Raw genomic sequence first — 54,436 nt, forward strand, 5'->3', positions numbered from 1 at the left:
ACCCATGGCACCGACACCCATGTGGTTCTGGTCGACCTGCGCCCCAAGGGCGTGAAGGGCAATGCCACCGAAAAGGCCCTGGGCCGCGCGCATATCACCTGCAACAAGAACGGTGTTCCCTTCGACCCGGAAAAACCGACTGTGACCAGCGGCATCCGCCTCGGCTCCCCCGCCGGGACCACCCGCGGTTTCGGAGAGGCCGAGTTCCGTCAGATCGCGGACTGGATCATCGAGGTTGTTGATGGGCTTGCCGAGAATGGCGAGGAGGGCAACGCCGAGGTCGAAGCCAAGGTCAAGGCCGAGGTCGAAGCCCTTTGCGCGAAGTTCCCGATGTACCCCAACCTGTAAAGACGAAGGTGGGCCAGCGGCCCACCTGCACCCCCACGGCCCGCGGCACAGCGGCGGACCGTGGGGGGTCCCACCGCTGACAATACAGCCCCCGGAGCCGCAGGTTTCTGCACCCGCAACTCCCGGATGATCCGAATATCTGAAGCCTTAGGAAGCGAGGCCAGTTGCTTCTGCCTGTCCGGAATGACGCGGCGCGTTGTATCTTTTGCCCGCACCGCCTTAAGGTGATCGTCTCGCCCAGCATTTCATGTGGAGACAACAGATGATCATTCACCGCGCGGGCTCGCGCCCTTCGAGCAGACCCAATCCCGAGTATTTCACCGGTACTGTCCGAATGGACCCGCTGATCAGCGCCCCTGCCCCGGCGCGTCTCAATGGCCTCGCCGTGACATTCGAGCCCGGCGCGCGTACCAATTGGCATACCCATCCACTGGGCCAGACCCTGATCGTGACGGCCGGCGCGGGCCGCGCGCAAAAAGAAGGCGAAGAAATCGTCCGGCTCGCCCCCGGCGATGTCGTGTGGTTCGCCCCCGGCGAGAAACACTGGCACGGGGCAGCCCCCGATTGCGCAATGACCCATATCGCCCTGCAGGAGGCGCTGGAGGGCACAACCGCAGACTGGCTTGAACCTGTCACGGATGCGCAATACGGCTCCTGAACGCGGGACCGTTGGCCCCTGCTGGCGCTAGAAATGCGACAGGATGTTGATCTCGCGCCCCATCGGATCGGCAACAAAGAACCGCCGCACGCCCCAGCATTCGTCGGTGATCGGATAGGTGATCGTTGCCCCCATCGCACGGGCGCGGTCATGAACCTCGTCCACGTTCTCGACCTCGACCGAGATGTCCGGCACCGGCGCACCGGCCCCACCCTGCGCGGCGATGCTCATCTGGACCGGCCCCAGTTCACCGGAGCCCAGCGTGATGATCCAGCCCTGGTCCATCAGGATGTTCAGGTTCAGCAGCTCGCTGTAGAAAGCCGCCAGTCCTGGCACATCGGCACTGGCGAAATTGCAGACGATACGTGTCACTGTCATCGAAATTTTCCTTGTTCAAAGATAGCCGCGCCACGACAGCCAGAACAGGAAGGCCGTGATCACGATCAACAGGTTCGCGGCCACAACAGCGGCAAGGCCGATCAGACGCCCCTTGCGTCTGTCGGCCACATCTATCGCTGCCAGATGCGCGCTGACATCCGCATAGGCCTGGGAAAATTCACGCGGGTCCAGCTGCCGCGCCAGTTTCGGATGGCCTGCCACCTTCTGGGCCGCAACCAGACGCGCGGCCTGCCCCCGCACCCGGCGCGGCAGGCGGCGGCCTGCACGGCGCAGCGCCTGTTCCAGGTCGCGCCCGCGGACCCCCAGCTTGGCCTGGAGCAGCCGCAGCAGGGCCTGGGACTTTGCGTTGATGTCTTTCTCGGTCAACATTGCCTACATCTAGTCACCCGGACTCAAAGCTCGGTTCATTGAATGCAGCTCTCAACGGCAGGTTCGCACCCGACCCCGAGGGCGGCCCTCCATTTGGTGAGACATTTTCACTTTTTCCATAGTTCGCAGCATCTTGCGAGGTTGGAGTTTCGCACCCGCCCTGGGGGGCGGGGTCGGGTGCGAACCGGATCGCAAGCGATCCGGGGGCAGTGGGAAATGATGCGCATTTCGTTTCCGCCATACTAGGGCCTGTGGACACTCATCTTCGCCCACCCGTTTCAGTCCAAAATTGCTCAGTTCCAGGTAAGAGAGCGCAGGAATAGCCAGTTATTTCAAGCTCTCTTTGCGCAGAAATGGGCAATTTTGGCGAAACCCCTTCGGGGCGCGGCGGATTTTGCCTCTGCCATCCCGGATGTTCGCTTCCAATGATCACATTGCTGCGCTCACATCAGGGCGCCAGCGGCAAAATCCGTCTCGCGCGGGTGGGCGAAGATGAGTACCCACAGGCCCTAAAGCGACTGGCGCATTCGGCGCAATGGCGCTAACCCTTGGCCATGCTGAACTATCTTGAATATGGCACCGCATCCGGCAACCGGCCTTCGCTGATCATCGCCCACGGCCTTTTCGGATCGGGCCGCAACTGGGGCGTGATCGCCAAACGGCTCGCTGGCAGCCGCCATGTCATCACCCCCGACATGCGCAACCACGGCACCAGCCCGCGCGCATCGACGCAAAGCTATCGCGACATGGCCGGGGATCTGGCCGAACTGATCGAGGCGGTCGGCGGTCCCGTTGACCTCTGCGGCCATTCGATGGGCGGCAAGACGGCGATGACCCTGGCACTGCTGCGCCCGGAACTGATCCGAACGCTGATCGTCGCCGACATTGCGCCGGTCGCATATTCCCACACCCAGTCGATGTTCATCGACGCCATGCGCCAGGTGGACCTTGCAACGCTGACCCGCCGCTCCGAGGCGGAGGCGCAACTGGCCGCTGCCGGGGTCGAACCCGCGCTGCAAAGCTTCTTCACCCAGTCGCTGGACGTGCCGAACAAGGCCTGGCGTCTGAACCTGGACGTGCTTGAGGCTGAAATGCCCAAGATCGTCGGCTGGCCCGAGGACCTTGGCGGCTCTTTCGGGGGGCGCTGCCTGTTCCTGTCGGGTGGCGCATCCGACTACGTCCAGGCCGGGCACCGCGACCGGATCAAATCCTATTTCCCGGCCGCGCGTTTCGCCAGGCTGCCGGGTGCGGGCCACTGGCTGCACGCTGAAAAGCCACGCGAATTCGAGGCCGCGCTGCGCACTTTTCTCGATTCGGAGAGCGCGCCGGCCACTTGACCCTCTTGCCTTTCGCGACAAAAAGTTAACCTTTGGCGGTGAAGAGCATGAGGAAAGGTCATGTGGAAGTCTCTGTATGAAAAGATGATCAGCACCATGATGGTGCAGGATCGGCTGAAAACTGAATTCCCCGACGGTACGACAGCCACCTACGGGCCGGAGCAGGGCGAAATTGCCCAGGTCGCCATCCGGGACCCCCGCGCATTGCGCCAATTGTGCCTAAACCCCGACCTGGCCTTGGGTGAGGGCCTGATGAATGGCACCATTGTCCTGATCGACACGACCCTGGACGATTTCCTGCGCATCATCCTGCAGAACCGCGCGGCCGGGGATCAGCCGGGCTGGATCAAGACGGCGAACAGCGCCCGTTTTCACACCCGCCGCTTTATCCAGCGCAACACCCCGGAACGCGCCCGCGCCAATGTTGCGCATCACTACGACATTTCCGACGACCTCTACCGGCTGTTCCTGGATCAGGACATGCAATATTCCTGCGCCTATTTCACCGACCCCGGGATGTCGCTGGAGGATGCACAGGCAGCAAAGAAGGCACATATCGCCGCCAAACTGTGCCTGTCACCCGGTCAGCATGTGCTGGACATCGGATGCGGCTGGGGCGGCATGGCGCTGACCCTGGCGCGCGATTTCGACGTGCAGGTGACGGGCATCACCCTGTCCGAAAACCAGCTTGCCACCGCCCGGGCCCGTGCCCGGGCGGAAGGGCTGCAGGACCGCGTGACCTTCCGCCTGCAGGATTACCGCAATGTGACGGAAACCTTCGACCGGATTGTCAGCGTCGGCATGCTGGAACATGTGGGCGTCCCGAATTACGACACTTATTTCGCCAAGGTGGCCGAACTGCTGAAACCCGATGGCGTGGCCCTGATCCACACCATCGGACGCAGCGCGCCACCGATGCCGCACAGCTCCTGGCTGAACAAATACATCTTTCCGGGCGGCTATGTGCCCTCGCTCTCTGAACTTGCCGGCCCGATGGAACGCAGCGGATTGTGGCAGGCCGACATCGAGTTCTTGCGGCTGCACTACGCCTATACCCTGCGGCATTGGCGCAAGCGGTTCGAAGCCAATATCGACACCATCCGCGACATGTATGACGACCGGTTCATCACCATGTTCCGCTATTATTTCGCGATCTGCATCGCGGCCTTCGAACAACAGATGCAGGGCGTCTACCAGATACAGCTTGCCCACAAACGCGATGCGGTGCCGCTGACCCGTGACTATCTGTACCGGCCTGCCCCCGCAGCCTGAGCACCGGTCAGCCGCAAGGACCGGAACCGGCAGGTTTCGCCGCCCAAAAGTGTCCCCCGGGGCATTTCATTTCTTTTTGGCGAAAAATATCCCGCCTGCCCGGGGGTCGCGCGCCCAATCCGGCCTTGCGCCCGATCACGCCATGCCTATAACGCAGTGAATTTGCATATCAGGGGGCACTGCCATGCCAAAGCGCACCGACATCAAATCAATCATGATCATTGGTGCTGGCCCCATTGTCATCGGACAGGCCTGCGAGTTCGACTACTCCGGCGCACAGGCCTGCAAGGCACTCAAGGAAGAAGGCTACCGGGTCATCCTCGTGAACTCCAACCCGGCGACCATCATGACCGATCCGGGCCTCGCCGATGCGACCTACATCGAACCCATCACGCCCGAGACCGTCGCAAAGATCATCGCAAAGGAACGCCCGGATGCGCTGCTGCCGACCATGGGCGGGCAGACCGGGCTGAACACCTCGCTGGCGCTTGAGGAAATGGGCGTGCTGAAGGAATACGGCGTCGAGATGATCGGTGCCAAGCGCGAAGCCATCGAAATGGCCGAAGATCGCAAATTATTCCGCGAGGCGATGGACCGTCTGGGGATCGAAAACCCCCGTGCCACGATCTGCACCGCGCCCAAGGATGCCAAGGGCAAGAAGGACCTTGCCGCCGGGGTCAAGCTCGCGCTCGAAGCGCTTGAAGACATCGGCCTGCCCGCCATCATCCGCCCCGCCTTCACCATGGGCGGCACCGGCGGCGGCGTGGCCTACAACCGCGAGGACTACGAATTCTTTTGCCGCTCCGGCATGGACGCCTCGCCCATGGGCCAGATCCTGATCGACGAGTCGCTGCTGGGCTGGAAGGAATTCGAGATGGAGGTGGTGCGCGATACCGCCGACAATGCCATCATCGTCTGTTCGATCGAAAACGTGGACCCGATGGGCGTGCACACGGGCGATTCCATCACTGTTGCACCTGCGCTGACACTGACGGACAAGGAATACCAGATCATGCGCAACCACTCCATCGCGGTGCTGCGCGAAATCGGCGTGGAGACGGGAGGGTCCAACGTACAATGGGCGGTGAACCCCGTCGACGGACGCATGGTGGTGATCGAGATGAACCCGCGCGTGTCGCGCTCCTCGGCGCTGGCCTCCAAGGCGACCGGCTTTCCCATCGCCAAGATCGCCGCCAAACTGGCGGTCGGCTTCACGCTGGACGAGCTGGACAACGACATCACCGGCGTGACCCCCGCCTCCTTTGAGCCGACCATCGACTATGTGGTCACCAAGATCCCGAAATTCGCATTCGAGAAATTCCCCGGCTCCGAACCGAACCTGACCACCGCGATGAAGTCGGTGGGCGAGGCAATGTCCATTGGCCGCACCATCCATGAAAGCATGCAAAAGGCGCTGGCATCGATGGAATCGGGCCTGACCGGGTTCGACGAAATCGACATCCCGGGCGTCGCCCCCCTCACCCCGGCCCTCTCCCCCATGGGGAAGAGGGAGCAGCGCTCCCCGGAGAGCGGTTCGACCGAGGCTGCAGACTCCGCTGCTAGCGGAGCGGGAGCCCTCTCCCCTCGGGGGAGAGGGTTGGGTGAGGGGGATCTGGCACCGGACCAGCGGGCCGCGCTCATCAAATCCCTCAGCAAGCAGACCCCGGACCGGTTGCGCATCATCGCGCAGGCCATGCGTCATGGGATGTCCAACGACGACATCCACGGCATCACCATGTTTGACCCCTGGTTCCTGGACCGCATTCGCGAGATCGTGGAAGCCGAAGAAGAGGTCCGGGCAAGCGGGTTGCCGCAGGACGCGAACGGGCTGCGGCACCTCAAGATGATGGGGTTCACCGATGCCCGCCTGGCGCATCTGTCGGGGCGGAGCGAGGCGGAAGTCCGTAGCGCCCGGCTCGACTCTGGTGTGAAGGCCGTCTTCAAGCGCATCGATACCTGTGCTGCGGAATTCGAGGCGCAAACGCCCTACATGTATTCCACCTATGAAGCCCCGATGATGGGTGACGTCGAATGCGAGGCGCGCCCCAGCGATAAAAAGAAGGTCGTGATCCTCGGCGGTGGCCCCAACCGCATCGGCCAGGGGATCGAATTCGACTATTGCTGCTGTCACGCCTGCTATGCGCTGACGGACGCGGGTTATGAGACTATCATGGTCAACTGCAATCCCGAGACTGTCAGCACCGATTATGACACTTCCGACCGGCTGTATTTCGAACCGCTCACCTTCGAACATGTGATGGAGATCATGCGGGTCGAGCAGGAGAACGGCACCCTGCATGGTGTGATCGTGCAATTCGGTGGCCAGACCCCGCTGAAGCTTGCCAATGCCCTGCAAGAGGCCGGTATCCCGATCCTGGGCACCACGCCCGACATGATCGACCTGGCCGAGGACCGCGAGCGGTTCCAGCAACTGGTGCAGAAGCTGGGCCTGAAACAGCCCAAGAACGGCATTGCCCATTCCGATGCCGAGGCGCTTGAAATCGCGGCCGACATCGGCTTCCCCCTCGTGATCCGCCCGTCCTATGTGCTGGGTGGCCGCGCGATGGAGATCGTGCGCGATCAGCAAAGCCTTGAGCGCTATATCCGCGAGGCGGTTGTTGTCTCGGGCAAGAGCCCGGTCTTGCTGGACAATTACCTGTCCGGCGCGGTCGAACTGGACGTGGATGCGCTTTGCGACGGCACCGATGTGCATGTGGCGGGCATCATGCAGCATATTGAAGAGGCCGGCGTGCATTCCGGCGACAGCGCCTGTTCGCTGCCGCCCTATTCGCTGGATCGCGCCATCATCGAGGAAGTCACCAAGCAGACCCATGCCCTTGCGCTGGCGCTGAACGTGGTCGGCTTGATGAACATCCAGTTCGCGGTCAAGGATGGCGAGGTCTATCTGATCGAGGTCAACCCGCGCGCCTCGCGCACCGTGCCCTTCGTGGCCAAGGCGACGGATTCGGCCATCGCCTCCATTGCCGCGCGAATCATGGCGGGCGAGCCGCTGTCGAACTTCCCCAAACGCGCACCCTACCCCGAGCAGGCCGCCTATGCCGACGTCCTGCCGCTGGGCGATCCCTTGACCCTGGCGGATCCGGACATGCCCTGGTTCTCGGTCAAGGAGGCGGTGCTGCCCTTTGCCCGCTTCCCCGGCGTCGACACGCTTCTGGGGCCGGAGATGCGTTCCACCGGCGAAGTCATGGGCTGGGACCGCGACTTCCCCCGCGCCTTCCTCAAGGCGCAGATGGGTGCCGGGAACGTCATGCCACGCGAGGGCTGCGTCTTTATCTCGATCAAGGACATGGACAAGACGGATGACATGCTCTCCGCCGCGCGGATCCTGCTGGAGCAGGGGTTCAGCATTGTCGCCACCCGTGGCACCGCCGCTTGGCTCAAGCAGCACGGCCACGCCTGCGAGACCGTCAACAAGGTCTACGAAGGCCGCCCCGATGTCACCGACATGATGAAGGACGGGTCTGTGCATCTGGTGCTGAACACCACCGAGGGCACGCAGGCGGTCGAGGACAGCAAGAGCATCCGCAGCATCGCATTGTTCGACAAGATCCCCTATTTCACCACCGCCGCGGGGGCCTATGCCGCGGCGCTGGCGATCAAGGCGCAGGCGGAGGACGAGATCGGGGTGAAGAGTTTACAGGGGTGAGCGCCGGTCCGGGCAAAGCCCGGCAATCGCTCCGGTGGAGCGATTGAGACGCGAACGGGCGGAGCCCCGGCCATTTCCTGCAAAATGCAACAACGGGGCGACGGGCAGCGGCAGCCCCTGGGTCGACATGGCTGACCGGCGCTACTTTGGAGGTTGAAGCCGGGCCTGGCCGATGCGTGCCCTCCCGTTAAACGAGAAATCGTGTTATCCTGCTGTCAGTTCAGCCAGAGGAGGCCCCCATGTTCCGCGCCTTCATTCCCACCCTACTGCTCATTGCCGCTTGCACCCACGTCCCTGCCACCGCCCCTTCATCCCTGCCCTTTTTCGGGAACGGCTACCGCTTCGACGGTGATGCCTGTCGCCGTCTGGGCGAGGATGCCTATACCAATCAATTCCTCGACGATGCCGCCGATCTGGTCGGCTGTCCGGCGGATCTGGAGAACCTTGGCGTCTTCGTGATCGATACCGGCGCGCAGGAGGTCGCGCGGCGCGATGGTTATATCCTCTACTCCGTCCCGCTGCGTTAAAGCCCCCCGCCTTAAACTTGTATCAAGTTAAAGCCGGGGCGCTGTAGGCTCTGGACCCATTAATCTTACACGCTCAGTTTGACAGATTTTTTCGCAGACCAGGAACATCTGCGCAGGAATAGTGGTTCTATTTCAAGCAGATGTGACGCAAGCTGCGGGAAAATCCGTCAAACCCGAAGGGCGGTGATTTCACTTCATTTCAACGTCTTGGGTCGCTTGCAAATAGGACCACTATTGGCTGCACGCCCCAAACCATTGAAATTTCGTGAAATCGCCGCTGAGCATGTAAGATTAATGGGTCCAGAGCCTAAGGCGTCACAAAGCGGCGTATTTGCCCATCAACCTGGTGAGCCGCTGGCTGAGTGTCTCGCCGATGACGGAGGCCTTTTGCAGGTCGCGCACCTCCAGCGCCTCGCCATTGGCCGCCGCCGCAAGCAGGTCACGCAAAGCCACCCATTTGGAAGCCACCTGCCCCAGGCCGAGCTTGATGCCGATGTTCGGCGCCCCGGACAGCCCGCGCAGCGCATCCCCTTCAATCAAGGCGGTATTGATGCTCTCAAATAGGGCGATCTTTTCGATCATCTGCGCCGGTAGTTCGGCAGAGCCAAGCGACAGGCGCAGATAGCACAGGTCGCGCAGCAACTCCTCGATCAGGGTCCGCTGTCCGGCCAGATGCAGCAGTGCCGCCTGGTGCTCTGCGGAGAAATCACCCTCAAGATACCTCGGACCCGCGGCGCGGGCGGCGGCAAGCAGACCATCAGCGACATCCTGATTGCGCGACAGCAATAGGCGCATCGGCACACTGTGAAAGTCACCCGATACGATCTGTTCCGCCGAACGTGTCACCCCGAAAGACATCCGCTGTATGCGGGACAATTCCGTGCTGAGCGCCGGATCAGCTTCAGCTGTCAGCGCCGGATCAGCCGCGCCGTCGATCAGCGCCTTCATCACCTGTTCGAACGCCTGCGCCTCATGCAACGCGGTCTCTGCATGCAGTTGCGATTGTGATCCCGACATCACGAAACAGGTCGACTTCGCCACCCGAAGGGCACGCTGCGCCTGTTCCGTCAACAGGGTCACCCGCAGGTGGCCTTCGGATTGCGCCAGGGCGGCACCTGCCGACACCAACAACAGGCACAGAGCAGCCCTTATCGTCTTGATCATGCCCGGCTCCCTTGCTTGCCCCCGCAGGAGTACAGGGCAATCTTTAACAGAAGCTGACCGCCGGGCCTTGTCCTGCCCCTTGCCCAGCGCCCTTTGCCCCGGTTAGTTTGACAAAACTCAAGAGGTTACCGAATGTTCACACCCGTCATCACCGGCACCGGCATCTTCACCCCGGACCAGATCATCACCAATGCGGAGCTGGTGGCCTCGTTCAACGCCTATGTCGATCTCTATAACGCGGAACATGCCGCCGCCATTGAGGCGGGCGAGGTTGAGGCCAAGGCGCATTCCTCCGAAGAGTTCATCGTCAAGGCCAGCGGGATCGAGCAGCGATATGTGATCGACAAAGCGGGCGTTCTGGACCCGCAGGTGATGCACCCGCTGCTGCGCCAGCGCAGCGATGACGAACCTTCGCTGATGGCCGAAATGGCACTGGATGCCGCCAGCAAGGCGCTTGCCAAGGCGGGCAAGACGGCAGCGGATGTGGATGCGGTGATCTGCGCCGCCTCGAACCTCGAACGCGCCTATCCGGCGGTGGCGATTGAAATCCAGGAACTGTTAGGCATCAACGGCTTTGCATTCGACATGAATGTCGCCTGTTCCTCTGCAACCTTTGGCATCCAGGCGGCGGCGGACATGGTGCGCAGCGGCTCGATCCGTTCTGCCCTGGTGGTCAATCCGGAAATCTGTTCCGCCCATCTGGAATGGCGGGACCGCGATTGTCACTTCATTTTCGGCGATGTGGCCACCGCCACGCTGATCGAGCGGGAGGAGGCCGCAAAGGGGCCCTATTTCGAAATCAGATCAACCCGTTGCGCGACGCAGTTCTCAAACAACATCAGGAACAACAACGGCTTTCTGCGCCGCTCCCGGCCCGACGGTGTAGCCGACCGGCGCGATATGCAGTTCATGCAGAATGGCCGCAAGGTGTTCAAGGAAGTGCTGCCGCTGGTTTCCGATCACGTGGCGGGGCATATGGCCGACAATGGTGTCGTCAGCGGTGATCTGAAACGCATCTGGCTGCATCAGGCCAACAAGTCGATGAACGATTTCATCGGGCGCAAGGTTCTGGGCCGGGTGCCGGAACCTGGCGAACAACCCAATATCCTGCAGGATTACGCCAATACCTCCTCCGCCGGGTCGATCATTGCCTTTGCCAAATATTCCGACGATCTGAAGGACGGCGATATGGGGCTGATCTGTTCCTTCGGGGCGGGATATTCGGTGGGCTCCGTCATCGTGCAAAAACACGGGTGAGCGCACTGCCTAAGCCGCGTCAGAGGGATTTCAGCGATACCCTTTTGTGAACTTCCTCCGCGCTTTCCACCCGCTCGGAATACCGATCCACCAGATAGTCGGCACGCCCGCGCACCAGCCAGGTGAACTTGACCAGTTCCTCCATCACATCGACAACGCGGTTGTAGAACGGCCCCGCAGGCAGCTGCCCCGCGTCATCGAACTCCAGCCAGGCCTTGGGGATGCTGGACTGGTTGGGAATGGTGACCATCCGCATCCATCGTCCCAGAATACGCATCTGATTGACCGCGTTGAAGGACTGCGATCCGCCGCTGACCTGCATGACCGCCAGGGTCTTGCCCTGCGTCGGCCTGATCCCGCCTTTCAGGGAGAGGGGCAGCCAGTCGATCTGCGCCTTCATCACCGCCGTCATCGCCCCGTGCCGTTCCGGGCTGGACCAGACCATGCCTTCGGACCACACGGCAAGATCGCGCAGCTCCTGCACCTTGGGGTGATCGGCATCCGCCCCATCAGGCAGCGGCAGACCTGTCGGGTCGAACATCCGGGTCTCGCAGCCCAGGTGCCGCAGGATACGCGCCGCTTCAACCGCGGCCTTGCGCGAATAGCTGACGTCACGCAGCGAGCCATAAAGCAGCAAGATGCGCGGCTTGTGCCCCGGATCCCCTTCTGCGCGCAATTGGTCCGTGTCGATCTGCGGCAAGGCATCTGCTTGCAGGGAGGACAGCAAATCAGCCACTTTCTTCTTCCAGGTTCAATTTCATGTCGATCAGCACCTGCTGCAGCATCGTCGTCTCGCGCAGCAGCCGCTTTGCTTCGTTGACCGTGATCCGGCCATCTTCCATGGATTGCTGATATTCGGCCATCAGCATCGCGAAACGCTGGCTCAGGGCGATCACATCGGAATTCACCCCACCCGAGCGTGGCGCATTCGGGCGACCGTCATGAAAGGACAATTCGACGCCCCGCAGCTCTGCCAGGGCAGCGGTCACATGAGGATAGCCCGCCGCCTTTTCAAGCTCCGCCACCGCATCAATGGGCATGAAGCGATCGGCATGTTCGGCGTTGTCTGAATAATAGCGTCCCAAGGTCGCCTTGGACTTTCCGGTCAGGGCGCAGGCGGGCTCGATCCCGACATCCTTCACAAGGGCTTCGGTGTGTTTCTTCAAATAGCTGCCCATTCCGGCCATAACTTCGCTTCTCCGTTATCCGGCGCTTCCCCTTCGGGGGAAAGCGCCTCGGTTTTTCCCATTAACCGCAGACCCAACAGATGTCATTCACATTCTATCCGCAGCGTACGCGGAATGACGAGTGACCTGCGGACCCTGCGCAACGTCTGTTTTGGTTCGGCCATTTCTGAAGAGGGAGGGAACTTCAGGCCCGCAGGGCAGCAAATGGGCGAACCCTTTTGCTTGATCGCCGTGACAAACCTGACGTATGGGATGCGCCATGGCCAAACTCTATTTCCATTATTCAACCATGAACGCGGGGAAATCCACCGTTCTGCTGCAAGCTGCGCATAACTACGTCGAACGGGGGATGCGCCCCTATCTGCTGACGGCACAGCTTGATGACCGCGCGGGCGAAGCGCGCATCGCCTCGCGGATCGGCATCGGCCAGAAGGCAGATACCTTCGCCCCCGAAGAAAACCTCTTTGCCAAGATCGAAACCCGGCTCACCCAGGGGCCATGTGCCTGTATTTTCGTGGACGAGGCACAGTTCCTGAGCCCGGATCAGGTCTGGCAACTGGCACGGGTGGTCGATGATCTGAACGTGCCTGTCATGTGCTTTGGCCTGCGGGTCGATTTTCGTGGCGAATTGTTCCCCGGCTCTGCCACCCTGCTGGCCCTGAGCGATGAAATCCGCGAGGTCCGGACCATCTGCCATTGCGGCAAGAAGGCCACCATGGTGGTGAGGATGGATGCAGACGGCAAACCCCAGCGCGACGGGGCTCAGGTTCAGATTGGCGGCAATGAAACCTATCTTTCCCTCTGCCGCCGCCATTGGCGCGAGGCGGTTGGGGATAAATGACAGGCGGCAGGTTTTCATAAATCGATCATTTCTGATCCCTATCCACAGCAATTCGACGATTTCTTGTGAATATCCGATAGCGGCCTGAACTTACCCCCACAGTCGATATTGGAGTTGCTACACCGCCAAACTGTCGCAATACCCCTCCTGGCAGCACGAAAATCCGCCAAAAAGCACGCATTCTGGTCGCGCTGAGGGCAAAATCCCGCATCACGACGCCTCCGACGGCACCACAGAGCCGATGTGGAAATCAGCTCCGCACAGCTCACGCAGGACTTCAGGAAAGCGGCATAACTCCTTGATTTAAATCGCCCCGCCTCGAACCTGCATCAGATCAAAGGCAGGGCGCTGTAATTCAATGCATCCGCCCGCCGTCGGGAACCTCCTGATCCGGCGACAGCAGCACGATTGCCCCGTCCTTGTCCGGAACCCCAAGGACCAGGACCTCGGACATGAAGGGACCAATCTGGCGCGGCGGGAAATTCACCACCGCCATCACCTGCCGCCCGATCAGCTCATCGAGTGCATAATGTACCGTGATCTGCGCCGAGGTCTTGCGCGTGCCGATCTCCTCGCCGAAGTCCACCCAGAGCTTGATCGCGGGCTTGCGTGCTTCGGGAAAGGGTTCCGCGCGGATCACCGTGCCGACGCGGATGTCCACCTTCATGAAATCATCGAAATCAATCTCAGCCACGCGACAACTCCCTTGATCTGTCCGTGGCCGCCGCCACCGCGCGGTTCAAAAGCGCGGGAAACCCCGTTTCTGCATCCATCAGCACCTCAAGCGCAGCCTGGGTCGTGCCATTCGGGCTGGTCACATTGATGCGCAGCTGCGTGGGGTCTTCCGCCGCCTCCATGGCCAGCGCCCCGGCCCCGGCGACCGTCGCCTTGGCCAGTTGCAGGGCCAGGTCGCGCGGCAACCCCTGGGCCACGCCGGCATCCGCCATGGTCTCCATCATGTGAAAGACATAGGCTGGGCCCGAGCCGCTGACCCCGGTCACCGCGTCGATCTGCGCCTCTTCGGTCAGACGCACGACCTCGCCTACGGCGCTGAGCAGCGCTTCGGCCTCGTCCAGCGCCGCTGCACCGGCAGCGGCATTGCCCACGATGGCCGTGATCCCGCGCGAAATCGCTGCAGGCGTGTTCGGCATGGCGCGCACGATGGGGGTCTGCGCGCCCAGAACATCTTCGAAATAGGAAATCGGGGTCCCGGCAGCGACGCTGACAAACACGGTGCTGCCATTGCCCATGGCCTGCAGGGTCGGCAGGGCCTCTGCCATCATCTGCGGCTTGACCGCCACCAGCACAAGCGCCGGTGTTTCGGGCAGGGTTTCGTTCAGATGAACCCCCTGCCCCTGCAGCCAGTCAGACGGCACAGGGTCCATGACCCAGACAGAGGTTGGCGGCAATCCGCGCCCCAGCCAACCGGCCAGCATGGCCGACCCCATCTTGCCGCAGCCCAGCAAAACCAGGCCTCCGGCAGCAATCCGACTGTTATTCATCACAAATCTCCCGCGTTAAACTCGCGGGAAACTGTTACGCGTGGCCGTAGGCCTCCGCAATGGCGACCTGAAGCGCATCTTTCGGTGTCCGGTCACCCCAGATCAGCAATTGCAGCGCGGGGTAATACCGTTCCGCCGACATGACCGCAGCGGTGATCATCATGTCGATCTGCCCGGCAGAGGCATCCTGCCCCCCTGCAAGCACCAGGCCATAGCGATAGACCATGAGCTTCTGCTCGGCCCAATAGGTAAAGCCCCCCGCCCAGCATTGGTCGTTGATGGCGTTGAGCAATTCATAGACCCCGGGCAGGGAATGCTCCGGCGGGTCCATGTCAAAGGTGCAGATCAGCCGCAGCGTTTCGTCGAACGCAGACCAGGCCAGGGTAATCGAGTAGGTGCGCCACTGGCCCTCGACGGCCATGGCGATCTGCTCATCGGAAATCCGGTCGAAATCCCATTCGTGATGGGCCGCCAGGTTTTCCACGATATCAATGGGGTGAATGTCTTCTTCAAGGTATTGCTCGGACAGGGCCATTTCGCCACCTCTTTTTTAGTCCAGAGCCGTGGTGCGCCTGCGCCACCAGCTATGGATGCCTGCACTAATAGGCGGGGAACATCTCCAAGCCTATACCAGATATGGTGGGCGATAAGCGTGACCTGTGGCAACCTTTTTCTTGGGGATAACTACAAATTGCGGGGGATATCTCCAATATATTGTGGGAAAAACAATCACTGCCGCAAAATCTTAGCGGTGTTTTTCTTTTTGGCCTGAAATATCCATGCGCTCCCGCGCAAACGGGTGCCCCCTCAAGAGCCGGGTGATCACCCGCCCCTTGCAATAAACTGGAATGGCGCGGCAGCGCCGCCTTTGGGTCAGCCTTTCTTTGCCTCCAGCGCGTCGAGCCGCGCCTTGAGTGCCTCGTTCTCCTCGCGCGCCTTCTGCGCCATCGCGCGCACCGCGTCGAATTCCTCGCGGGTCACAAAGTCGCGATCCGCCAGCCAGCGGTCCATCATGCCTTTCAGCGCGGTTTCAGCCTCGTTCCGGGCCCCCTGTGCCACGCCCATGGCATTGGTCATCATCTGGCTGACGTCGTCGAAAAATTTGTTGCGGGTCTGCATGTCTCGCCTCCGGGGTTCGCTTTCATCCTATATGGGGGCCACTTGTCGCAGGCGCAAGGTTGACTTCCCCGCCGGGGCGCGCTCAATCAGCGCATGATCGCAATGCTCCCCTTCCCCGAAATCTCGCCCGAGATCTTCTCGATTTCCCTGTTTGGCACAACCTTCGCACTGCGTTGGTATGCGCTGGCCTATATCGTCGGCATCCTGCTGGGCTGGCGCATCGTTGTCCGCGCCACCCGGACCCCGCGACTATGGAAGAACAACACGCCCGTGATGACCCCCTCCCAGGTCGAGGACCTGCTGTTCTGGGTGATCCTGGGCGTGATCCTGGGCGGGCGGCTGGGCTATGTGCTGTTCTATCAACCCGGGTTCTACCTGACCAACCCGCTGCGCATCCTGCAGCTTTGGGAAGGCGGCATGTCCTTTCACGGCGGGGCCCTGGGCGTCATCCTTGCCGGATGGTTTTATACCCTGCGCCACAAGATCCCCACCATCCCGACCGGCGATATGGTCTGCCTCGGGCTGGCACCGGGGCTGTTCCTGGGGCGACTGGCAAATTTCATCAATGCCGAACTCTGGGGTCGGCCAACCGACCTGCCCTGGGGCGTCGCCTTTCCGACCGATGCCGCGCAATATTGTCCCGATGTGGCCGGACTCTGCGCCCGGCACCCCTCGCAACTCTACGAGGCGCTGCTCGAAGGGCTGATGCTGGGGGGCCTTCTGGTCTGGATGGCCTGGCGGCGCGGGGCGTTGAATCGCGAAGGGCTGATCGGCGGCACGTTCCTCGCCGGTTATGGCATCGCCCGTTTTATGGTCGAATTCGTCCGCCAGCCCGATGCGCAATTCGTCAGCGAGGGCAATCCGCTGGGCCTCGCCTGGCACATGGTCGGCTATGGGCTGACCATGGGCCAGATCCTCTGCCTGCCGATGATCCTGGTCGGGGCGTTCCTGATCCTGCGGGCGCGCCGTCGCCTGGCATGAGCCTGCATGACCATATCGTCGCGCGCATCCGGGCCGAAGGGCCGATGCGGCTGGATGACTACATGCAGTCCTGCCTGTTGCACCCGCGCTGGGGCTATTACGCCACCCGCGACCCGCTGGGGGCTGCGGGTGATTTCACCACCGCCCCCGAGATCAGCCAGATGTTCGGCGAAGTCATCGGTCTGTCGTTGGCACAGAAATGGCTGGACGATGGCGCGCCCTCCCCCTTTACCCTGGCGGAGCTGGGACCCGGCCGCGGCACGCTGATGGCGGACATCCTGCGGGCCTGCGCCAAAGTGCCGGGATTTGCCGAGGCGGCGGAAATCCAGCTGATCGAAGCCTCGGACGCCCTGCGCCAGATACAGGCCCGGACTTTGGAGGCCTGGCAGGTCACCTGGTCGACCGAGGTGGGTGACCTGCCGGATCAACCGCTTTACCTGGTGGCGAATGAATTCTTTGACGCGCTGCCGATCCGCCAGTTCCTCCGGGACGGGATGCGCTGGCGCGAACGGCAGATCGGCCTGCAGGACGGGGCGCTTGCCCTGGGTCTGGGCCCCGCCCAGCCGCAACCGGCGCTGAACAACAGGATCGAGGACACCCGCGACGGCGATGTGGTCGAGATCTGCGGTGCCCTGTCGCCAATCCTGTCCCGGATCGCCCCCCGGATCGCGCAGTACGGTGGCACTGCGCTGATCATTGATTACGGCGACTGGCGCACGCTGGGCGACACCTGGCAGGCGGTGCAGGATCACGAACCCACAAACCCGCTGGCCAACCCGGGTGCCGCCGATCTGACCGCACATGTGGATTTCGAAGCGATCGCCCTGGCCGCTGCCCCCTGCGCCTACAGCCGTGTCACCCCGCAGGGGGTATTCCTTGAACGGCTGGGCATCACGCAGCGGGCGCAACAACTGGCACAGAGCCTGACCGGCCCGGCGCTGGACAGCCATATCGCCGCACATCGACGGTTGACGCATCCGCAGGAAATGGGAAACCTCTTCAAAGTGATCGCCCTTTATCCGCCAGAGTCGGCACCGCCACCGGGATTGGAACCATGACACTGGAAATTCTCACGTCGGACTGTCTTGCCCCCCTGCGCCACGGGTTTTTCACCCGCGCGGGCGGTGCATCCTCGGGCGTGTTCGCCGGCCTGAACTGCGGACAGGGCAGTTCGGACCAGCGCGAAATCGTGGCCATCAACCGCAGCCGCGTGGCGGAGGCCATGGGTGTGGCGCAGGATCACCTGCTGGGCGTGCACCAGGTCCATTCCGCCACCGCGATCACCGTGACCGCACCGCAGGCGGAAAAGCCGAAAGCGGATGCGCTGGTCACCGCCACCCCCGGCCTTGCGCTGTCGGTGCTGAGCGCCGATTGCCAGCCTGTGCTGTTTGCAGATGCCAAGGCCGGCGTCATCGGGGCCGCCCATGCCGGATGGCGGGGCGCGCTGGACGGGGTGTTGCATGCCACCGTCGATGCCATGGTGGCGCTGGGGGCCGCGCGGCCTGACATCACCGCCGTCATCGGGCCCTGCATCAGCCAGCGCGCCTATGAGGTTGGTCCGGAATTCTTCGAGGATTTCATTGCCGAGGATCAGGCCTATGCCCGCTACTTTGCCAATGGCGACGGCGACAGGATGTTGTTCGATCTGCCCGGCTTTGGGCTGAACCGGCTGCGGGCGGCTGGTGTGGGCCATGCGGAATGGACACATCACTGCACCTACAGCGATCCGGCACGGTTCTATTCCTATCGCAGATCCACCCATGCCAAGGAGGCCGATTACGGCCGCCTGATCTCTGCCATCACCCTTTGATTTTGACGCAATTGGGGCAGCTATGGCCCCCTTCCTGCCCGAATGACCCACTCGCAAAGCGGAAACAATCCTGCAAAAGCGGCAAGATTGGCCACGAAGCATCTATGATTTTCAATAAAACAAGGGCTTTGCGCAATTGAGGCGGTGCGGTCACAAATGACCGGCCCAATGATGAAGCTTTCTTGAAAATTCTCGTCAAACGCCAAAAACCCGCCCGATTGGTCCGGCATATTGATCCTCAAGCAAGGGCAGCGACCCGAAAATACAGACCGAGGATGAGACAATGAAGACCAACACACGCTTTATCAAGAACGTCGTCGAAACCGCAGCCAAGAATGACACCGTGATGCCCTGGGCGCGCGGCGCACGCCGGAAGGCTTTCATCGCCAAGCGCAACGCATCCGAGACATCGGCGCGCAAGTCCGCCTGAACACCGCACCAGCCTCCCCGAAGCGACCAGTTTCGCTGGTACGAGTGCATACCCCCCACGCGTTGATTCGCGAGGGGGGTCTTTTTTTGCGTGAAATGTGGCAGCGTCACGCGGAATTGGGGAAACAGAACGGCGAAAATCCACCAAATTGGCCTTAAATGGGGCATTAATGTTCGACAAACTTTGACAATCTAACCCTTTCATGACGATTTAAGCCTCGTAGAAGACATGAAATGACGAATGTTATTTCCGTTGTTGTCGGTGGGGGCCGACACGGATGTGACCTACCTTGGAAGGGTGATCGCATGAATATTACTGCTGCCTCAGGCGCCCGCCTGCAGACCAGACTGAAAGCACCACGCGGGTTCGACCTGAACGCGCCGGGTCCCGCAAATGGCGGGCTGCGCGCAACCGCCCCCATGCCAATGCGCAATTTCGAAATAGCGGCGTTGCGGACGGACGGTTCGCTTTACATCGGACAGGACAGGGCACCGGCCATTCCATTGTTCGAATCCGCCTTTTCCGCTTTTGCGCGCGGCACGCTGATCCAGACCGTCAATGGTGAGGTCGCGGTCGAGGATCTGCAGCCCGGCGACATGATCAACACCTCCACCGGCGAACCGGCCAAGCTGATCTGGATCGGTTCCTCCAGCTTCGTGCCCGCCGACGCGGGCCGCCGCATGCCGCTGGTGCGGATCATGGCCGACAGCTTCGGACAGGGGCGCCCCTCGTCCTTCCTGACCGTCGGACCGGGCGCAAGGGTGCTGCACACCCCCCACCACCTGCGGTCAGAGGCCGGTGGCACAAGGATGCTGACCTCGGTCCGGGAATTCGTGGACGGTGTGAACGTGATCGAGATCGTACCGCCAACACCCGTGCGGCTGTTTCACATCTGCCTGGACCGCCATGCCGCGATCAATGCGGGCGGGCTTGAGATGGAAACCTTTCACCCCGGTGCCAATGCGACACGGACGGTGACCCATTCGCTGCGCGACCGTTTCCTGGGGATGTTTCCGCGCATCAGCCACATCACCGACTTCGGTCCGCTGGCCCATCCGCGCGCGCCGGAACCTGAAAACGGTCAGGTCGCCTGAAGCCACGCCGCGACGGCGTCCTCCGGGGCCTGCGCCTCAGGGGGTGGTTTTCAGGCGTTCTTCCAGAACATCGAAGGGCACGCCGGGTTCATCCTTGGCACCACGGATCACCAGGCTGGTCTTGACACTGGCCACATTCGGTGTGGTCAGCAGCTTGCCGGTCAGAAAGCTTTGAAAGCTGGACAGGTCCGGGGCCACACATTTGATGATGAAGTCGACTTCGCCGTTCAGCATGTGACATTCACGGACCAGGGGCCAGTCGCGGCATTTCTGCTCAAAGGCGCTCAGGTCCGCTTCGGCCTGGCTGGCCAGCCCGACCATCGCAAAGACCTGCACCTCGAATCCCAGTTCGCGGGCATCGACATCGGCGTGATAGCCCCGGATGTAGCCTTGTTCCTCCAGCGTGCGGACCCGGCGCAGGCAGGGCGGTGCTGAAATGCCGACCCGCTTGGCCAGCTCGACGTTGGTCATCCGCCCATCGGCCTGCAATTCGGCCAGAATTTTCCGATCAATCGGATCAAGCCGTGTACCTGCCATGATGTCCCCCGTGGTATTTGCGATTCTTATATCAGCGCGGCGATTCTGCGCAATATTGTTTCGTATTCGCGCAAGAATCTTCCAGAGTCGACACTTAGCGCCGGCATCCGGGGATGAAAAGCCCTATTGGCCCGGCTTCGGGCCCCTCCAACGGGGGTTTAAGCGGCGGCGGAGCTTGTCTATATGACGAGGGCTGCAACAGATGTTCGGGGGTGCCGTATGGCCGAGACACGCAAAACCAAGGTTCTGATCATTGGCTCAGGCCCGGCAGGCTACACGGCCGGTGTCTATGCCAGCCGCGCCATGCTGGAGCCTATTCTGGTACAGGGGATCGAGCCGGGCGGCCAGCTGACCACCACCACCGAGGTCGAGAACTGGCCCGGCGACAGCGAAGTTCAGGGCCCCGATCTGATGGTGCGCATGCAGGACCATGCCAAGGCCATGGGCACCGAGATCATCGGCGACATCATCACCGATCTGGACCTGTCCAGCCGTCCGTTTCACGCCAGGGGGGACAGCGGCACGACCTATATCGCCGACGCGGTGATCCTTGCCACCGGCGCGCGGGCAAAATGGCTTGGCCTGCCGACGGAGGACAAGTTCAAGGGTTTCGGCGTCAGCGCCTGTGCGACCTGCGACGGCTTTTTCTATCGCGGCCAGGAGATCGTCGTGGTCGGCGGTGGCAACACAGCCGTGGAAGAGGCGCTGTTCCTGACCAATTTCGCCTCCAAGGTGACGCTGATCCATCGCCGCGACGAACTGCGTGCCGAGAAGATCCTGATAGACCGGCTGATGAAAAACCCCAAGATCGAGCCGCTGTGGTTCCATGAACTGCACGAGGTCTATGGCACCGACAGCCCGCTGGGTGTCGAGGGCATCAAGGTAAAGCATGTTGAAACCGGCGAGATCACGGACATCCCCGCCAAGGGCGTCTTCATTGCCATCGGCCACGCACCGGCAAACGAACTGGTCAAGGACGTGCTGGAAACCCACATGGGCGGCTATGTCGTGACCAAGCCCGACAGCACCGAAACCTCGATCCCCGGTGTTTTTGCCGCCGGTGACCTGACCGACCACAAGTACCGGCAGGCGGTGACCAGCGCCGGCATGGGCTGCATGGCAGCGCTGGAAGCGGAACGGTTCCTGGCCGAAATGGGCGACGATGTGGAAATCCAGGGCGGCAAGGACACCTCGCTGCCCCTGGGCCACGGCGCACAGGTGGCTGAATAGGCCACCACCACCCATCTTGACCTGCTCCTTGCCTCCCCGCAAAGTCTGACCAACGCAAGGAGCAGGACATGAGCGATCTTTGGCGCGGAACCACTGCCACCCGCCTGCGCATCGCCAGCGGTCTGGTGCTGTTCATCTACGCCCTGCTGCATTTCCTGAACATCGGGCTGGGCCTGTTTTCGACCGAGCTGATGCATGCGGCGCAGGATTGGCGTCAGCTTGTCACCCGCAGCATCCCGGGCACGATCCTGATCTACGGTGCCTTCACCATTCATCTGTCCATGGTCCTGGGCAGGCTTGCCCTGCGCGGCACCCTGCGCATGCCGTTCTGGGAAGCGGCGCAGACCGTGCTTGGCCTGATGATCCCCGTCTTGCTGATCGCCCATCTGGTCCACACCCGCACTGCGCACGAGCTTTTCGATGTGAACGACGAAATGGGGTATATCTCGCTCCTGCTCTACAACACCCTGGATGGCTGGAAACAATGCGCCTTGCTGGTGCTGGTCTGGGCGCATGGCTGCACGGGCCTGCATTTCTGGCTGCGCGGAAAGCCTTGGTGGCGCAGGTCATTGCCGGCCCTTGCGGGCATTGCGGCTCTTGTCCCCGCCTTTGCACTGGCCGGCTTCCTGACCGAAGCGCGGCGGATCGCCGGGAATTTTCGCATTCCCGAAAACCGTGAGGCGATCTATGCCGCCTACAACTTCCCCGATGCCGAGACTTTCGCCATGCTCATCGCCTGGACGCGCTATCTTGGCTGGGGGCTGTTTGCCCTGCTGGTTGCAGTCGGCGCAATCTATGCGATCAAATCGGTCCTGTCGCGGCGGCAATCCGTGCGGGTCAGCTATGTGGACGGACCAGAGGTCTGGGCACCCAAGGGCCTGACGCTGCTGGAAGTTTCCCGCCTGCGGGGCGTGCCACATGCATCGCTCTGCGGGGGCCGGGGGCGCTGCACCACCTGCCGGGTTCTGATCGAGCACGGGGCAGAGAAGTTGCACCCGCCCAGCCCGGCAGAGGCCCGCGCCCTTGCCGCCGTGGGCGCAGGACCGGGGGTGCGGCTGGCCTGCCAGATCGTCCCCGTCGCCCCCACCACCGTATTCCGCATCTTTCAGCCCGACGGACGCCGCAAACACCGGACCCACGCCAGCCAGGGCGAAGAAAAGAAGCTTGCGCTGCTGTTCCTTGACATGCGTGGCTTCACGGCCCGCACAACCGGCCAGTTGCCCTATGACGTGGTGTTCCTGCTGAACCGGTTCTTCGATGCGGTGGTTCCCGCGGTCAACCGCGAGGGCGGCACGATTGACAAATACCTCGGCGACGGGTTCCTGGCGATCTTCGAGACCGCATCCCCCGAAAGCTCTGCCCAGGCCGCGCTGTGCGCGATCGAAGGCATTGCGCAGGAACTGGACCGGTTTAACGCACAGCTTTCGGACGAAGGACAGGGGCCCGTCGCTATCGGGATCGGTGCGCACCTCGGCGAGGTGGTTCTGGGCGAAATCGGCGCTATCGGTCAGTCCCCCCGCACCCTGATCGGCGACACGGTGAATACCGCTTCGCGGCTGGAGGGGGTCACCAAGGAACACGGCGTTCAGGCGATGATCTCTGCACCGCTGCTTGCGGCGGCGGGCCATGCGCCCGCAGCGGAGCTGATGGTGGAACTGACCCTGCGCGGGGTCCACGCCCCTCTTGCGGCGTGGCCGGTGAAACATGCCCATGACCTGGCCGCACAGCTGGACGCCCTGCCCGCGACCGGAACAGCCTGAAACCGCCCATGACTGGCCATTTTCCGCAACCCGGACCGGATTTTTTCTGTTTTTCGCCTTGCACCGCTAGACTCTGGACGCTGTGCGGGGGCATAGGGCCTGCGATACTGTCACGACGACATAAGGCAAAAGCGAGTTTGACATGACGATGGTGCAAAATTTATCCCCGATCCCCGAGCTGTATGTTTCCTACGAGTCGGCCCAGAAGCTGAAGCATGAGGCGGGTGAGCTGGTCAGCCACGATCTGACCCCGCGCCAAATCTGCGATCTGGAACTGCTGATGAACGGCGGCTTCAACCCGCTGAAGGGTTTCCTGACCGAAGCCGATTACGACGGCGTCGTGGAAAACCTGCGGCTGGCCGACGGCACCCTTTGGCCGATGCCGATCACCCTGGACGTGAGCGAGGATTTCGCCGAGAAACTGGAGCTGGGCCAGGACATCGCCCTGCGCGATCAGGAAGGTGTCATCCTTGCCACCATGACCGTGACCGACCGCTGGGAGCCGAACAAGGCCCGCGAAGCCGAAAAGGTATTCGGTGCGGATGATGACGCGCATCCGGCGGTGAACTACCTGCACAACAAGGCGGGCAAGATCTATCTTGGCGGACCGGTCACCGGCATTCAGCAACCGGTTCACTATGACTTCCGCGCACGCCGCGACACGCCCAATGAACTGCGCGCCTATTTCCGCAAGATGGGCTGGCGCAAGGTCGTGGCCTTCCAGACCCGCAACCCGCTGCACCGCGCACACCAGGAGCTGACCTTCCGCGCCGCGCGTGAAGCCCAGGCCAACCTGCTGATCCATCCGGTTGTCGGCCTGACAAAGCCCGGCGATGTCGATCACTTCACCCGCGTCCGCTGCTATGAGGCGGTGCTGGACAAATACCCGGCGGCCACCACCTCGATGTCGCTGCTGAACCTTGCCATGCGCATGGCGGGCCCCCGCGAGGCGGTCTGGCACGGGTTGATCCGCAAGAACCACGGCTGCACCCATTTCATCGTCGGCCGCGATCACGCGGGCCCTGGCAAGAATTCAGCCGGTGAAGATTTCTATGGCCCCTATGATGCGCAGGACCTGTTCCGCGAGCATCAGGAGGAAATGGGCATCGAAATGGTCGATTTCAAACACATGGTCTATGTGCAGGAACGCGCCCAGTACGAGCCCGCAGACGAGATCGAGGACAAGGACAACGTCACCATCCTGAACATTTCCGGCACCGAACTGCGCCGCCGCCTGCGCGAAGGTCTGGAAATTCCTGAGTGGTTCTCCTTCCCCGAAGTGGTCAGGGAGCTGCGCCGCACCTCTCCGCCGCGCTCCGATCAGGGCTTTACCGTGTTCTTCACCGGCTTCTCCGGCTCGGGCAAATCCACCATTGCCAATGCGCTGATGGTCAAGCTGATGGAAATGGGCGGTCGCCCGGTGACGCTGCTGGACGGCGATATCGTCCGCAAGAACCTCAGCTCCGAGCTGGGCTTCTCGAAAGAGCACCGTGACCTCAACATCCGCCGCATCGGCTATGTCGCCTCCGAGATCACCAAGAACGGCGGCATTGCCATCTGCGCACCCATCGCACCTTATGCGACCACCCGCCGCGCGGTTCGCGAAGACATCGAAGCCTTCGGCGCCTTTGTAGAGGTGCATGTGGCCACCTCGATCGAGGAATGCGAACGCCGCGACCGCAAGGGGCTGTACAAGCTGGCGCGCGAAGGCAAGATCAAGGAATTCACAGGCATTTCTGACCCTTACGATGTGCCGCAGAATCCCGAACTGTCACTGGACACCGAAAGCGTGGACGTCGACAACTGCGCCCATCAGGTTTTGCTGAAACTCGAAAGCATGGGTCTGATCAGCGGCTGATCCGATCCCTTCGCGACGAACCCGAAACGCAGCCCCGCGGGGCTGCGTTTTGCGTTTCACAGACTGTCGCGGATGGCGCGGGCGGCGCGGCCTTCCAGATCGGCCCAATGCGCCGCCTGCGGCTTGGCCGCGCGCAGGGCGGGGGCAAGCTGGTCATACAGCCCCCCGTTTGCCGCGCGGATCGCATCCTTCATCTGGGCCGCATCCTCGCAGATCATCATCCCGCCGGTATCCATGAAATCCCCGATGTTCGGACAACCCCAATAGATCGGCACCGTCTCGCAGAGCACTGCATCGACGATCTTTTCGGTAAAGTAGTTCCGCTCGCGGATGTTCTCGATCACCACGGAGAAACGGTAGGGTGCCAGCCCGTCGGATTTTTCCGCAAAAGGGGCATAGCCGCGCCCCAGGATTTCGACCTCCAGCCCCTCGTCCCGGACCAGATCGACCATCTCGTGCCGCAACTGGTGGCCCAGCGTGTCGCGCTTGGCCGAGGCGATGAGCGACATGTGCCGTGTCTTGTCGATCTTCAGTCCCGACGGGTCCGGCACCCAGCTGGTGCCGAAGGGCAGCATGATGCCGTTCGGGATCGCCGCCAGCAACGCGTCGTCGTGACAAAGCACCCGGTAGAAGCGCCGCCAGGTCCAGCGCAGCAGCCGCAGGTGCCGCCGGTGGATCGCGGCAGGCTCCACCACCATGACGGAGACCCGCGCGGGTGTCGCCCAGCGCAGCCGGAAATGCATCGCCGTCTTGGGATAGACGATCAGGTGATCGTCAGGCAGCAGATCCCCCACCTGCCCCGCCGCCAGCCGGTCGGGCCGCCCAAGGGGCCAGTGCAGGTCGTCCAGAGGCACCTGCGCAAGCGCGGCACCCAGTTGCGACCCGTAGGGCAGGACAGCGATGGCCGGATCGGTCACCGCCCTTCATCCCCGGCGGGAAGAAAGACATCCCCCGACATGATCACGCAGCCCTGCCCGGCGACCTGAACCCCGGTGATGGCGTCGCGCGGCCCCAGGACGGTGACCTGCGCCTGACCCGGCCTGCCCATGCCATGTCCCTGCTCGGCCACATAGGAAGGGCTGTCCAGCAGCCCCCGCGCCCAGAGATAGCTGGCCGCCGCACCGGTGGCGGAACCGGTGAACGGGTCCTCCGGCGGGCTGGGCGGTGCCAACAGAAGCCGTGCATAGGTGTCGCCGGCAGAGGTAGCCCCTTCCAGGGTGATCCAGTAAGGCTCCATGATATCAATACCGTCGTGACCCAAAGCCTGTGCATAGGCCGCAAGCGCCGAAGGGTCGAACCGCAGCCCATCGAGGGCGGCACGGTTCCGCAGCACCGTGATGCAGAACGGCAACCCGGTTGATACGATCTGCGGCGGGCTGATGATCTCTTCCGGGGTGATGCCGCCGATTGCAGCAACCAGATGCGGAGCGACCTCTGCGCCGAATGTCGGCGCCACCTGTGTCATCGTGATCAGGTCGCCCGCCACCTCGACCGCCACAATGCCCGCCCCGGTTTCGAGCCGCAGCGGCCCGTCGCCGATCATGCCGCGATGGCGCAGCGCAGCCACGGTGGCAATGGTGGGATGACCCGCAAAGGGTATTTCCCGGCTGGCCAGATAGTATTTCACCCGCAGGTCCGCCACATTGGACGGTCCGGTAAAGGTACATTCCACCAGAGAGGTTTCGCGCACGTAACCCATGCAGGTTTCATCGCTCAGAACCGCACCGCCATGCACCACGGCACAGCCGTTTCCGCCAAACGGCTGGGTGGTAAAGGCATCGACCCAATCAAATTCAAGGCGCATCGCAAACTTCCCCGGATAACAAAAAAGGCCGCAGTGCGCTGCGGCCTCTTACAAATCCATGATCCGCGTGGCGGGGTAAAGGCCCCGACCGCGCTTAATGCAACTTCTAATGCACCATCACCGGCGCATAATCATGTTCGCGCGCCAGATGAAAGGCCAGTTTGCGGTCGCCGACAAGCGCCAGCTGCTGGCCCTGGGCATCGTGAACCGAATAGAGCAGTTCCAGACCTTCGGCCTGATCGCGTACTTCGCGAGGCAGATCGCTGACGGCGATTGTCTTGACGTATACCGTCCGGTCCCCGCCATGGGTTGTCATGTCATGCATATCTTACCCTTTCTTGATCTTTATGGTCTGTACAACTGTTTCGGGTTTGGCCCGGGTCAAGTCCACGTGCAGCAAACCGTTCTCCATCTGAGCTTCGCCCACATCAACCCCGTCGGCCAGCACAAAGCTGCGCTGGAACTGCCGTGCGGCGATGCCACGGTGCAAGAACACCCGGTCTTCGCCGTCATCGTGCTGACGTCCCCGGATCACCAGCTGGCGGTCCTCGACAGTGATGGCAAGGTCATCCTCGGCAAAGCCCGCAACGGCCAGCGTGATGCGGTAGCTGTAGTCGGATGTCTGTTCGATATTGAAAGGCGGATAGCCTTCGTTGCCGGATTTCGCAGTGCGTTCTAGCACCCGTTCCAGCTGTTCAAACCCCAACATGTGAGGATAAGAAGCAAGCGTCAGTTTCGTCATGCGACACGTCCTGTATTAAAGCGACAGTCAGGCATGGGCCCCTTCAGCGGCAACCCATGGCATAAATATGGGGGCATGGACTACCGGGCGCAAGGGCTATGCGTGAACAAGCGCACGCCCTATATTGGGATACTCTACTGTGATGGAATCACCCGACCGATGAATGCGCCGACTGATCTTTCCATGAAAAACGACGATGTGCTGCGTGTGGAACTTGAAGTGTTCCGCCGCGAACACCGCGATCTGGACGAGGCGATCAGGGCCCTGACGGACCGGAACACGGCAGATCAGCTGACCCTGCAACGGCTGAAAAAACGCAAACTGCGGCTGAAGGATCTGATTGCCCAGATCGAAGACCGCCTGACCCCCGATATCATCGCCTGAAACATCCTCTGCGCGCATTGCCCTGCAGGCGCGGACAGGTATAGTGCGCGCTCTGAATTTCTGCAAAAGGCTGCTTGGCATGACCCCTCCCACCGTTGGCATCATCATGGGTTCGCAATCTGACTGGTCCACGATGCGCGAGGCGGCGGCGCTGCTGGACGAGCTGGCGATTCCTTACGAATCGCGCATCGTTTCCGCGCACCGCACCCCCGACAGGCTGTGGGACTACGGCAAGACGGCAGTGGATCGTGGCTTGCAGGTGATCATCGCAGGTGCCGGCGGTGCCGCACATCTGCCCGGCATGATGGCCTCGAAAACCCGGGTGCCGGTGATCGGCGTGCCGGTCCAGACGCGGGCATTGTCAGGGGTCGATTCGCTTTATTCCATTCTGCAGATGCCGCGCGGCTTCCCGGTGGCGACCATGGCCATCGGTGCCGCGGGCGCTGCCAATGCGGCCCTGATGGCCGCGGGTATCCTCGCCCTGCAGGACCCAAAACTTGCCGAGCGGCTGGACAAGTGGCGCGCGGCCCTCAGCGCGTCCATTCCGGAGGAGCCCACAGATGACTGAGCCGCTCCCCCTTGGCAGCACCATCGGCATTCTTGGCGGCGGTCAACTGGGCCGGATGCTGTCGGTTGCCGCCTCCCGTCTGGGGTTCAGGACACATATCTTTGAGCCGGGGGCAGAGCCGCCCGCAGGCCATGTGGCCGATGCCGTCACCACCGCCCCCTATGAAGACGACGCCGCGCTCAGGGCCTTTGCCAGCGCCTGTGACATCGTGACGTTCGAGTTCGAGAATGTCCCCACAAGCGCGCTGGACCTGATCGAGGCGCAGGTGCCGATCCGGCCGGGCCGCGAGGCCCTGCGCATCAGCCAGGATCGCCTGACCGAAAAGGAATTCCTGCAAGGTCTGGGGCTGAATGTGGCCCCCTATGCCGATATCCCCGATCAGGCGGCGCTTGATGCCGCCGTGATAACCATCGGCACGCCTTCGATTCTCAAGACCCGGCGCTTTGGCTACGACGGCAAGGGTCAGGTGCGCCTGCGCAGCGCCGAGGAGGCTGTCGGCACCATGTCCCAGATGGGCGCCGCCCCCTGTGTCCTGGAAGGTTTTGTCGATTTCAGCCACGAGGCTTCCGTCATTGCGGCGCGCAGCGTGACCGGCGAAGTGGCCTGTTTTGACCCCGGTGAAAACGTCCACCGCGACGGTATTCTGCACACCACAACGGTGCCCGCCCGCCTGTCGGCCAGCCAGCGCACCGACGCGGTTCTGATGGCAGCCAGGATCCTGAATGCGCTGGATTATGTCGGGGTTCTGGGGGTCGAGCTTTTCGTCACGGCGCAGGGTCTGATCGTGAACGAAATTGCGCCAAGGGTGCACAACTCGGGCCATTGGACACAACAGGGCTGCAGCGTGGACCAGTTCGAACAGCACATCCGTGCCATCACCGGCTGGCCGCTGGGCGATGGGTCACGCTATGCCGATGTGGTGATGGAAAACCTGATCGGCGATGACATGGACAGGGTGCCGGAGCTGGCCCGGGAAAAGAACACCAGCCTGCATCTTTATGGCAAGGCCAGCGTCAAACCGGGCCGCAAGATGGGCCATGTGAACCGGATCACGCGGTAAAACGCTCGGCAATCTCGCCCGACATGTAAGACACCCGCCCGGCGACAAATGTCGCGGCCACACGGCCCGTGACAGCCTCCAGCACCACAAGGTCGGCGCGTTTGCCCGCCTCCAGCACGCCGCGGTCGGTCAGCCCCAGAAGGGCGGCGGGCCCGCCGGAAACCAGATGCCAGATGTCCGCCATCGGGGCGACGCCCGCCTCTGCCAGCATCAAGGCGGCGCGGCGCGGCGAAGGGTAGTGATAATCCGACGCGATGGCGTCGCAATAGCCCATCACGATCAGGTCCAGGGCCGACAGGTTGCCATTATGCGACCCACCCCGCACCACGTTGGGCGCGCCCATGATCACCGCATCACCGGCCGCCTGCGCCGCCTCTGCCGCTTCCAGCGTTTCGGGGAATTCGGCAATGCGCACACCGCGCTTGCGCCAGGCCGCCCGACCTTCCGCTGTCGTATCGTCGTGACTGCCCATCCGCAGGCCTGCACGGCCCAGCGTTTCACACAAACCGTCAAGTGCTGCGGGCACCTCATCCCTTTGCCCGTGCAGTTCCAGCATCATGGCATGGTGTTTCTCGGGGCTGCGCCCGGCCTTCAGCGCCTGCCCCATCAGCCTGCGCGGCTGTTTGCCCGCCTCCAGCCGGTCATGCGGCAGATGATCGTTGAAGACGATGTATTCGACCCCCCAATCCGCAATCCGTCCCGGTATTTCTTCATAAAGATCAAGCAGATGGGTCTCGAATCTCAACTGCCCCCGCAGGTCGGTGACCAGCGTGTACCGGGTGTCAGCAATGGCGCGAAAGACCTTGTCGGCAAAGGATAATCCGCGCATTCCGCCTTCCCAGCTCACGAATTGGGCCAGTACCGCCGTGGTGATCCCGTTTGCGGCCAGCTCGGCCTCGCAGGCGACCAGACCCTCATCCATCTGCTTCATGGCCCCGCGCCGCTGGGCCAGATGACGTTCAAAGCCATCGCCATGAGGGTCAACGATACCCGGCAAGATGTTGAATCCCCGCAAATCCACGGAACGACCCACAGGTTTATCCACAATCACGCCACCCGCAAAAGACAGCGGCGCATTGCTCCACCCCTCCCGGCGCAGCACCTGGCCCCCGGTCAGATCAATCTCGGGCATCGCTGCGGCCTGTCAGGCAGCTGCCGGCGGGGCAGCCAAAGGAATCCAGCACCCCGCCAATCCATGTCATCGACTGGTCAAAGGCACCTGTGTTGAGAAAGCTCATGGTCTGGGCGATCACCCGCGGATTGTTCATCATGAAGGTATGTGTCACCGGCAGGACGATGTGATCTGTCATGCCCGCCACACGGGTCGAGGCGACCGATACCTTGCCATCGTCCGGCCCCGGCAGAATTGACGAAAAATATGGGTTCAAAGACTGCGATCCCGCAATAATGCCCAGGGAAAACGTGACCGGCGGCAGGCTGCGCGGCAGGGCGTCCGGACCGGTGCCCATCTGCGCGCCCGCCGGGCCGTTGATCCAGTCAAAGGCGACGACCTCGTTCAGTTCATCAACCACTTCGCTGCCCTGATTGGGCGGGGCCAGCATCACGACCCGCCCGACACGGTCAGCCCCGGCATCGACAACCCATTGCCGCAGCAGGATACCCCCCATCGAATGGGTCACAAAATCGACCTTGGGGGTCCCGCAGGCCGCCACCGCATCCGGCAGGGTCTGTTTGACCAATGCCTCCACCGGTGCCTCTGTCGAAGGGTAGCCGGGGCGCACCACGCGGTAGCCTTCACCCTCCAGTGCCGCCTCCATCAGGGCGAAGGAGGCTTCGGTCCTGGCCAGCCCGTGCAGCAGGACCACACAGCGCGACGGCGCTGCGGCAAGCCCGGAAGCAGCCCCCAGGGACAGGACGGAAACGATGGCAATGATGCGTATCATGCGCCTGAGATAGACTGATTTATCCGAATATGAAATGCTGGCGCCACTGACGTTGCGAAAAGATCGCCCTATGCCTTCTGCCTCCCCCCGTCTTGCGGCCCGCGCCATCCTGATACATCAGGACCGGTTGCTGCTGGTCAACGCCTACCCCAACGGCGAAAGCCCCCTGATGTGCGCCCCGGGCGGCGGGGTGCATCCGGGCAGTTCGCTGCCGGACAACCTGGCGCGGGAGGTCTATGAGGAGACCGGCCTGACCATCACGGTCGGCGCGCCCTGTCTGGTCAATGAGTTCCACGACCCCGGCGGCAGTTTTCACCAGGTCGACATCTACTTTCGCTGCATGTTGTCGGGCGCCCCCGACATCGACCCCGCATGGCAGGATGTGGACCGGGTGGTGAACAAATGGCAATGGACCAGCCGGGACGAGCTGGCCCGCATCCCCCACAAGCCCGACAGTCTGGGCGCGGTCGCCTTTGGTGCGCCGGGAGCGATCAGCTACGATCCGCTGGAACCGATTGTGCGCTGATCGCCCAGCCGATCCCGCCCAGGACCAGGCAAGTGGCAATGATCAGCAGGAGGCTCAGGCTTTCGCCCAGAAACACCACACCTGCGCCGATGGCGATCACCGGAACGCTCAGCTGCACCACCGCGGCGGTGGCGGAATCGAACCCTGGCAGCACGTTGTACCACAGCGCATAGCCCAGCCCCGATGTCAGCCCGCCGCAAAGGATGCCCAGCGCGAGGCCCGTGGGACTGAAATACAGCCCGGTCGAGGCCAGCAGGACCAGAAGGATCGGCAGGCAAAGCAGGAAATTCGCCGCTGTCGCCGCAAGGGGGTCAGCGGCACTGCGCCCGATGATCGTATAGGCGGCCCATCCCAGCCCGGCAAAGACCATCAGCAAAGCCCCGGCAAGATCGCTGCTGTTCCCCGCCCCCGGCCAAAGCGCCACCAGCAGACCGGCAAAGGCAATCGCGGCCCCTGTGATCTGCCGCATGTTGGGGGCTGTACCCCGTATCGCACCATGGAGAAACATCGTGATCTGCACTACGCCGAACAGGATCAGCGCGCCCAGCCCCGCATCCAGCGTGAGATAGGCCAGCGAGAACCCGATCATATAGGCGGCAAGGCTGAACGCCCCCGGCAACCGGTTGCGCCGCAGCAGCGGCAAGCCCCCGCCCCGCAGGGTGATCACCATCCCCAGCACCAGCGCACCGGAAGCCACCCGGACAATGGCAAAGCCCGAGGGGTCAATATGCTGCCCTTCGATGGCCAGCCGGGTCAGGACGGAATTGGCCGCAAAGGCGATCATGGTGAGGGCGGTGAGCAGGGCAAGGCGCATGGCAACAGCAGTAGCGACAGGAGCGCCTTTCGCCAAGACGTTGAACGCGCAACCGGAACGATCCCGTAAAAAGCAAGGGGGAACGACCGCTTCGAGCCTGAAATGACGCAAAGCGCAAGCCGGGCCAGCGCCTGCCCGGGGTAGGCGATGCTGGCTTATGTTCATGCCACTTTATTTCTCAACCATGATGAATCCCATCAGTGGAACACCTGGCCTCAGCAAATCGCCTACCCGAGGGGCGGGCAGGCGATGGCCCGGCGCCTTCGGCTTGTTCCGGGCCTGGGTGCCAGTGACAGACGGCAGCAATGTCCGCATTATCCCCAACCGTCCATCAAAGATATCTCGGGCCGACTTGCCCCTCGCTCACAACCACCGCCATGACCCGCCGATCCATGAAAAAGGGGCGCGCCTTGCGGCACGCCCCCGTTTTCTCTGACAGGTCAGAGCAGCTTACATCATGCCGCCCATGCCGCCCATGCCACCCATGTCGGGCATGCCGCCGCCGTTGCCGTCTTTCGACGGACGATCGGCAACCATGGCTTCTGTGGTGATCAGCAGACCGGCGATGGATGCCGCGTCCTGCAGTGCTGTGCGCACAACCTTGGCCGGGTCGATCACGCCGAACTTGAACATGTCGCCATATTCTTCGGTCTGCGCGTTGAAGCCGAACTTCAGGTCGCTGCTTTCGCGGATCTTGCCGGCAACAACCGAACCGTCCACGCCGGCGTTTTCAGCGATCTGACGCAGCGGTGCTTCCAGTGCCTTGCGCACGATGGAGATACCGACGTTCTGATCGTTGTTCGCACCGGTCAGGCCGTCCAGCGATTTGGCTGCCTGAACCAGGGCCACACCGCCGCCGACGACGATACCTTCCTGCACAGCCGCACGTGTCGCGTTCAGGGCGTCATCGACGCGGTCCTTGCGCTCTTTCACTTCGACTTCGGTCATGCCGCCGACGCGGATGACGGCAACGCCGCCTGCCAGCTTGGCAACACGTTCCTGCAGCTTCTCACGGTCGTAGTCGCTGGTGGTCTCTTCGATCTGGTTGCGGATCTGGGCCACGCGTGCCTCGATCTCGGCCTTTTCGCCAGCGCCGTCGACGATTGTGGTTTCGTCCTTGGTGATGGTGACTTTCTTGGCCGAACCCAGCATGTCCATGGTGACGGATTCAAGCTTCATGCCCAGATCTTCGGAGATGACCTGACCGCCGGTCAGGATCGCGAGGTCCTGCAGCATCGCCTTGCGACGATCGCCAAAGCCCGGTGCCTTCACGGCTGCGATTTTCAGACCACCGCGCAGCTTGTTGACCACGAGGGTCGCCAGCGCTTCGCCTTCCACGTCTTCAGAGATGATCAGCAGCGGCTTTTGCGACTGGATCACCTGCTCAAGCAGCGGAACCATCGGCTGCAGCGAAGACAGTTTCTTCTCGTGCAGCAGGATGATGGCATCTTCCAGCTCGACGGTCATCTTGTCGGAGTTGGTGACGAAATAGGGGGACAGGTAGCCGCGGTCGAACTGCATGCCTTCGACGACGTCGGTCTCTGTTTCCAGACCCTTGTTTTCTTCGACGGTGATCACGCCTTCGTTGCCGACTTTCTGCATCGCATCGGCGATCTGACGGCCGATTTCTGCTTCGCCGTTGGCGGAGATGGTGCCGACCTGTGCAACTTCGTCGCTGTCGGTCACGTCACGGGCCGCTGCACGGATCGCTTCGACAACCTTGGTGGTCGCCATGTCGATGCCGCGCTTCAGGTCCATCGGGTTCATCCCGGCGGCAACCGATTTCATGCCTTCCTTGACGATGGCCTGCGCCAGCACGGTGGCGGTTGTTGTACCGTCGCCTGCTTCGTCATTGGTACGCTGGGCCACTTCCTTGACCATTTGCGCGCCCATGTTTTCGAACTTGTCCTCAAGCTCGATCTCTTTCGCCACGGAAACACCGTCCTTGGTGATGCGCGGTGCGCCGAAAGATTTGTCCAGAACCACGTTGCGGCCTTTCGGGCCCAGCGTGACTTTCACCGCGTCGGCAAGGATGTTCACACCCTTGAGCATGCGGTTACGTGCGTCAGTCGCGAATTTGACGTCCTTAGCAGCCATTTTGTTTTCTCCTCTTGAGAGTTCTTGTTCAGTTCAGTTCAGCGATCAGGGTTCAGAGCGGCCGGATGGCTTACTCGATGATCCCCATGATGTCGCTTTCCTTCATCATCAGCATTTCCTGACCGTCGACGGTCACTTCGGTGCCGGACCATTTGCCGAACAGGATCTTGTCGCCTGCCTTGACGGCCGGTGTGATCAGTTCACCGCTGTCCTTGCGGGCGCCTTCGCCCACGGCAACAACTTCGCCTTCGGAGGGTTTCTCTTTTGCGCTATCGGGGATGATCAGCCCGCCAGCAGTTTTCTCTTCGCTTTCAGTGCGCTTTACCAGCACGCGGTCGTGAAGCGGTTTCAATGCCATCTTTGTAGCTCCTTAACGCTCAAAGTTTCTCCCAGTCGCCCGTTTGTCCGGGCCGTTATCACTCAACATGGTCGAGTGCTAACGGCGCATAGCTAGGGTTCGGATGAAGCCGAGTCAACCATTGGTTTGTGGAAAATTTTATTGTGCCGGGAGTGGCGCGGTGGTTTCGCTGAAACTAAGCATACAGGCCTTGCATTCAAGGGATGTTCTGCGGTCTCCAAACCGAGTTCAGAGGTGCGGAGGGTCCCGATCTTTTCAAAAAGATCGGCTCGGAGTTTTCAAAAACTCCGACACCACCAAATCCAGCCCCGCCTTCCCGAAACCGATCTTTTCAAAAAGATCGCTCCGGAGTTTTCAAAAACTCCGGCACCGTCAGGTCCCCAGGACCCTTCCGCTGACCGCAACCGCCTCTGCGCCCGCCGGGGTCAGGCCATAGACCCCCTTCTCGACCTTCTCGAACCAGCCATAGTGGTTGTCGCGCATCATCGTGGTCGCGCGTGCGACGCCGGTTTCCCGGGCCACATCCGCGCCCCGGCTGGCCCCGACCTCGAACAGGTAGACCGCCAGCTTCAGCGTGTCCTGCCGGTAGGCGGTGACCAATCCCGCCCGCGTCTGCCCGCCATCATTGGGGTCACCCTGCCGCCGCGCGAATTCGCGCAGCAACATTGCCTGCCGCCTGGCCGATTTGCGCGGGGTATAGGGGCCGGGATCGCAATGGACCTCGACCAGCCCGTCGGACAGCCGCACGGTGATCAGCCCCAGACCCAGCCGCCGCGCCAGCGCGGTATTCGCCTTGATCGCCTTGGCAAACCGTTTGCCCGGCTGGCGCGCCACCGCCAGATAGATGTCATCGCTGACCTTGAGCCGTTCAAGGCACTGGTGAAACAGCGCCAGTGAAAACCCCAGCTTCAGCTCGATGATCAGGGGCGGTTCCGCACCGCGCACAGCCATCACATCCGCCGCGCCGACTTCGGCCTTCACCACATAGCCCTGATCTTCCAGATAAGCCTTGATCGGGGGGTAAAGATCGGTTTCTCGCGGTTGCGTCATGGCGCCAGAGTGACCTATTTCGCCCGCCCTTCCAAGCCGCTATGATCGCTTGATGACCCGTGATGACCTGAATCGATTCTGCGCCGCGATGCCCCAGGCGACCCATGTGGTGCAATGGGGCAATGCGGATGTCTACAAGGTGGGCGGCAAGGTGTTCGCCATCATCGGCTTGGGCGAAAGCGGAGATACCGTGACCTTCAAGGTGTCTGAACTGGCGTTCGAAGTGCTCTCCGACAGCCCGGGGCTGCGCCCTGCCCCCTACATGGCCTCGCGCGGGTTGAAATGGATCCAGCAATATGGCCAGCCGGGCCTGTCGGATGACAGCCTGCGCGAACATATTGCAGCCTCATACGACATGGTCGTGGCCGGGCTGAGCAAGAAGCGGCGCAGCGAACTGGGGCTGTGATGCTGCGCCGCAGCATGACGGGGTGACAAGCCAGGGCACTCCCCCTATAAGGCGCGCGAACCCACCGTTTCAATCGCAGGAAAAATTGCATGACAACGCTCGTTTTCGGTCACAAATCACCCGACACCGACAGCACCGGCTCCCCCATCATCTGGGCGTGGTATCTGAACCATGTCCACGGCGTCGACGCCGCCCCCGCCCTGCTGGGCGCGCCCAATACCGAAGCGCTGTTCATGCTGGACCATTGGAAGCTGGACAAACCGCAGATCATCGACGGCGTCAAAGACGACCAGCCCGTCGTGATCGTGGACACCAACAACCCCGCAGAGCTGCCCGACAACATCAACAACGCCGACATCAAGGCGATCATCGACCATCACAAACTGGTCGGTGGGCTGGAAACCAAGGGGCCGATCCACATCAACATCCAGCCTTTGGCCTGCACCGCGACCATCATGTACAAGGCCATCGGTGACGACATGGCGCAGATGCCAACCGAGATCAAAGGCGCGATGCTGACCTGCATCCTGTCCGACACGCTGGAATTCCGCAGCCCGACCACCACCCCCGAAGACGAGGCCATCGCCAAGGCGCTGGCCAAGGATCTGGGCATCGACATTGCCGAATATGCCGCCAGGATGTTCGCGGCCAAGTCGGACGTATCCTCTTTCTCCGAAGCAGAATTGCTGCGGATGGACAGCAAGGAATACGAAGTTGGCGGCAAGCAGTTCCGCGTCTCTGTCCTTGAAACCACCTCGCCCAAGAGCGTCCTGGACCGCAAGGATGCGCTGATGGCCGCGATGCCGGGCGTCGCGACCGAGGACGGCGCCGACCAGGTGCTGCTGTTCGTCGTGGACATCCTGAACGAGGAAGCGACCATGCTGATCCCGAATGAGCTGAGCAAGACCGTTGCCGAGAAAAGCTTTGGTGCCTCCGTCTCCGGCGATACGGTGGTTCTGCCCGGCATCATGAGCCGCAAGAAGCAGATCATCCCGAACCTCAAGGTCTGATTGTAACGGCGGGGGCCGGCACGCCACGCCCGGCCCCTGCGTCACACGGTTTCCTATTCACCGGGAATCGCCTATGGCTGCGGCAATCGCCAAGGAGAACCCCATGAACCGTATCATCACCAGCCTTTCCCAGGTTTCTGCGCAATATGATGCGTTGTTTGTCGATCTCTGGGGCTGCGTGCACAACGGTGTGACGGCCTTTCCCGAAGCGGTGGCAGCGCTTCAGGCCTATCGTGCATCGGGTGGCAAGGTCATCCTGGTGACCAATTCGCCCCGCCCCCGTGCCGGGGTCGAAAGGCAGCTGGTGCATTTCGGCGTACCGCAAGACGCCTGGGATTCCATCGCCACCTCCGGCGATTCCGCGCGCGCCGCGATGTTTCGCGGCACCGTGGGCCAGAAGGTCTGGTTCATCGGCCAGCCCGGCGAGGAGAAGTTCTTTGAACCGCTCAGCATCCAGAAAAACCCGATTGAGGTCACACAGGTGCCCCTGGACGCGGCCGAAGGGATCGTCTGTACCGGCCCCAAGGATCCTTTTGCCGACCCCGAGGTCATGCGTCCGGAATTTGAAGCGGCGATTGCCCGCGGCCTGAAACTGCTCTGTGCCAATCCCGACATTGTCGTGGACCGGGGCGAGGAACGCGAATGGTGCGCCGGGGCGCTGGCGCAGCTCTACACCGAAATGGGGGGCGAGAGCCTTTATTTCGGCAAACCGCATCCGCCGATCTATGACCTGGCGCGGCGCCGCCTGACCGCGCTCGGCACCGAGGTCCCCGACGACCGGATTCTTGCCATCGGCGACGGTATCCTGACCGACATCAAGGGCGCACAGGGCGAAAACATCGATTCGCTCTTTATCACCGGCGGTCTGGCCGCGAGTGAGACCCAGACCGGCAGACAGCCGAATCCGGAAGCGCTCAGGGCCTTTCTGGCAAGGGATGTCTACGATCCTACCTATGCAATCGGGTTCCTGCGGTAGAAAAAGACTTGCGTTTCTGCGCCTGCGAAGTAATTAAGTTGCCAGAAGTTCGCTCTTTGCGGCACTTTATTACTTAGGGGGACGGTATGTTGGACAACTTTCCGCGCGGAACCATTGTCATAGAAGACATTGAAATCGGCATGTTCCGCTATATCCGCAAGGAAGTGACCGATGCGGATATCGAGATGTTCGCGACCGTCTCGACCGACCGCAACCCGGTGCATCTGGATGACGATTACGCGCAGGACACCATCTTTCAGGGCCGCATCGCCCATGGGATGCTGACGGCGGGTCTGATCTCTGCCGTGATCGGGGAACAATTGCCGGGGCATGGCACCGTCTATCTTGGCCAGTCGCTGAAGTTCCTGCGCCCGGTGCGCCCGGGCGACGAGGTTTATGCCGAGGTGAAGGTGACCGATATCGACATGTCCAAACGGATCGTCCGGATGGACTGCCATTGTTCGGTCGAGGGCAAGAAGGTCCTGATTGGTGAAGCCACGGTTCTGGCCCCCTCGCGCAAGTTCGACTGAGGCACCGGCACCCCAGCCCGGACTTTTTGGAAGATTGGAATTGGCGTGTCTTGCCCTCCCCCTGAGGGGCGGCTAGGCAAGAGCCATGCAAATCTTGCGCGATTATCAGTTCGTAGAAGTCGCCGACCGTGGCGCAACCGCCGCCATCGGAAATTTCGACGGGGTCCATCGCGGCCACCTGTCCGTGATCGAACTGGCCCGCGCGGCGGCACCGGATGCCCCTTTGGGGATTGTCACATTCGAACCCCACCCGAGAGAGTTCTTTGCCCCCGATGCCCCCCCCTTCCGGCTGATGGGCCGCGTCGCCCGCGCCCACCGGCTGGAGAAGCTGGGCGTCAAGAAGCTCTATGAACTGGCCTTCAACAAGAACCTTGCCGCGCTCAACCCCGAAGCCTTTGCCGCCGATGTGTTGCGCGACGGGCTGGGGCTGAAGCATGTGGTGGTTGGTGCGGATTTCTGCTTTGGCAAGAACCGTGCCGGCACGGCGCAGGACCTGGAACGGTTCGGCCGCGACATGGGATTTGGCGTGACCATCGCACCCCTTATGGAAAACGACGACAAGACCGTGTCGTCCACCGCGATCCGACAGGCGCTGACGGACGGCGAACCGCGTGTCGCCGCCGCAATGCTGGGCCATTGGCACCGCATCGAGGGCCCCGTGATCGGCGGTGAACAGCGCGGCCGGGAGTTGGGATATCCGACGGCCAACATGTCCATTGACGGGCTGCATCCGCCTGCTTTCGGGGTCTATGCCGTTCTGGTCGATGTGCTGGAAGGGGCGCACGCCGGGTCTTATCACGGCGTGGCAAGCCTTGGCGTCCGGCCCATGTTCGGGCAGAACAAGGCGAACCTTGAAACATTCCTCTTTGATTTCAAGGGCGATCTCTATGACACGCCCCTGTCGATTGCGCTGGTCGATTACCTGCGCGGTGAAGAGAAATTCGACAGCCTTGATGCGCTGATCACCCAGATGGATGCAGACAGCGCCGAGGCACGGCGCATTCTGGCGGCGCTGTGAGCGATCCCATCCTCCGCAACGGCCTGCGCCCCCGGTTCTGGGAGACAACGCCGCTGACGAAAATGACGCCCCGTGAATGGGAGGCGCTCTGCGACGGCTGCGGCAAATGCTGCCTGAACAAGCTTGAAGACGAGGACACAGAGGAAGTCGCCCTGACCCGTGTCGCCTGCCGTCTGCTTGACGATGCCACCTGCCGCTGCGCCCATTACGAGAACCGGCACGAATTTGTCCCCGATTGCATCGTGTTGCGCCCCGACAACCTGGACACCCACGCATACTGGATGCCGCAGACCTGCGCCTATCGGCTGCTGTGGCAGGGCAGGCCCCTGCCCGACTGGCACCCGCTGATCACCGGCACCGCGCAATCGGTGCACGACGCCGGCGTGTCGGTTCAGGGCCGCACTGTTTCGGAATTTGATGTCCCCTTCGAAGAATGGGAAGACCACATCATAGAGGAGTAGCACCGTGTTTTTCAGCTCTGACAATGCCGGTCCCGTGCATCCCGCGATCATGGAGCGGATCGTGGCGGACAACGCCGGGTACCAGATGCCCTACGGCAAGGACACCATCATGGACGAGGTGCGCGACCGTCTGCGCGACATCTTCGAAGCGCCGGAGGCCGCGGTCTATCTGGTGGCCACGGGAACGGCGGCAAATGTGCTGGCGCTGGCGTGTTATGCGCAGCCCTGGCAAACGATCTTCTGCTCCAGCGTGTCGCACATCCATCAGGACGAATGTAACGCGCCCGAATTCTACACCGGCTCGGCCAAGCTGACCCTGGTGGAAACGCAGAGCAAGATGTCGCCCGAAGGTCTGGAGGCCGCGATCTCCGGCCAGAAGCCCGGCAACGTTCATGGCGCCCAGCCGGGGCCGGTCTCCATCACGCAGGTCACGGAACGGGGATCGGTCCACAGCATTGCCGAACTGCAGGCGCTGACGGCAGTGGCCAAGGCGCATGACTTGCCCGTGCATCTGGATGGCGCGCGCTTTGCCAATGCGCTGGTATCGCTTAATTGTTCCCCGGCGGAAATGACCTGGAAGTCCGGTGTCGACGTGGTCAGCTTTGGCGGCACCAAGAACGGCTGCATGGGTGTGGAGGCGGTGATCTTCTTTGATCCTGATAAGGCCTGGGAATTCGAATTGCGCCGCAAACGCGGGGCGCATCTGTTTTCCAAGCACCGCTATCTTTCGTCACAGATGGCGGGCTATCTCGCGGATGACCTCTGGCTGCGCATGGCGCGGCAGGCCAATGACAATGCGGCATATCTGGCCGATGGCCTGCGCAAGGCGGGTGCGACCTTCCTGCACGAACCTCAGGCCAACATGATCTTTGCCAGCTGGCCGCGTGCGGTGCACCGCAAGCTGCACGAGGCCGGGGCGCGCTATCACCTCTGGGGCGGCAGCCTTGAAGGGGCGGATGACGAAATGGTCGCCGCACGCCTTGTCTGCGACTGGTCCCTGCCCCGCGACCAGATTGATGCCTTCCTCAGCCATTTCTAGGCCGGTGCCGTCAGGCTCAGACCGTATCCAGGAATTCCTTCCAGATCACCGCTGTCTGCCTGGGGTGGCTGATCGGGGCCATATGTCCCGCGCCCGGCACAACAGCCTGCCGCGCATTGCGCATCCGGGCGGCCAGACCGTCATTGGTCGCAATGATCGCGGGATGGGCCTGCTCTCCGCGAAGCACGAGGGTCGGCATACGCGCTGCATCCAGACCGCCCGGTTGCAGTAACCCGCGGTCGTCGTCGTAAAGCACATCGCGGCTGCCCGGCACCACATGAACGCCACGCGTCATTGCGGCACGGGTCCGCTCCGGCAGGCTGTCCCAGGCCGGGGCCTGATCGCTCCACATCCTGTTGAAGACCCGCGCGCCGGCCTCCGCATCTCCGCTGTTCATCGCCTTTGTGAAGGGCAGTGAATGGCTTTCATAGGCGGCAACGGTGTCAGGCGCATCCTGCCGTGCGATGGCGAAAAAGACCGGTTCGATCACCGTCAGGCTGCGCACCCTTTCGGGATAGGACACCGCGATGCGCAGCGCGGTCATGGCGCCGAAGGAATGGCCGATCACATCCATCGGCGCATCATCCATCGCGGCAACCGAAGAGGCCACCGCCGTATCGCTCAGGTGGCTGACCCCGTCCCAGTCATCGCTCTTGCCATGGCTGGGCATATCGGGCGCGACAAATGTGACCTCTCCGTCCAGGGCATCGACCATCCCCGCCCATGCGCCGCCAAATGCCAGCGTGCAATGCAGCCCCAGCACCCGGCGCGGACCCTGGCCCAGGGTCCGCACATGGGCGTGGAAGCCGGGTTGTGGGGTCACAGATCGCCTGCAAGATACAGGTCGATGTCGGCAATCCGGTCCTGCCCCCAGAACCGCTGATCGCCCACGAAATAGAACGGTGCGCCAAAGACGCCGCGCTCCACCGCTTCCTCCAGGTTGCGGGCATAGGTCTCTGCCCCTTCCAGCAGACCGCTGTCTGCCAGTTCGGGGTCGAACCCCGCCTCGGTCAGGCAGGCGCGGATCACGTCATCCTCAGCGATGTCCTTTTCCTCGGCCCAGACCGCGCGGGTGATCACATGCGCCAGCTTGCCCAGGTCACCGCCGCCGGCATTCTGCGCCGCGATGAACGCATAGGCTGCGGGCGCCCCATTCGTGGGCCAATGCGCAGGCTGCAGATTAAAGGGCATGCCCAGCTTCTTTGCCTGCCGGACCAGTTCCTGCGCCCGGTATTCGATGCGGCTGATGTGCCGGTCCTTGGGGGCTGTGCCCCCGGTCCGGGCAAAGGCGCTGACGATGTCGAAGGGCTTGTAGTTGATCGTTGCGCCATGTTTCCGGGCCACCTCTTCGAGCCGGGTGCCGGCAAGGTAGCAATAGGGGGACAGTGTCGCGAAAAAGTAGTCGATCTGGGACATTTGGCGTTCCTTGAGGGGCTGATAGCTTGGTGGCACCGTAGCTGCGTGCTAAGCGAGGTTCAACGACACGAATCTGTCATATTCCCGCTGCCACGGAGACCCTCCCATGCCCCGCACTTCCGAGCCCAAGCTTATTTCAGGCAATGCCAACATGCCGCTGGCCAAGGCGATCGCACGGCGGATGTCGCTGCACCGGGGTGTCAACGTGGGGCTTGTCGATGCACGGGTGGAGCGGTTCAACGACGGCGAGATTTTCGTGGAGGTGTTCGAAAACGTGCGCGGCGAGGATATGTTCATCATCCAGCCCACGTCGAACCCGGCCAATGACAACCTGATGGAACTGCTGATCATGGCCGATGCCCTGCGCCGGTCCTCGGCTGCACGGGTCACTGCGGTGCTGCCCTATTTCGGTTACGCCCGGCAGGACCGGCGGACCAAGGCGCGCACGCCCATCACTGCCAAGATGGTGGCAAACATGCTGGTCGGCACCGGGATCGAGCGGGTTCTGACCATGGATCTGCATGCGGCACAGATCCAGGGGTTCTTTGATATCCCGGTGGACAACCTTTATGCCTCTCCGGTCTTTGCGCTGGACATCGCGAATGCCTTCAAGGACCGCATGGACGAGCTGATGATCGTCAGCCCTGATGTGGGTGGCGTGGCGCGGGCGCGCGAATTGGCCAAACGCCTGAACGCCCCGCTGGCCATCGTGGACAAGCGCCGCGAGAAAGCCGGGGAAGTCGCCGAGATGACCGTGATCGGCAATGTGACCGACAAGATCTGCCTGATCGTCGATGACATCTGCGACACTGCCGGCACCCTTTGCAAGGCCGCCGAAGTGCTGCTTGAGAACGGGGCGAAGGAAGTGCATTCCTACATCAGCCACGGTGTCATGTCCGGCCCGGCGGTGGACCGCGTCACCAAATCGGTGATGAAGTCGCTGGTGATCACCGACAGCATCCAGCCCACGGAAGAGATCAAGAAAGCCGCAAATATCCGCATCGTGCCAACGGCGCCGATCTTTGCCCAGGCGATCCTGAACATCTGGAACGGGACCTCTGTGTCATCGCTGTTCGAGGCCAATACGCTGGGCCCGATCTATGACGGAATGTACGCGGCGGAATACGCCACCCGCTGACCGGACACGCCCGCAACAACTTCGGGTTTGAGCATCTGAGGGCCTTCTGACCCGAGCCCCGGGCGCAGAGATAGGCTGTCACCGGAACGCTATTCGACGTCCCAGTCGCCTTCGTCGCTCAGATGGCCGATGGCAATCCAGGAAATGCGCATCCGCGCGACCCGCGTGTCGCCCCAGGTTCTGAAAACCATGTCGAAACCGGATTTCGTAACGGATTCCGCGCTGATGTCCGCGCGCATGACTGTTGTCGCGTCTAGATCCCACAACGACGGGGAAAGCTGGACCGTGGGCGGCTCCAGATAGGTTTCGGAAAATCGAATATGCCGCCTGCGCTCGCGCTGGCCGCGCCCGGTCCACATCGCCCCCCCGTCTTCGTAATCCGAAAACAGGATGACATCGCCGCTGTCCACACCGGTCGTATGACTTCTTAATCTTTTCATGGGTATATTATGGCCTGAAAGTGGCGTCGATCAAAGCCGGATTATGCGCCTTCAACCCCAGGTATCGGGTTGTTATCACGTCGATTTCCGGCTTCGGGTATTCTGTGTGGCCAACATGGCGTTCAAAGCGGGCCGCTTTGCGACCCAGGGCCGGAAACCCTGATCCCCCCGTCCGCCGTTGCCCTGCATCCGGAACAAAAAAGCCCCGCTATTGCAGGGCTTTTCCTTGGAATGTCGATGACTTCAAAGATTTGGTTGCTTTGAAGACAGGCCAATCTCGCCGCCAACCGCCACCATGTCGGCGAGCAGCTTGGCCGCGTCGTCAACCGGTCCCGGCTCGTTCTCGAAGGCTTCCTTTGCCCTGGAATAGACATGAGTGGCCTCTTCGATCATCTCATCGAGATGTTCCTGGGTCATGTCACCCTTGGGCACGGCACGCTCGGCCAGAACCGATACACCACGGCTGCTGATCTCGGCGAAACCGCCGGTTACAACGTATTCCGCCGTGCCTTCCGGCCCTTCGACCGACAACACGCCGGGGCGCAGGGTGGTGATGGTGGGGGCATGCCCCTCCATCGCTGTCATGTCGCCATCGGCACCGGGGATTTGCACGGAGGTGACCTGCAAGGAGGCCAGCCGCCGCTCGGGCGACACCAGATCGAATTGCATTGTGTCTGCCATCAGTCAGGCTCCCTCAGGCTGCTTCAGCAGCCAGTTTTTCGGCTTTCGCCTTCACTTCTTCAATGCCGCCTACCATGTAGAACGCACCTTCCGGCAGGTGGTCATATTCACCGGCCACAACCGCCTTGAAGGACGCAATGGTGTCTTCCAGCGGCACCTGCACACCGTCGGACCCGGTAAAGACCTTGGCCACGTCGAAAGGCTGGCTCAGGAAACGTTCGAGTTTACGGGCGCGGGCAACGGTCATCTTGTCGTCTTCGGACAGTTCGTCCATGCCGAGGATCGCGATGATGTCCTGAAGCGACTTGTAGCGCTGCAGGATCTGCTGCACGTCGGTCGCAACCTTGTAGTGTTCCTGACCGATGATCTGCGGATCCAGCAGGCGCGAGGTGGAACCCAGCGGGTCCACAGCCGGATAGATACCCTTTTCAGAGATCGCACGGTCCAGAACGGTTGTCGCGTCAAGGTGCGCAAAGGATGTCGCTGGCGCGGGGTCGGTCAAGTCATCCGCAGGCACGTAAACGGCCTGAACGGAGGTGATCGAACCGTTCTTGGTCGAGGAGATGCGTTCCTGCATCTGGCCCATGTCGGTCGCCAGCGTCGGCTGGTAACCCACCGCCGAAGGAATACGGCCGAGCAGAGCCGAAACCTCGGAGCCCGCTTGCGTGAAGCGGAAGATGTTGTCGACGAAGAACAGAACGTCGGAACCGGATTCGTCGCGGAACTGCTCGGCCAGGGTCAGGCCGGACAGGGCAACACGCATACGCGCACCGGGAGGCTCGTTCATCTGACCGTAGACCAGCGCAATCTTGGATTCCTGCAGGTTGTCAGGGACGATAACGCCGGATTCGATCATCTCGTGGTACAGGTCGTTGCCCTCACGGGTACGTTCGCCCACGCCCGCGAAAACGGACAGGCCCGAGTGCACCTTGGCGATGTTGTTGATCAGTTCCATGATCAGAACCGTCTTGCCCACGCCGGCACCGCCGAACAGACCGATTTTACCACCCTTGGTGTAGGGGGCCAGCAGGTCGATCACCTTGATGCCTGTGGTCAGGATTTCGGTTTCGGTGGACTGCGCGTCAAACGAGGGCGCTTCGCCGTGGATGGCGCGGGTCTCGTCGGTTTCGACCGGGCCCTTCTCGTCAACCGGCGCGCCGGTCACGTTCAGGATGCGGCCCAGTGTGGCCTTGCCGACGGGCACCTGGATGGGGGCGCCGGTGTCGGTGACCTTGCCGCCGCGCACGAGGCCTTCGGTGGCGTCCATCGCGATGGTCCGCACGGTGTTTTCGCCCAGGTGTTGCGCCACTTCGAGAACCAGCGTCTTGCCCTGGTTTTCGGTGTGAAGGGCGTTCAGGATCTCGGGCAGGTTGTCTTCGAACTGCACGTCAACGACGGCGCCGATGACCTGAGTAATTTTGCCGACTGCTTGTGCCATGTCGTTTCTCCGATATTGCTTACAGCGCTTCCGCGCCGGAAATGATTTCGATCAGCTCGTTCGTGATGACGGCCTGACGGGAACGGTTGTATTCGATTGTCAGGTCTTCGATCATCTCGCCCGCGTTGCGTGTGGCGTTGTCCATGGCGGACATGCGCGCGCCCTGTTCAGAGGCCGCATTCTCCAGCAGACCCGAGAAGATCGCCGTGGCGACACCGCGCGGCAGAAGATCGGCCAGAATGGCCTCTTCGCTCGGCTCGTAATCGAACAGGGTGCTGGCGCTGTCGGCCTCGCCCTCTTCGAAGGTCGCCGGGATGATCTGCCTGGCCTGCGGGACCTGGCTGACCACGTTCACGAATTCCGCAAAGAACAACGTGGCGACATCGAATTCGCCCGCGTCGAACCGGTTCAGAACGTCCTTGGCAATGCCCTGTGCATCGGCGTAGCTCAGGCGCTTCACCTCTGACAGATCGACATGGCCGACCAGGTGTTTGCCAAAGTCGCGGCGCAGCTGGTCACGGCCCTTTTTACCGACAGTGAGGATTTTCACCTCTTTGCCGGCGCCGAGCAGATTTTGCGCGTGTACCTTGGCCTTCTTCACGATGTTCGTGTTGAAACCGCCGCACAGCCCCCGCTCTGACGTCATGACGATCAGCAGGTTCACCTTGTCCGACCCGGTGCCTGTCAGCAGCTTGGGAGCGCTGTCGCTGTCGCCGACCGAAGCCGCCAGCCCCGCCATCACGGCATTGAACCGTTCGGCATAGGGGCGTGACATTTCGGCAGCCTCCTGCGCGCGGCGAAGTTTCGCCGCGGCAACCATTTGCATGGCCTTGGTGATCTTGCGGGTCGATTTGACCGACGAGATCCTGTTTTTAAGGTCCTTGAGATTTGCCATTGGCTTATCTCTCCTTAAGCGAAGTCTGCGGCGTAAGCGTCGAGCGCAGCTTTGATCTTGTCTTCCAGCTCGTCTTTCACCTTGCGGTCATTGTTGGTGATGTCCTTGAGCAGATCGGCGTTCTTGGAACGCAGGTGCGACAGGAGCCCCTGTTCCCAGCGACCAACTTCGGTGACTTCCAGCTTGTCGAGGTAGCCATGTGTACCGGCGTAGATGACGCAGACGATTTCCGCGTTAGACAGCGGCGAATACTGCGGTTGCTTCATCAGCTCGGTCAGACGCGCACCGCGGTTCAGCAGGCGCTGGGTGGCGGCGTCGAGGTCGGAACCGAACTGCGCAAAGGCAGCCATTTCGCGGTACTGAGCCAGCGACAGTTTCACCGGACCTGCAACCGAGGACATCGCCTTGGTCTGGGCCGAGGACCCAACGCGGGACACCGACAGACCGGTGTTCACGGCGGGGCGGATGCCCTGGTAGAACAATTCGGTTTCCAGGAAGATCTGGCCGTCGGTGATCGAGATCACGTTGGTCGGAATAAAGGCCGACACGTCGCCGCCCTGGGTTTCGATGATCGGCAGCGCCGTCAGCGAGCCGTTGCCAGCGTCGTCGCCCAGCTTGGCCGAACGCTCCAGCAGACGGGAGTGCAGGTAGAAAACGTCGCCCGGATAGGCTTCACGGCCCGGCGGGCGGCGCAGCAGCAGGGACATCTGGCGGTAGGACACGGCCTGTTTGGACAGGTCATCATAGACGATCAGGGCGTGACGGCCGTTGTCGCGGAAGAATTCCGCCATCGCTGTCGCGGCATAGGGTGCCAGGAACTGCATCGGCGCGGGCTCGGACGCGGTTGCGGCAACAACGATGGAATAGGCCATCGCGCCGGTGTCTTCGAGCTTTTTGACCAGCTGGGCCACGGTGGACCGCTTTTGACCAATCGCAACGTAGACGCAGTACATCTTCTTGCTTTCGTCGCCCTCTGCGGCGTCGTTGACCTGCTGCTGGTTCAGCATCGCGTCAAGCGCGACGGCAGTCTTGCCGGTCTGACGGTCACCGATGATCAGTTCACGCTGGCCACGGCCAATCGGGATCATGGAGTCAACGGCCTTGAGGCCGGTTGCCATCGGTTCATGCACCGATTTACGCGGGATGATGCCCGGCGCCTTCACATCGGCAACGCCGCGCTGCTTGGCGTTGATCGGACCCTTGCCGTCGATCGGGTTGCCCAGACCGTCCACAACCCGGCCCAGCAGTTCGTTGCCAATCGGCACGTCCACGATGGAGTTGGTCCGCTTGACGGTGTCGCCTTCCTTGATGTCCCGGTCGGAACCGAAGATCACGACGCCGACGTTGTCGGATTCAAGGTTCAGGGCCATGCCCTGAATGCCGCCGGGGAATTCAACCATCTCACCGGCCTGAACATTGTCCAGCCCGTAGACGCGCGCGATGCCGTCACCGACGGACAGCACACGACCGACTTCGGCAACCTCGGCCTCTTGGCCGAAATTCTTGATCTGGTCCTTCAGGATTGCAGAAATCTCTGCGGCTTGGATACCCATTTATCCGACCTCTTTCATTACGTTCTGGAGGGAATTGAGCTTAGAGCGGATCGACGTGTCGATCATCTTGGAGCCCACTTTGACGATAAGACCGCCGATGAGGCTCTCATCAACGGTCGATTGAAGTGTTACGGCTTTGCCGGTGTTCGCGGTCAGCGATTTTGCCAGCTTGTCAGATTGCGTCTTTGTCAGCGCCTTGGCGGAGGTCACCTCGACAGTGACTTCACCCTTGTCCTCGGCGATCTGGGCGCGCAGCGTCTTGACCAGCTGGGGCAGGACGAACAAACGCCGCTTTGTCGCCATCAGCGACAGCGTGTTGGTCATGATCGGGGACAGTTTCATCTTCTTGGCAATTGCGGAAATCGCAGCGCCCTGCTGGTCACGGGTATAGACCGGCGAATGGATCAGGTTGCGGAAATCTTCGCTGTCATTCAGCGCGTCGCTCAACGCGTCCAGGTCGGCTTCGATGCCTTTGACCTTTTTGCCATCCTTGGCCAGATCATAGACCGCCGAGGCGTAGCGCTGTGCGATACCGGTGGAAATCGAAGCTGTTTCGGACACGTCCATCCTCTCAAAAATCTGTCCGGATATGCGAAAGAAGTCGCGTCACCGGTTCGTTGGCGCGGCTTGAATAGGCTCAAGACGTCTAAATCAGGTGCCATGTAGCAGAGCACTTCCCTGCCCGCAACACAGTATAGTGCGGCTTTATGACCTGCATATCCCTTTATTTAGGACACGGATAGCACTCTGCGTTTTTTTGCGGGTCGCGCCCTGGTCGTTTGTTCAAACCATGGGCGGGGCGGCGAATCTCCTTGCGGCTTCCGGGGTGCGGCCCGGCGCAGCGGCCCCATGATGCGCTAGGTTTGCGATAGTCCGCAGTGATCTGCAGCAATTGTTTCATCGGAGGCAACGACTTGCCCGGTTTTTGACCAGACATTTGACAGAGGGTCGCTTATCGGTTGCCATGGTCTCTCCTGTTTTGTTTTAGGGGATTCCCATGCTTGGTCTCACACTTCTGCCGCTGCTCGGTGTTGGCCTTTTGCTGATGGCTTTGAACGATGACGACGACACGGTGGACACGCCCGATCCGGACCCTTCCGACGATGTGGTCAATGGCACGGAGGGTGACGACATTTTGTCAGCCGTTGGCTCGGAAACCGTAAACGCGGGCGACGGCAACGACAGCCTGACCGCCACCGACACGTCTGATGGGGCCGTTCTGAACGGCGATGACGGGCGCGACGACCTGCGCGCGGGTGGCAACGCGCCGACCCTGAACGGCGGCGAGGGCAACGACAGCCTGTACAACGACGATGCCGTGGACGCGGTACTGAACGGCGACGGCGGGGATGACTTCTTTGGCCTACAAACCGACCAGGACCTCGAAGCGAACGGCGGCACCGGCGACGACAGTTTCGAAGCCTTCGTCGAAGGCGGTGACCTGCGCCTGAACGGCGGCGACGGCAATGACGATTTCTACATCGGCGGCGAGGGCGGCACCATTCACGGCAACGCAGGTGACGACGTGATTTACAGCGAATCCGCCGGGGCCGAGGTCTTTGGCGACGCGGGAGATGACGATATCGGGGTGCGTGTGGTGCTTGATGACGGAGCCGCAGCCGCAGCCAGCACCCTTTCCGGCGGTGGCGGGTCCGACAGTTTTACCATCGACCTGTTTGACGCGGCGCAGCCGGGCGCAACGGATGCCGCCGACCTGGGCATCGTGGCCCATATCTCCGACTTTGATCCGCAGGAGGACAGTCTGGTCCTTGATCTGCGCGAAACCGGCAGTCAGGTGACCACAATATCGACAGAACCTGCGGCGGATGGCTCCTATCTGGATGTCACTGTCGAGGTGGCCCCTTCTGCCACCGCGTCAGCGCAGACCTTTACCGTTCGCATGACGGGTGTGACCGCGCTGGAGGCCGATCAGATCGTGATCCGCGAACCCGATCCCGATCCGGTGGCGGCATAGGCTTTTCCGGCAGGCGAAGGTCAGCCCCCTAGGTCCGGGCGCTGCTCACGGCGGGCTCGGTGAGCCCGTCCAGCACGCTGATGCGCTTGCGGTTCCTTTGCGTCCGGCCCTTGGGCGGATAGACCAGCTTTGTGGCCTCAACCATGAATGCGCCCCCGGCAAAGATGGTCGGCACATGCCGACCGATCCGTTCGAACAGGCCGGAGGATTTCATCCAGATACGTTGCTGCGAGGGGATCTGGTAAAGCGCGCCGACCTGGCGCTCAGGCAGAAGCTGATGCTTGCGCAGCTGCGCGTCGAGCTGCCCCGGCGAATAGGGTCGCCCATACCCGAAAGGCGTCCGGTCCCGCCGCGCCCAAAGCCCGGCGCGGTTCGGCACGATGAACAACGCCTTGCCCCCCGGCCCCAGCACCCGCCAGCATTCCTCCAGCAAGTCCGAGGGCCGCTCTGACGTTTCCAGTCCGTGCAGCAACACCAGCTTGTCCACATGCCCGGTCTCGATCGGCCAGAGCGTTTCCTCGGTCAATACGGAGGTATTCGGCATGCCCGCAGGCCAGGGCATCACCCCCTGCGGTCCTGGCATCAGCGTCATTACCCGTCGCGCATCGTTCAGGTAGGGGCGCAGCAGCGGCGCGGCAAAGCCGAAGCCCACCACGGTCTGGCCCTTGGCCTCCGGCCACAGCCCCAGCATCCGGGTGCGCAGGGATTTCTGCGCCGCACGCCCCAACGTGCTGCGGTAGTAGAAATTACGCAGGTCCTGAACATCAAGATGCATTGCAGCCCATCGTCGTGAATGTCACTCTGGCCCTGACCTTACCAACAGGAGAGAGGAATACACCATGCCCTTTGATCTGATTACAATTCCCTGCCTGTCCGACAACTATGCATACCTGCTGCATGACGAAGCCACCGGCGAGACTGCCTGCATCGACGTGCCCGAAGCAGGCCCGATCAAGGCGGCGCTTGAGGATCATGGCTGGACCCTGTCACAGGTGTGGCTGACGCACCATCACTGGGACCACGTCGATGGGCTGGCCGACCTGCTGGCGGATCACCACGCCTCTGTCGTGGGTGCGGCGGCAGACGCCCACCGGATGCCGGAGCTCAATGTCCCGGTAAAGGAAGGCGATACCGTCAAGCTGGGCAGCCTCACCGCGCATATCCTGGATGTATCGGGCCACACGGTTGGCCATATTGCCTTTTATGTGCCGGGTGCCAGCGCCGCCTTTACTGCCGACAGCCTGATGGCGCTTGGCTGTGGCCGCCTGTTTGAAGGAACGCCCGCGCAAATGTGGGATTCCATGCAGAAACTGATGAAACTGCCCGGCGATACGACCATCTGTTCAGGGCATGAATACACCGCATCCAACGCAAAATTTGCGCTGACTGTTGATCCGCAGAATGACGCTCTTATATCAAGGGCCAAGGCCGTTGAGGACGCCCGTGCCAAGGGTCAGCCAACGGTACCATCGCAACTCTCAACCGAACTCCAAACCAATCCCTTCCTGCGCCCCGCCGACCCCGGCATTCGCGCGAACCTGGGGATGCCAGACGCTTCGGACAGCGACGTCTTTGCCGAAATTCGCAAGCGCAAGGACAATTTCTGATCGGGCGCGCCGCTGCATTGCATGTGCAATGCCCTGGACCGCTCCGATCCGTCAGCAAACCTGCCGCATCTGACGCCAAAACGACGCTATCACGGTCTTTGTGAAGAGAATTTTCAAGAAAATGCTTGAAGCCGGGCCATGATCAACCAAACTCTAATACTATGAGGCCATGGTCGGACCGGGGCCCTGTTATTCCACAGCCCCCTGCCGACCCCGATCGAAAAGGAGCACCTCGTGCCTTCATTCTCGAATACGCTTGAGCAAGCAATTCATGCAGCGCTGGCCCTGGCCAATGCCCGCCGCCACGAATTCGCGACTCTGGAACACCTTTTGCTGGCCCTGATCGACGAACCCGATGCCGTCCAGGTGATGAAGGCATGTTCGGTCGATGTTTCCGAACTGCGCGACACGCTGGTCGAATTCGTGGACGAGGACCTGAGCAACCTTGTCACCGATGTCGACGGCTCCGAAGCTGTGCCGACAGCCGCGTTCCAGCGCGTGATCCAGCGTGCCGCAATCCATGTCCAGTCGTCCGGCCGGACCGAGGTGACGGGCGCGAATGTGCTGGTCGCCATCTTTGCGGAACGTGAATCAAACGCCGCCTATTTCCTGCAGGAGCAGGACATGACCCGCTATGATGCGGTCAACTACATCGCGCATGGCGTGGCCAAGGACCCCGCCTATGGCGAGCAGCGCCCGGTGGCCGGCGCGCCGGAGCATGAGGAAGAACCCCAGGGCGTGACCGAGGGCGACAAGAAGGAATCCGCACTCGCCAAGTATTGCGTGGACCTCAACGCCAAGTCGCGTGAGGGCGACATTGACCCGCTGATTGGCCGCGAGGCCGAAGTGGAGCGTTGCATTCAGGTGCTGTGCCGCCGCCGCAAGAACAACCCGCTTCTGGTGGGCGACCCCGGTGTGGGCAAGACCGCCATCGCCGAAGGGCTCGCGCGCAAGATCGTGGCGGGCGAGACGCCGGAAGTGCTCTCCAAGACCACCATCTATTCGCTCGACATGGGCGCGTTGCTGGCCGGAACCCGGTATCGCGGCGATTTCGAGGAACGGTTGAAAGCCGTGGTTTCGGAACTTGAGGCGCATAAGGACGCCGTCCTTTTCATCGACGAGATTCACACCGTGATCGGTGCGGGCGCGACCTCGGGCGGTGCGATGGATGCCTCCAACCTGCTGAAGCCCGCGCTTCA

Annotated in this window: 60 protein-coding genes (2 of these 60 only partly in view); 31 read left to right on the forward strand and 29 right to left on the reverse strand. The window is 62.0% G+C overall.

All coding sequences use genetic code 11. From position 1 onward, the window contains the following. Together glyA and ACWNZ3_RS14020 are read left to right on the forward strand one after the other, a co-directional pair. Window positions 1-348, forward strand: the end of a protein-coding gene (gene glyA, locus ACWNZ3_RS14015; protein ID WP_114275125.1) for a serine hydroxymethyltransferase. Its footprint begins 930 nt before the window's first position; 348 of the gene's 1,278 nt are visible here — the last part of the coding sequence; its start codon lies off the left edge, out of view; its stop codon occupies window positions 346-348. A gap of 262 nt (window positions 349-610) precedes the next feature. Next, entirely contained in the window at window positions 611-1,006 is a 396-nt protein-coding gene (locus ACWNZ3_RS14020) for a (R)-mandelonitrile lyase (RefSeq protein WP_496900328.1), read from the forward strand. Window positions 1,007-1,033: 27 nt separating this feature from the next. Here the strand turns inward: ACWNZ3_RS14020 and ACWNZ3_RS14025 are convergent, their stop codons facing one another. Together ACWNZ3_RS14025 and ACWNZ3_RS14030 are read right to left on the reverse strand one after the other, a co-directional pair. Continuing rightward, the gene (locus ACWNZ3_RS14025) at window positions 1,034-1,384 is read right to left on the reverse strand and encodes a VOC family protein (protein ID WP_496900329.1); all 351 of its coding nucleotides are present in this window, start codon (window positions 1,382-1,384) and stop codon (window positions 1,034-1,036) included. A gap of 15 nt (window positions 1,385-1,399) precedes the next feature. Beyond that, window positions 1,400-1,774 (reverse strand): hypothetical protein, encoded by a 375-nt coding sequence (locus tag ACWNZ3_RS14030; protein ID WP_496900330.1) that lies wholly within the window; start codon window positions 1,772-1,774, stop codon window positions 1,400-1,402. Between the two features lie 554 nt (window positions 1,775-2,328). On the opposite strand from ACWNZ3_RS14030, the gene ACWNZ3_RS14035 reads away from it, so the two are divergent. From ACWNZ3_RS14035 to ACWNZ3_RS14050, 4 genes are all read left to right on the forward strand, one after another. Continuing rightward, on the forward strand, window positions 2,329-3,111 hold the full coding sequence (locus tag ACWNZ3_RS14035) for an alpha/beta fold hydrolase (protein ID WP_496900331.1): 783 nt from the start codon (window positions 2,329-2,331) through the stop codon (window positions 3,109-3,111). A 60-nt stretch (window positions 3,112-3,171) separates the two neighbouring features. Beyond that, on the forward strand, window positions 3,172-4,383 hold the full coding sequence (locus tag ACWNZ3_RS14040) for a class I SAM-dependent methyltransferase (RefSeq protein ID WP_496900332.1): 1,212 nt from the start codon (window positions 3,172-3,174) through the stop codon (window positions 4,381-4,383). Between the two features lie 184 nt (window positions 4,384-4,567). Beyond that, window positions 4,568-8,050 (forward strand): carbamoyl-phosphate synthase large subunit, encoded by a 3,483-nt coding sequence (gene carB, locus ACWNZ3_RS14045; protein WP_496900333.1) that lies wholly within the window; start codon window positions 4,568-4,570, stop codon window positions 8,048-8,050. 239 nt (window positions 8,051-8,289) lie between these two features. After that, window positions 8,290-8,577, forward strand: coding sequence for a hypothetical protein (locus ACWNZ3_RS14050; RefSeq protein ID WP_496900334.1), 288 nt, complete (start codon window positions 8,290-8,292; stop codon window positions 8,575-8,577). 315 nt (window positions 8,578-8,892) lie between these two features. Here ACWNZ3_RS14050 and ACWNZ3_RS14055 read toward each other — a convergent pair whose 3' ends face one another. Further along, window positions 8,893-9,741 carry a hypothetical protein gene (locus ACWNZ3_RS14055; RefSeq protein ID WP_496900335.1) on the reverse strand — a complete coding sequence of 283 codons (849 nt, stop codon included), beginning with the start codon at window positions 9,739-9,741 and terminating at the stop codon, window positions 8,893-8,895. Window positions 9,742-9,873: 132 nt separating this feature from the next. Between ACWNZ3_RS14055 and ACWNZ3_RS14060 the strand changes: the two genes are divergently transcribed. Then, a complete protein-coding gene (locus tag ACWNZ3_RS14060; RefSeq protein ID WP_274573845.1) occupies window positions 9,874-10,998 on the forward strand; it encodes a beta-ketoacyl-ACP synthase III in 1,125 nt (374 codons plus the stop codon). A 19-nt stretch (window positions 10,999-11,017) separates the two neighbouring features. Here ACWNZ3_RS14060 and arsH read toward each other — a convergent pair whose 3' ends face one another. Then, window positions 11,018-11,725 (reverse strand): arsenical resistance protein ArsH, encoded by a 708-nt coding sequence (arsH, locus tag ACWNZ3_RS14065; RefSeq protein ID WP_443069509.1) that lies wholly within the window; start codon window positions 11,723-11,725, stop codon window positions 11,018-11,020. Between the two features lies 1 nt (window position 11,726). After that, window positions 11,727-12,185 (reverse strand): hypothetical protein, encoded by a 459-nt coding sequence (locus ACWNZ3_RS14070; RefSeq protein WP_269361185.1) that lies wholly within the window; start codon window positions 12,183-12,185, stop codon window positions 11,727-11,729. Between the two features lie 259 nt (window positions 12,186-12,444). Between ACWNZ3_RS14070 and ACWNZ3_RS14075 the strand changes: the two genes are divergently transcribed. Continuing rightward, on the forward strand, window positions 12,445-13,026 hold the full coding sequence (locus ACWNZ3_RS14075; protein WP_496900336.1) for a thymidine kinase: 582 nt from the start codon (window positions 12,445-12,447) through the stop codon (window positions 13,024-13,026). A 355-nt stretch (window positions 13,027-13,381) separates the two neighbouring features. Here ACWNZ3_RS14075 and ACWNZ3_RS14080 read toward each other — a convergent pair whose 3' ends face one another. From ACWNZ3_RS14080 to ACWNZ3_RS14095, 4 genes are all read right to left on the reverse strand, one after another. Continuing rightward, window positions 13,382-13,720 carry a tRNA-binding protein gene (locus tag ACWNZ3_RS14080; protein ID WP_496900337.1) on the reverse strand — a complete coding sequence of 113 codons (339 nt, stop codon included), beginning with the start codon at window positions 13,718-13,720 and terminating at the stop codon, window positions 13,382-13,384. Next, window positions 13,713-14,528: a pyrroline-5-carboxylate reductase gene (proC, locus tag ACWNZ3_RS14085; protein WP_496900338.1), complete on the reverse strand. Its 816-nt coding sequence runs from the start codon at window positions 14,526-14,528 to the stop codon at window positions 13,713-13,715. The genes ACWNZ3_RS14080 and proC overlap by 8 nt, the downstream gene beginning before the upstream one ends. 34 nt (window positions 14,529-14,562) lie before the next feature. Further along, window positions 14,563-15,063 (reverse strand): type III secretion system chaperone family protein, encoded by a 501-nt coding sequence (locus ACWNZ3_RS14090; protein ID WP_269361192.1) that lies wholly within the window; start codon window positions 15,061-15,063, stop codon window positions 14,563-14,565. A 338-nt stretch (window positions 15,064-15,401) separates the two neighbouring features. Beyond that, entirely contained in the window at window positions 15,402-15,647 is a 246-nt protein-coding gene (locus tag ACWNZ3_RS14095; RefSeq protein ID WP_496900339.1) for an accessory factor UbiK family protein, read from the reverse strand. Window positions 15,648-15,740: 93 nt separating this feature from the next. Here ACWNZ3_RS14095 and lgt point away from each other — a divergent pair, with 93 nt between their 5' ends. The 5 genes from lgt (at window position 15,741) to ACWNZ3_RS14120 (ending at window position 19,962) form a co-directional block, all read left to right on the forward strand. Continuing rightward, a complete protein-coding gene (gene lgt / locus ACWNZ3_RS14100) occupies window positions 15,741-16,628 on the forward strand; it encodes a prolipoprotein diacylglyceryl transferase (protein ID WP_496900340.1) in 888 nt (295 codons plus the stop codon). Beyond that, entirely contained in the window at window positions 16,625-17,686 is a 1,062-nt protein-coding gene (locus ACWNZ3_RS14105) for a class I SAM-dependent methyltransferase (protein ID WP_496900341.1), read from the forward strand. Before lgt ends, ACWNZ3_RS14105 begins: the two co-directional genes overlap by 4 nt. Next, entirely contained in the window at window positions 17,683-18,438 is a 756-nt protein-coding gene (gene pgeF / locus ACWNZ3_RS14110) for a peptidoglycan editing factor PgeF (RefSeq protein ID WP_496900342.1), read from the forward strand. Before ACWNZ3_RS14105 ends, pgeF begins: the two co-directional genes overlap by 4 nt. 283 nt (window positions 18,439-18,721) lie before the next feature. Then, on the forward strand, window positions 18,722-18,868 hold the full coding sequence (locus tag ACWNZ3_RS14115; protein ID WP_205388210.1) for a hypothetical protein: 147 nt from the start codon (window positions 18,722-18,724) through the stop codon (window positions 18,866-18,868). Window positions 18,869-19,173: 305 nt separating this feature from the next. Continuing rightward, a complete protein-coding gene (locus ACWNZ3_RS14120; protein ID WP_240313050.1) occupies window positions 19,174-19,962 on the forward strand; it encodes a Hint domain-containing protein in 789 nt (262 codons plus the stop codon). Between the two features lie 36 nt (window positions 19,963-19,998). Here ACWNZ3_RS14120 and ACWNZ3_RS14125 read toward each other — a convergent pair whose 3' ends face one another. Next, window positions 19,999-20,499, reverse strand: a complete 501-nt coding sequence (locus ACWNZ3_RS14125; protein WP_269361200.1) for an Lrp/AsnC family transcriptional regulator — start codon at window positions 20,497-20,499, stop codon at window positions 19,999-20,001. Between the two features lie 219 nt (window positions 20,500-20,718). On the opposite strand from ACWNZ3_RS14125, the gene trxB reads away from it, so the two are divergent. The 3 genes from trxB to ACWNZ3_RS14140 all read left to right on the forward strand — a co-directional run bounded on the left by trxB (window position 20,719) and on the right by ACWNZ3_RS14140 (window position 25,347). After that, on the forward strand, window positions 20,719-21,729 hold the full coding sequence (trxB, locus tag ACWNZ3_RS14130; RefSeq protein ID WP_269361202.1) for a thioredoxin-disulfide reductase: 1,011 nt from the start codon (window positions 20,719-20,721) through the stop codon (window positions 21,727-21,729). Window positions 21,730-21,797: 68 nt separating this feature from the next. After that, on the forward strand, window positions 21,798-23,489 hold the full coding sequence (locus ACWNZ3_RS14135) for an adenylate/guanylate cyclase domain-containing protein (RefSeq protein ID WP_496900343.1): 1,692 nt from the start codon (window positions 21,798-21,800) through the stop codon (window positions 23,487-23,489). Between the two features lie 142 nt (window positions 23,490-23,631). Then, on the forward strand, window positions 23,632-25,347 hold the full coding sequence (locus ACWNZ3_RS14140; RefSeq protein WP_274573856.1) for a bifunctional sulfate adenylyltransferase/adenylylsulfate kinase: 1,716 nt from the start codon (window positions 23,632-23,634) through the stop codon (window positions 25,345-25,347). Window positions 25,348-25,403: 56 nt separating this feature from the next. Here the strand turns inward: ACWNZ3_RS14140 and ACWNZ3_RS14145 are convergent, their stop codons facing one another. The 4 genes from ACWNZ3_RS14145 to ACWNZ3_RS14160 form a co-directional block, all read right to left on the reverse strand. Continuing rightward, a complete protein-coding gene (locus ACWNZ3_RS14145) occupies window positions 25,404-26,264 on the reverse strand; it encodes a glycosyltransferase family 10 domain-containing protein (protein WP_496900344.1) in 861 nt (286 codons plus the stop codon). Continuing rightward, a complete protein-coding gene (locus ACWNZ3_RS14150; RefSeq protein WP_496900345.1) occupies window positions 26,261-27,151 on the reverse strand; it encodes a PhzF family phenazine biosynthesis protein in 891 nt (296 codons plus the stop codon). The genes ACWNZ3_RS14145 and ACWNZ3_RS14150 overlap by 4 nt, the downstream gene beginning before the upstream one ends. A 106-nt stretch (window positions 27,152-27,257) precedes the next feature. Further along, window positions 27,258-27,476: a DUF1150 family protein gene (locus ACWNZ3_RS14155; RefSeq protein WP_114275152.1), complete on the reverse strand. Its 219-nt coding sequence runs from the start codon at window positions 27,474-27,476 to the stop codon at window positions 27,258-27,260. Window positions 27,477-27,479: 3 nt separating this feature from the next. After that, complete coding sequence (locus tag ACWNZ3_RS14160) at window positions 27,480-27,893, reverse strand: Hsp20 family protein (protein ID WP_114275153.1); 414 nt, start codon at window positions 27,891-27,893, stop codon at window positions 27,480-27,482. A 159-nt stretch (window positions 27,894-28,052) separates the two neighbouring features. Between ACWNZ3_RS14160 and ACWNZ3_RS14165 the strand changes: the two genes are divergently transcribed. The 3 genes from ACWNZ3_RS14165 (at window position 28,053) to ACWNZ3_RS14175 (ending at window position 29,905) form a co-directional block, all read left to right on the forward strand. Beyond that, window positions 28,053-28,277 (forward strand): YdcH family protein, encoded by a 225-nt coding sequence (locus tag ACWNZ3_RS14165; protein ID WP_269361211.1) that lies wholly within the window; start codon window positions 28,053-28,055, stop codon window positions 28,275-28,277. A 79-nt stretch (window positions 28,278-28,356) separates the two neighbouring features. Next, window positions 28,357-28,845, forward strand: coding sequence for a 5-(carboxyamino)imidazole ribonucleotide mutase (gene purE, locus ACWNZ3_RS14170; protein WP_496900346.1), 489 nt, complete (start codon window positions 28,357-28,359; stop codon window positions 28,843-28,845). Then, a complete protein-coding gene (locus ACWNZ3_RS14175; RefSeq protein ID WP_496900347.1) occupies window positions 28,838-29,905 on the forward strand; it encodes a 5-(carboxyamino)imidazole ribonucleotide synthase in 1,068 nt (355 codons plus the stop codon). The genes purE and ACWNZ3_RS14175 overlap by 8 nt, the downstream gene beginning before the upstream one ends. Here ACWNZ3_RS14175 and ACWNZ3_RS14180 read toward each other — a convergent pair. Then, on the reverse strand, window positions 29,895-31,037 hold the full coding sequence (locus tag ACWNZ3_RS14180) for an alpha-D-ribose 1-methylphosphonate 5-triphosphate diphosphatase (RefSeq protein ID WP_496900348.1): 1,143 nt from the start codon (window positions 31,035-31,037) through the stop codon (window positions 29,895-29,897). The genes ACWNZ3_RS14175 and ACWNZ3_RS14180 overlap by 11 nt on opposite strands. Further along, complete coding sequence (locus ACWNZ3_RS14185; RefSeq protein ID WP_274573862.1) at window positions 31,024-31,809, reverse strand: alpha/beta fold hydrolase; 786 nt, start codon at window positions 31,807-31,809, stop codon at window positions 31,024-31,026. Before ACWNZ3_RS14185 ends, ACWNZ3_RS14180 begins: the two co-directional genes overlap by 14 nt. Before the next feature lie 70 nt (window positions 31,810-31,879). On the opposite strand from ACWNZ3_RS14185, the gene ACWNZ3_RS14190 reads away from it, so the two are divergent. Further along, window positions 31,880-32,335, forward strand: coding sequence for an NUDIX domain-containing protein (locus ACWNZ3_RS14190; RefSeq protein WP_496900349.1), 456 nt, complete (start codon window positions 31,880-31,882; stop codon window positions 32,333-32,335). Here the strand turns inward: ACWNZ3_RS14190 and ACWNZ3_RS14195 are convergent. The 4 genes from ACWNZ3_RS14195 to ACWNZ3_RS14210 all read right to left on the reverse strand — a co-directional run bounded on the left by ACWNZ3_RS14195 (window position 32,301) and on the right by ACWNZ3_RS14210 (window position 36,654). Then, entirely contained in the window at window positions 32,301-33,149 is an 849-nt protein-coding gene (locus tag ACWNZ3_RS14195; protein ID WP_496900350.1) for a DMT family transporter, read from the reverse strand. The two genes, ACWNZ3_RS14190 and ACWNZ3_RS14195, sit on opposite strands and share 35 nt — an antisense overlap. 450 nt (window positions 33,150-33,599) lie before the next feature. Continuing rightward, a complete protein-coding gene (gene groL, locus ACWNZ3_RS14200; protein WP_269361223.1) occupies window positions 33,600-35,246 on the reverse strand; it encodes a chaperonin GroEL in 1,647 nt (548 codons plus the stop codon). 70 nt (window positions 35,247-35,316) lie between these two features. Next, a complete protein-coding gene (groES, locus tag ACWNZ3_RS14205; RefSeq protein ID WP_269361225.1) occupies window positions 35,317-35,604 on the reverse strand; it encodes a co-chaperone GroES in 288 nt (95 codons plus the stop codon). A gap of 372 nt (window positions 35,605-35,976) precedes the next feature. Further along, window positions 35,977-36,654 carry a DUF2161 domain-containing phosphodiesterase gene (locus tag ACWNZ3_RS14210; protein WP_496900351.1) on the reverse strand — a complete coding sequence of 226 codons (678 nt, stop codon included), beginning with the start codon at window positions 36,652-36,654 and terminating at the stop codon, window positions 35,977-35,979. A 52-nt stretch (window positions 36,655-36,706) separates the two neighbouring features. Between ACWNZ3_RS14210 and ACWNZ3_RS14215 the strand changes: the two genes are divergently transcribed. The 7 genes from ACWNZ3_RS14215 to ACWNZ3_RS14245 all read left to right on the forward strand — a co-directional run bounded on the left by ACWNZ3_RS14215 (window position 36,707) and on the right by ACWNZ3_RS14245 (window position 42,094). Further along, window positions 36,707-37,060: an MmcQ/YjbR family DNA-binding protein gene (locus tag ACWNZ3_RS14215; RefSeq protein ID WP_496900352.1), complete on the forward strand. Its 354-nt coding sequence runs from the start codon at window positions 36,707-36,709 to the stop codon at window positions 37,058-37,060. 89 nt (window positions 37,061-37,149) lie between these two features. Further along, window positions 37,150-38,070, forward strand: a complete 921-nt coding sequence (locus ACWNZ3_RS14220; protein WP_496900353.1) for a manganese-dependent inorganic pyrophosphatase — start codon at window positions 37,150-37,152, stop codon at window positions 38,068-38,070. A 103-nt stretch (window positions 38,071-38,173) separates the two neighbouring features. Further along, window positions 38,174-39,046, forward strand: coding sequence for a TIGR01459 family HAD-type hydrolase (locus tag ACWNZ3_RS14225; protein WP_496900354.1), 873 nt, complete (start codon window positions 38,174-38,176; stop codon window positions 39,044-39,046). An 86-nt stretch (window positions 39,047-39,132) separates the two neighbouring features. After that, window positions 39,133-39,576 carry a MaoC family dehydratase gene (locus ACWNZ3_RS14230; RefSeq protein WP_114275166.1) on the forward strand — a complete coding sequence of 148 codons (444 nt, stop codon included), beginning with the start codon at window positions 39,133-39,135 and terminating at the stop codon, window positions 39,574-39,576. An 85-nt stretch (window positions 39,577-39,661) separates the two neighbouring features. Next, complete coding sequence (locus ACWNZ3_RS14235) at window positions 39,662-40,594, forward strand: bifunctional riboflavin kinase/FAD synthetase (RefSeq protein WP_496900355.1); 933 nt, start codon at window positions 39,662-39,664, stop codon at window positions 40,592-40,594. Next, on the forward strand, window positions 40,591-41,055 hold the full coding sequence (locus ACWNZ3_RS14240) for a YcgN family cysteine cluster protein (RefSeq protein ID WP_496900356.1): 465 nt from the start codon (window positions 40,591-40,593) through the stop codon (window positions 41,053-41,055). Before ACWNZ3_RS14235 ends, ACWNZ3_RS14240 begins: the two co-directional genes overlap by 4 nt. 4 nt (window positions 41,056-41,059) lie before the next feature. Further along, on the forward strand, window positions 41,060-42,094 hold the full coding sequence (locus tag ACWNZ3_RS14245; protein ID WP_496900357.1) for a threonine aldolase family protein: 1,035 nt from the start codon (window positions 41,060-41,062) through the stop codon (window positions 42,092-42,094). A gap of 16 nt (window positions 42,095-42,110) precedes the next feature. Here ACWNZ3_RS14245 and ACWNZ3_RS14250 read toward each other — a convergent pair whose 3' ends face one another. Further along, window positions 42,111-42,917, reverse strand: a complete 807-nt coding sequence (locus ACWNZ3_RS14250; protein WP_496900358.1) for an alpha/beta fold hydrolase — start codon at window positions 42,915-42,917, stop codon at window positions 42,111-42,113. After that, window positions 42,914-43,510, reverse strand: coding sequence for a 2-hydroxychromene-2-carboxylate isomerase (locus tag ACWNZ3_RS14255; RefSeq protein ID WP_496900359.1), 597 nt, complete (start codon window positions 43,508-43,510; stop codon window positions 42,914-42,916). Before ACWNZ3_RS14255 ends, ACWNZ3_RS14250 begins: the two co-directional genes overlap by 4 nt. Window positions 43,511-43,616: 106 nt before the next feature. On the opposite strand from ACWNZ3_RS14255, the gene ACWNZ3_RS14260 reads away from it, so the two are divergent. Further along, entirely contained in the window at window positions 43,617-44,648 is a 1,032-nt protein-coding gene (locus tag ACWNZ3_RS14260) for a ribose-phosphate pyrophosphokinase (protein WP_114275172.1), read from the forward strand. Window positions 44,649-44,737: 89 nt separating this feature from the next. Here the strand turns inward: ACWNZ3_RS14260 and ACWNZ3_RS14265 are convergent, their stop codons facing one another. From ACWNZ3_RS14265 to ACWNZ3_RS14290, 6 genes are all read right to left on the reverse strand, one after another. Then, window positions 44,738-45,088 (reverse strand): H-type lectin domain-containing protein, encoded by a 351-nt coding sequence (locus ACWNZ3_RS14265; protein WP_114275173.1) that lies wholly within the window; start codon window positions 45,086-45,088, stop codon window positions 44,738-44,740. A 243-nt stretch (window positions 45,089-45,331) separates the two neighbouring features. Next, complete coding sequence (locus ACWNZ3_RS14270; protein ID WP_114275174.1) at window positions 45,332-45,769, reverse strand: F0F1 ATP synthase subunit epsilon; 438 nt, start codon at window positions 45,767-45,769, stop codon at window positions 45,332-45,334. A 13-nt stretch (window positions 45,770-45,782) separates the two neighbouring features. Then, window positions 45,783-47,207, reverse strand: a complete 1,425-nt coding sequence (atpD, locus tag ACWNZ3_RS14275; protein WP_269361248.1) for a F0F1 ATP synthase subunit beta — start codon at window positions 47,205-47,207, stop codon at window positions 45,783-45,785. Window positions 47,208-47,226: 19 nt separating this feature from the next. Then, a complete protein-coding gene (locus ACWNZ3_RS14280) occupies window positions 47,227-48,102 on the reverse strand; it encodes a F0F1 ATP synthase subunit gamma (RefSeq protein ID WP_496900360.1) in 876 nt (291 codons plus the stop codon). A gap of 14 nt (window positions 48,103-48,116) precedes the next feature. Continuing rightward, on the reverse strand, window positions 48,117-49,655 hold the full coding sequence (gene atpA / locus ACWNZ3_RS14285; RefSeq protein WP_269361251.1) for a F0F1 ATP synthase subunit alpha: 1,539 nt from the start codon (window positions 49,653-49,655) through the stop codon (window positions 48,117-48,119). Then, entirely contained in the window at window positions 49,656-50,216 is a 561-nt protein-coding gene (locus tag ACWNZ3_RS14290) for a F0F1 ATP synthase subunit delta (RefSeq protein WP_274573881.1), read from the reverse strand. Window positions 50,217-50,652: 436 nt separating this feature from the next. On the opposite strand from ACWNZ3_RS14290, the gene ACWNZ3_RS14295 reads away from it, so the two are divergent. Next, window positions 50,653-51,630, forward strand: a complete 978-nt coding sequence (locus ACWNZ3_RS14295; RefSeq protein ID WP_496900361.1) for a calcium-binding protein — start codon at window positions 50,653-50,655, stop codon at window positions 51,628-51,630. 28 nt (window positions 51,631-51,658) lie between these two features. Here ACWNZ3_RS14295 and ACWNZ3_RS14300 read toward each other — a convergent pair whose 3' ends face one another. Beyond that, on the reverse strand, window positions 51,659-52,405 hold the full coding sequence (locus tag ACWNZ3_RS14300) for a methyltransferase domain-containing protein (protein ID WP_496900362.1): 747 nt from the start codon (window positions 52,403-52,405) through the stop codon (window positions 51,659-51,661). Between the two features lie 64 nt (window positions 52,406-52,469). Here ACWNZ3_RS14300 and gloB point away from each other — a divergent pair, with 64 nt between their 5' ends. After that, window positions 52,470-53,237, forward strand: a complete 768-nt coding sequence (gene gloB, locus ACWNZ3_RS14305; protein ID WP_114275181.1) for a hydroxyacylglutathione hydrolase — start codon at window positions 52,470-52,472, stop codon at window positions 53,235-53,237. 234 nt (window positions 53,238-53,471) lie between these two features. Then, a protein-coding gene (gene clpA / locus ACWNZ3_RS14310) for an ATP-dependent Clp protease ATP-binding subunit ClpA (protein ID WP_496900363.1) crosses the window boundary here: on the forward strand, window positions 53,472-54,436 show its start. It continues 1,357 nt past the right edge of the window; 965 of the gene's 2,322 nt are visible here — the first part of the coding sequence; it begins with the start codon at window positions 53,472-53,474; its stop codon lies off the right edge, out of view.

The sequence above is a fragment of the Sulfitobacter sp. IGS-18 genome (assembly GCF_059628195.1).

Excerpts from the sequence above, each read along its gene's own strand:
- ACWNZ3_RS14235 (WP_496900355.1), top strand. The coding sequence starts at position 39,662 with ATGCAAATCTTGCGCGATTATCAGTTCGTAGAAGTCGCCGACCGTGGC.
- ACWNZ3_RS14295 (WP_496900361.1), top strand. The coding sequence starts at position 50,653 with ATGCTTGGTCTCACACTTCTGCCGCTGCTCGGTGTTGGCCTTTTGCTG.
- ACWNZ3_RS14075 (WP_496900336.1), top strand. The coding sequence starts at position 12,445 with ATGGCCAAACTCTATTTCCATTATTCAACCATGAACGCGGGGAAATCC.
- trxB (WP_269361202.1), top strand. The coding sequence starts at position 20,719 with ATGGCCGAGACACGCAAAACCAAGGTTCTGATCATTGGCTCAGGCCCG.
- ACWNZ3_RS14215 (WP_496900352.1), top strand. The coding sequence starts at position 36,707 with ATGACCCGTGATGACCTGAATCGATTCTGCGCCGCGATGCCCCAGGCG.
- ACWNZ3_RS14160 (WP_114275153.1), bottom strand. The coding sequence starts at position 27,893 with ATGACGAAACTGACGCTTGCTTCTTATCCTCACATGTTGGGGTTTGAA.
- pgeF (WP_496900342.1), top strand. The coding sequence starts at position 17,683 with ATGACACTGGAAATTCTCACGTCGGACTGTCTTGCCCCCCTGCGCCAC.
- ACWNZ3_RS14095 (WP_496900339.1), bottom strand. The coding sequence starts at position 15,647 with ATGCAGACCCGCAACAAATTTTTCGACGACGTCAGCCAGATGATGACC.
- groES (WP_269361225.1), bottom strand. The coding sequence starts at position 35,604 with ATGGCATTGAAACCGCTTCACGACCGCGTGCTGGTAAAGCGCACTGAA.
- ACWNZ3_RS14115 (WP_205388210.1), top strand. The coding sequence starts at position 18,722 with ATGAAGACCAACACACGCTTTATCAAGAACGTCGTCGAAACCGCAGCC.
- ACWNZ3_RS14300 (WP_496900362.1), bottom strand. The coding sequence starts at position 52,405 with ATGCATCTTGATGTTCAGGACCTGCGTAATTTCTACTACCGCAGCACG.
- ACWNZ3_RS14230 (WP_114275166.1), top strand. The coding sequence starts at position 39,133 with ATGTTGGACAACTTTCCGCGCGGAACCATTGTCATAGAAGACATTGAA.
- proC (WP_496900338.1), bottom strand. The coding sequence starts at position 14,528 with ATGAATAACAGTCGGATTGCTGCCGGAGGCCTGGTTTTGCTGGGCTGC.
- ACWNZ3_RS14165 (WP_269361211.1), top strand. The coding sequence starts at position 28,053 with ATGAATGCGCCGACTGATCTTTCCATGAAAAACGACGATGTGCTGCGT.
- ACWNZ3_RS14035 (WP_496900331.1), top strand. The coding sequence starts at position 2,329 with ATGCTGAACTATCTTGAATATGGCACCGCATCCGGCAACCGGCCTTCG.
- ACWNZ3_RS14050 (WP_496900334.1), top strand. The coding sequence starts at position 8,290 with ATGTTCCGCGCCTTCATTCCCACCCTACTGCTCATTGCCGCTTGCACC.
- atpD (WP_269361248.1), bottom strand. The coding sequence starts at position 47,207 with ATGGCACAAGCAGTCGGCAAAATTACTCAGGTCATCGGCGCCGTCGTT.
- ACWNZ3_RS14055 (WP_496900335.1), bottom strand. The coding sequence starts at position 9,741 with ATGATCAAGACGATAAGGGCTGCTCTGTGCCTGTTGTTGGTGTCGGCA.
- ACWNZ3_RS14175 (WP_496900347.1), top strand. The coding sequence starts at position 28,838 with ATGACTGAGCCGCTCCCCCTTGGCAGCACCATCGGCATTCTTGGCGGC.
- ACWNZ3_RS14155 (WP_114275152.1), bottom strand. The coding sequence starts at position 27,476 with ATGCATGACATGACAACCCATGGCGGGGACCGGACGGTATACGTCAAG.
- ACWNZ3_RS14185 (WP_274573862.1), bottom strand. The coding sequence starts at position 31,809 with ATGATACGCATCATTGCCATCGTTTCCGTCCTGTCCCTGGGGGCTGCT.
- ACWNZ3_RS14265 (WP_114275173.1), bottom strand. The coding sequence starts at position 45,088 with ATGAAAAGATTAAGAAGTCATACGACCGGTGTGGACAGCGGCGATGTC.
- ACWNZ3_RS14140 (WP_274573856.1), top strand. The coding sequence starts at position 23,632 with ATGACGATGGTGCAAAATTTATCCCCGATCCCCGAGCTGTATGTTTCC.
- ACWNZ3_RS14225 (WP_496900354.1), top strand. The coding sequence starts at position 38,174 with ATGAACCGTATCATCACCAGCCTTTCCCAGGTTTCTGCGCAATATGAT.
- atpA (WP_269361251.1), bottom strand. The coding sequence starts at position 49,655 with ATGGGTATCCAAGCCGCAGAGATTTCTGCAATCCTGAAGGACCAGATC.
- groL (WP_269361223.1), bottom strand. The coding sequence starts at position 35,246 with ATGGCTGCTAAGGACGTCAAATTCGCGACTGACGCACGTAACCGCATG.
- ACWNZ3_RS14270 (WP_114275174.1), bottom strand. The coding sequence starts at position 45,769 with ATGGCAGACACAATGCAATTCGATCTGGTGTCGCCCGAGCGGCGGCTG.
- ACWNZ3_RS14025 (WP_496900329.1), bottom strand. The coding sequence starts at position 1,384 with ATGACAGTGACACGTATCGTCTGCAATTTCGCCAGTGCCGATGTGCCA.
- ACWNZ3_RS14105 (WP_496900341.1), top strand. The coding sequence starts at position 16,625 with ATGAGCCTGCATGACCATATCGTCGCGCGCATCCGGGCCGAAGGGCCG.
- ACWNZ3_RS14210 (WP_496900351.1), bottom strand. The coding sequence starts at position 36,654 with ATGACGCAACCGCGAGAAACCGATCTTTACCCCCCGATCAAGGCTTAT.
- carB (WP_496900333.1), top strand. The coding sequence starts at position 4,568 with ATGCCAAAGCGCACCGACATCAAATCAATCATGATCATTGGTGCTGGC.
- ACWNZ3_RS14260 (WP_114275172.1), top strand. The coding sequence starts at position 43,617 with ATGCCCCGCACTTCCGAGCCCAAGCTTATTTCAGGCAATGCCAACATG.
- ACWNZ3_RS14280 (WP_496900360.1), bottom strand. The coding sequence starts at position 48,102 with ATGGCAAATCTCAAGGACCTTAAAAACAGGATCTCGTCGGTCAAATCG.
- ACWNZ3_RS14060 (WP_274573845.1), top strand. The coding sequence starts at position 9,874 with ATGTTCACACCCGTCATCACCGGCACCGGCATCTTCACCCCGGACCAG.
- ACWNZ3_RS14030 (WP_496900330.1), bottom strand. The coding sequence starts at position 1,774 with ATGTTGACCGAGAAAGACATCAACGCAAAGTCCCAGGCCCTGCTGCGG.
- ACWNZ3_RS14195 (WP_496900350.1), bottom strand. The coding sequence starts at position 33,149 with ATGCGCCTTGCCCTGCTCACCGCCCTCACCATGATCGCCTTTGCGGCC.
- ACWNZ3_RS14255 (WP_496900359.1), bottom strand. The coding sequence starts at position 43,510 with ATGTCCCAGATCGACTACTTTTTCGCGACACTGTCCCCCTATTGCTAC.
- ACWNZ3_RS14020 (WP_496900328.1), top strand. The coding sequence starts at position 611 with ATGATCATTCACCGCGCGGGCTCGCGCCCTTCGAGCAGACCCAATCCC.
- ACWNZ3_RS14135 (WP_496900343.1), top strand. The coding sequence starts at position 21,798 with ATGAGCGATCTTTGGCGCGGAACCACTGCCACCCGCCTGCGCATCGCC.
- purE (WP_496900346.1), top strand. The coding sequence starts at position 28,357 with ATGACCCCTCCCACCGTTGGCATCATCATGGGTTCGCAATCTGACTGG.
- ACWNZ3_RS14150 (WP_496900345.1), bottom strand. The coding sequence starts at position 27,151 with ATGCGCCTTGAATTTGATTGGGTCGATGCCTTTACCACCCAGCCGTTT.
- lgt (WP_496900340.1), top strand. The coding sequence starts at position 15,741 with ATGATCGCAATGCTCCCCTTCCCCGAAATCTCGCCCGAGATCTTCTCG.
- ACWNZ3_RS14090 (WP_269361192.1), bottom strand. The coding sequence starts at position 15,063 with ATGGCCCTGTCCGAGCAATACCTTGAAGAAGACATTCACCCCATTGAT.
- ACWNZ3_RS14120 (WP_240313050.1), top strand. The coding sequence starts at position 19,174 with ATGAATATTACTGCTGCCTCAGGCGCCCGCCTGCAGACCAGACTGAAA.
- ACWNZ3_RS14220 (WP_496900353.1), top strand. The coding sequence starts at position 37,150 with ATGACAACGCTCGTTTTCGGTCACAAATCACCCGACACCGACAGCACC.
- ACWNZ3_RS14190 (WP_496900349.1), top strand. The coding sequence starts at position 31,880 with ATGCCTTCTGCCTCCCCCCGTCTTGCGGCCCGCGCCATCCTGATACAT.
- ACWNZ3_RS14180 (WP_496900348.1), bottom strand. The coding sequence starts at position 31,037 with ATGCCCGAGATTGATCTGACCGGGGGCCAGGTGCTGCGCCGGGAGGGG.
- ACWNZ3_RS14070 (WP_269361185.1), bottom strand. The coding sequence starts at position 12,185 with ATGGCCGGAATGGGCAGCTATTTGAAGAAACACACCGAAGCCCTTGTG.
- ACWNZ3_RS14125 (WP_269361200.1), bottom strand. The coding sequence starts at position 20,499 with ATGGCAGGTACACGGCTTGATCCGATTGATCGGAAAATTCTGGCCGAA.
- gloB (WP_114275181.1), top strand. The coding sequence starts at position 52,470 with ATGCCCTTTGATCTGATTACAATTCCCTGCCTGTCCGACAACTATGCA.
- ACWNZ3_RS14040 (WP_496900332.1), top strand. The coding sequence starts at position 3,172 with ATGTGGAAGTCTCTGTATGAAAAGATGATCAGCACCATGATGGTGCAG.